Below are 55,270 nucleotides of genomic sequence, written 5' to 3' on the forward strand. Positions count from 1 at the left end.
CCGAGCAACGACGCCTTCGCTGCTGTGCCGAAGGCCACGATGGATGCCGCGATGAAGGACCCGAAGGGTCTGCTCACCAAGGTGCTCACCAACCACGTCGTGCCCGGCAAGCTCACCCCGGAGATGCTCGCCGGCGAGCACAAGACCCTCGGCGGCGGCACCATCAAGGTGACCGGCTCCGGTGAGTCGTTCAAGGTCGGCGAGGCGAACGTAATCTGCGGCAACGTGCAGACCGCGAACGCCACCGTCTACATCATCGACGGCGTTCTCCTCCCCGGCTGAGCTGAATCAGCGATGATGGTGTCCATGGCAGCAACCACCCCGGGTCCCGAACCGACCTGGGGAGGTGCTGCCGTGGGCACCGACCTCGCCGGGCTGTTGCGGGCCAGCGCCCTCGGTGACGAGGCAGCCTTCGCCCGCCTGTACGACGCAGTGTCCGCCCGGATCTACGGGTTGGTCCTCCGCGTGGTGCGGGACCCGGCGCAGTCGCAGGAAGTCGCCCAGGAAGCCTTGCTGGACATCTGGCGCACCAGCGCCCGGTTCGACCCCGCGCGGGGCAGCGCGGTGAGCTGGATGCTCACCATCGCGCACCGCAAGGCGGTCGACCGGGTGCGGTCCGCGCAGGCGTCCACCGACCGTGAGGACACCTACGGCTCACGGAACCAGGAACGCAGCTTCGACGAGACCGCCGAGACGGTCGACCGTCGCCTGGACGCCCAACGAGTGCGCAACGCCCTGGACTCGCTCACCGAGACCCAGCGCAGCGCGGTCGAGCTCGCCTACCTCGGTGGCTACACGCACACCGAGGTGGCCTCCCTCCTGGGGGTGCCCCTCGGCACCGCCAAGACCCGAATACGTGACGGACTTATCCGCCTGAGAGACACCATGGGGGTGCAGTCATGAGTGCCGACATCCACGGACTGGTCGGCGCCTATGCAGTCGACGCCATCGACGAGCAGGAGCGCAGCGCTTTCGAGCTGCACCTCGCCGAGTGCCCAGAGTGCCAGGCGGAGGTGGCCTCCCTGCAGGAGGCTGCGACCCAGCTTTCCCTGATGACAGAGACCGCCCCTCCTTCCTCGATGCGTGACTCCGTCCTGGCGGGCATCAAGATGGTCCGCCCGCTCCCCCCTCTCGAGGCGCAGTCCGGTGGCCCAGTCGCCTCTGGGCCCGTTGGCGGATCCTCGCCCGCTGACGCGCCGACCCCGACTGACTCCAACGTGGTCCAGTTCCGCCCGCGGCGCCGGGTGACCGCCTGGCTCGCCAGTGCGGCCGCAGCTGCCGTGCTCCTCGTCGGCGGAATCGCGTGGAGCCCGTGGGACGACAACTCCAACGGACGCGGCACCGTCAGCGCCACCGAGCAGGTGCTCGAGGCCAAGGACGCCCAGCGCTACGAGAAGGTCATCGGTGGCGCGAAGGCGACCATCGTCCGCAGCGCCTCCCTCGGCAAGGCCGTCATCATCGCCGACCACATGCCGGCTGCGCCCGACGGCAAGGACTTCCAGGTCTGGCTGGACCAGCCCAACCGGGGCATGGTCAGTGCCGGCGTCATGCCCCACGGATCGGCCGACACCGTCACGGTGCTCCTGAGCGGCGATGCCGCAACGGCCACCGGCGCCGGCATCACGATGGAGCCGGCCGGCGGCTCGACCGCGCCGACGACCGAACCACTCGCACTGTTCGCGTTCTCGTAACCAGGCCTACCTCAGACCGGGCAGCAGGCCGGCGACCTCCGCCAGCACCGACTCGGTGCCGGCGTAGACGCCGTTCGGCCGTGGCCAGTGCGTCACGACGTCGCTGAACCCGAGCTCACCTGCCCGTCCCACCTGGTCGGTGAAGAGCTCGACGCTCTCGAGCGAGAAGCGCGGTGCACCGTCGAGGGAGAGGTACCGGTCGAGCGGGACCTGGCGTGCGGCAGCACCTTCGACGTCGTCGAGCTTCGCGCTGAGCTCGGCGATCCCGGCCCACCACTCGTCCAGGGTCTCGCCACCCTTGCCGTAGGTCACCCACCCCTGGCCGTGGGCGGCGGCGAGCCGCAGCGACCGCGGGCCGTTGGCGGCGATGACGAAGGGCACTCGAGGCTGCTGGACCGAACCGGGCAGCGTGCGCGCGTCGACGGTCCGGTAGCTGGTGCCGTCGTGCGACACGTGGTCCTCACGGAACAGTCGGTCCAGCACCTCGACGAACTCGTGGAACCGGTCGACCCGCTCCCTCAGGGGCCGCTCCTCGCCGAGGATCGCCGCATCGAGGTCACCACCCGTTCCCAGGCCACAGATCAGCCGACCGTTCGAGATGTCTTCCAGCGCAAGCAGATCCCGGAGGAAGACATAGGGGTGACGGTAGTTCGGAGAGCTCACGAAGGTTCCCAGCCGGATCGTCGACGTCGCCATCGCAGCGGCCGTCAACGTCGGCAGGGCGCCGAACCACGGCGAGTCCTGGAGCCCCGCCCAGACCAGGTGGTCGTAGGTCCACGCGTGGTCGAAGCCGTACTCCTCGGCGCGCCGCCACAGGGGCTCGGCCTCGGACCAGCGGTGCTCCGGGAGGATGGTGATGCCAAAGCGCATGCAGCGAGGGTATGCCGCGTGGTCACCACGCGGCATACCGACGCCTTGGACCGTGGCAGGCTGGCAACCATGAAGGCCACCATCCTGAACGCGCCCCGCGACATCCGTGTCGAAGACGTCCCCGACCCCGGCATCGCCAAGCCCACCGATGCGCTGGTGCGGGTCACCGCGGCGTGCGTGTGCGGCAGCGACCTGTGGCCGTACCGCGGGATCAACGCGGTCACCGAGCCGACCCGCATCGGCCACGAGTTCGTCGGCATCGTCGAGGAGGTCGGCAGCGACGTCCGCAGCGTGCGGGCGGGTGACTTCGTCATCGCGCCCTTCATGTACTCCGACAACACGTGTCCGCACTGCCGGGTCGGAATCCAGTCGCGCTGCGACCACGGCGGCTTCTGGGGCGGTCCCGACCGCGACGGAATCATGGCCGACGGCGGCCAGGGCGAGTACGTCCGCGTCCCGCTCGCCGACGGCACCCTCGTCGCCACGCGAGAGGTACCCGGCGACGACCTCGTGCCGAGCCTGCTCGCCCTGTCGGACGTGATGGGCACTGGCTGGCACGCCGCCGTCGCGGCCCAGGTGCAGGAGGGTGACACCGTCGTGGTCGTCGGTGACGGCGCGGTCGGCCTGAGCGGTGTCCTCGCCGCCGGACGGATGGGCGCCGAGCGCATCATCGCGATGTCCCGCCACGAGTCCCGCCAGCGGATGGCACGCGAGTTCGGCGCCACCGACGTGGTCGAGGTCCGCGGCGACGAGGCCGTCGCTGCGGTCAAGGAGCTGACCGACGGGGTGGGCGCGGACGCCGTGCTGGAGTGCGTCGGCACCAACGAGTCGATGTCGACGGCGATCGCTGCCGCGCGGCCCGGGGCGACGGTGGGCTACGTGGGCGTGCCGCACGGGATCGAGTACCCCGTGCGGGACATGTTCGCGCGCAACGTCGGGATCGCCGGCGGGATCGCGCCGGCTCGCCAGTACCTCCCGCAGCTGCGGGACGACGTGCTCTCCGGGGCGATCAACCCCGGGCTGGTCTTCGACCTCGAGGTCCCGCTCTCCGAGGTCGGCGAGGCCTATGCCGCCATGGACGAGCGTCGTGCCGTCAAGTCGCTGATCCGTCCCTGACCCGACCCGACCTGATGCAGGAGTTCCGCTTCGAGGTCGACGAACACGGCGGGAGCACCGTCCTCGTCGACGGCTACCCGCAGTCCTACGTCAGCCTTACCGATCCGGAGCTCCTCGTCTTCGGCTACGTCCAGCACCTGGCCGCGGTGATCGACTCCCTGCCCGACGGTCCGGTGGCGGTGACGCACGTCGGGGGCGCTGCGATGACCTTGCCGCGCTACGTCCACCACACTCGGCCGGGGTCGCCGCAGGTCGTCCTCGAACCCGATGCGGCGCTCACCGAGGAGGTGCGTCGCGAGCTGCCGCTGCCGCGCGGGCACCGCATCCGCGTGCGTCCGCAGCGCGGTCGAGAGGGAGTGGCCGCCCTGAAGGACTCGAGTGCCGACGCGATCGTCGTCGACGCGTATGCCGACAGCCAGGTGCCGGCCGACCTCACCAGCGTGGAGTGGTTCGCCGACGTGGCGAGGGTGCTGCGGCCCGGTGGTGTGCTGGTGATGAACACCGCCGACGAGCCGGACCATCGGCACGTGGCGCGCGTCCACGCCGGCCTCGCGCGCCACCTCCCGCACACGGCCGCCATCGCTCAGGTCGACATCTGGAAACGGCGCCGCTTCGGCAACCTCGTGCTGGTCGGCTCCCGTCAGCCACTGGCGATGGGCTCGATCGTCCGCAGCGTCGCCAAGGGCGCGTTCCCCAGCACCGTGCGCGACGGAGCCGCGCTCAGCCGGGCCCTGGGTTCGGGTCGACCGTTCACCGACGCCGATGCGGCGCCGACTCCTTCACCACCGACCCCTCCCGATGCCTGGCGGATCCGCTGAGCCGTCGCGTTCGTCGCGACCCCCCGTGACACCTGATGGATGCCGAGTGCGCGGTCACCGGACAGGACCGATGATGGGTCGGTGCCCTCCCTGACGCTGCCTCCTCCCCGCACCCCGGATCCGCGTGACGCGCCGACGCTCCGCTGGGGGATCCTCGCGCCTGGCGGCATCGCGCGTTCGTTCGCCAGCGCGCTGCAGGCCCGCACGGGACAACACCTCCAGGCTGTCGCGTCACGGAGCCTGCCGCGCGCGCAGGACTTCGCGGCCGACTTCGGCATCGACACGGCGCACGGGTCCTATGCGGACCTGGTCTCCGACCCGGACGTGGACGTCGTCTACGTCGCCTCACCGCACTCGGAGCACCGCACCCAGGCCTTGCTCGCCACCGGTGCCGGCAAGCCCGTGCTCGTCGAGAAGGCCTTCGCCCGCAATGCCACCGAGGCCCGTGACATCGTCGAGTCCGCCGGCGCCGCAGGCGTTTTCGCCATGGAGGCGATGTGGACCCGGTTCCTCCCCCACGTCGACGTCGTGCGTCGCTGTCTCGAGGACGGGCTGCTCGGTGAGATCCACACCGTGCACGCAGACCACGGACAGGCGCTGTATCCCGACGGTCCGCAACGACTGGCCGACCCTGCCCTCGCCGGCGGAGCCCTGCTCGACCTGGGGATCTATCCGGTGTCGTTCGCCCACTTCGTCCTCGGCGACTTCGTCGACGTGACTGCGACCGGGGTGCTCACGGACACCGGCGTCGACGCGCAGGCCGCCATCGGCGTCACGAGCGGCAGCGGGGCGATGGGTGTCCTCGGCACGACGATGGCGACCAGGACCCCGACGGTGGCAGCCGTCTGCGGCACTGAGGCGCGCCTCGAGATCAGCGGCCCGTTCTACGCGCCCAGCGCCGTCGTTCGGCTCGTGGCCAACGACGGCACCGAGCTCGACCGCTACGTCAACGAGGACACCGAGCACGGGCTGCACTTCGAGGCTGTCGAGGTGGCGCGCCGGGTCACGGGGGGCGAGGTGGAGTCACCTCTCATGCCGCACGCCGAGACCCTGCGGATCATGGACGCCCTGGACGACATACGGGCCCAGGTCGGGGTGCGCTACCCGGGCGAGTGAAGCCCGCGTCCACGAAGGCGACGTGTTGCCGCCTCGTGGTCACCGGAGCTGCGATTCGGGGTCCGGTGACGATCTGCGCGCAACAGGTCGCCACACCATCGGACTTGTTGCCGCCTCGTGGTCACTGGACCCCCAATTCGGGGTTCGGTGACGATCCGCGCGCAACAAGTCGCGGAGCTCCGGCGGGAAACTGCGTTCGGCGGCGGTGCGGTGGGTCGCCCTGACACCATGCATCAGTGGGGACTGGACCAGGGGCGAGAATGGGCCGAAAGACGGGTTGGGGCGGGTGCGCCCAGGTCGTGGGCGTCGTCATGGCCACGACTCTCGCGTCAGGGTGCACTCCGGAGGGAATGACGATCGAGAACGACACCGATCAGCGTCTTCAGATCCTGCTGACGGCCGACAGCAATGTGCTGGTCGCGGATCTCCTGCCCCACGACAGGCGCAACGTCCGCATCGAGCACGGGGACGCCGGCTGCACTCCTGATGCCGGGTTCTCGGCCTATCCAGCCAAGGGCCCGGACGAAATCACCCGGAGTCCTGCCATCGCCACCCTGGGGCGCGCGTGCCTAGGCGACACCTGGACGATCCGATAGCTCTGGCAGGACGGACTCTGCCAGGGAGACCAACTCGCTAGAAGGTCTCGCCCCGGCGCCACTGCATCTCCTGCAGCTCGAAGGAGTTGCCGTCGGGGTCGGCGAACTCCGCCCCCTTCACCCCACCGCCGAAGTCGTGGACCTCGCTGACCTCGACACCGCGGCGGACGAGGTCGGCCCGCGCCTCATCGATGTCCTGGACGACCAGGTGCAGTCCCCTGATGCTGCCCGGCTCTCCGCGATAGACGTCCAGCCCCGTCCCGAAGCCGATCGAGCAACCAGAGCCCGCTGCGGTCACCTGCACGATCCGGACACCCTCGGCGGGCTGCACGTCGACGTCCTTGATGAAGCCGAGCTTGCCGACGTAGAACTCGATGGCCCGCTCCACGTCCGCCACTGGCACGGGGACGAGCTCCAGCTTCATCTGCATGGGATCAGATCTCCTTCGGCTGTTCGGGTGCGCCAGACCATTCCACCAGGGGCAGGTATGCCGCGAGGTCGGCGCGGTGGCCGCTCACCCGGAGGGTGCCCGCCTCCCAGGCGCCGTCCCAGCTGAGCGCGCCGGTCGCGACCGCCAGCCAGGTCTGCGCATCCGTCTCGACGACGTTGGGCGGGGTGCCGCGGGTGTGGGTGGTCCCGGCAATGCACTGCACCGCCCCGAAGGGTGGCACCCGCACCTCGACGCTTCGACCGGGCGCCACGACCGACAGCTCCTCCAGCGTGTAGCGCACCGCCGTCGCCAGGTCCGCCCGGGACGTCGACTCCGCCCCCGCCTGCCACGCGGCCACGGCGGCGCGGCCGTCGATGACGGGAACTCGGCGGCGCGGCGGCATACCGGCATCGTCGCACGAGGCGCCCGGGCGTCCGCGGTTGCGTGGAAATGGCCGTTCGGCGGGCGAAGATGAGTACTTCTACCCATCGACGCTGTCAGACCACGGACGTACTGTTCCTTGCGGGGACACCCAGGGGAACGAACGGCCCGGACGCGTTGGGGGACGCGACCGGGCCGCTCGCGCGCCCCGAAGGGTCAGCCGCCGAAGACCGCTCGCAACGTTCCGGTGTGGGCCTCCCGCAGGTCGGCGAGGCTCACCTCGAAATTGCCCTGCACGTCGAGGCCGTCGGTCTCGTCGTCGACGACCCCGATCCGGGCGTGCACCTGCCCACGGGCGGTGCACATGTCGGTGAAGCGCACCTCTTCCGAGCGCGGCACCGAGACGATCACCCGGGCGGTGGACTCGCTGAAGAGCGCGGTGAAGGGGTCGATTCCGTCGCGCTCGCACACCGCGTCGAGCCAGATCCTGGCCCCGACGCCGTAGCGCATGGTCGCCTCGGCGAGCGCGATCGCCAGGCCACCGTCGGACAGGTCGTGGGCGGCGTCGACCAGGCCGTCGCGGCTGGCGTTGACCAGGATCTCGCCCAGGAGCTGCTCGGCCCCGAGGTCCACCGCGGGCGGGAGGCCACCCAGGTGGCCGTGCACGACGTGGGCCCACTCGCCGCCGGCCAGCTCGTTGCGGGTGCTGCCGAGCAGGTAGATGACCTGGCCGGGCGTCTTCCAGCCCGACGGGGTCCGCCGCGACACGTCGTCCATGACACCGAGCACGCCGATCACCGGCGTCGGGTGGATCGCCACGTCACCGGTCTGGTTGTAGAAGGAGACGTTGCCGCCGGTGACCGGGATGCCCAGGGTCTTGCAGCCCTCGGCGATGCCCTTGACGGCTTCGCGGAACTGCCACATCACGCCCGGGTCCTCGGGCGAGCCGAAGTTGAGGCAGTCGGTCACCGCCAGCGGGGTGGCGCCCGCCGTCGCGACGTTGCGGTAGGACTCAGCCAGCGCCAGCTGGGCTCCGACGTAGGGGTCGAGCTTGGCGAACCTGCCGTTGCAGTCGGTCGAGACGGCGACACCGCGACCGGTCTCCTCGTCGACACGGACGACACCCGCGTCGTCGGGCATCGCGAGCGCCGTGTTGCCGAGCACGTAGCGGTCGTACTGGTCGGTGACCCACGACTTGTCGCAGAGGTTCGGGGAGGCAAGCAGCGTGAGCAGGTCGGACTTGAGCCCGAGGCCGTCGACGGGGCGACCCAGGGTGTCGGTGCCGTTGGCCTGGAGGTCATCCAGGTATGCCGGCCGCTCCAGCGGGCGGTGGTAGGTCGGCCCTTCGTGGGCGACCGACCGCGGCGGCACGTCGACGATGACCTCGCCGTGCCAGGTGATGACGAGGTGCTCGCCGTCGGTGACCTCGCCGAGGACCGTGGCCTCGACGTCCCAGCGGTCCGTGATCGCCATGAACTCGTCGAGGTGCTCGGGTGCCACGACCGCCATCATGCGTTCCTGGCTCTCCGACATGAGGATCTCCTCAGGTCGCAGCGACGCGTCGCGCAGCGGCACGCGGTCGAGCTCGATCTGCATGCCACCGTCACCGTTGGACGCGAGCTCACTGGTGGCACAGGACAGTCCTGCGCCACCCAGGTCCTGGATGCCGTCGACGACGTGCGCGGCATAGAGGTCGAGGCAGCACTCGATGAGCACCTTCTCGGCGAACGGGTCGCCGACCTGCACCGCGGGGCGCTTGGTCGGGCCGCCCTCGTCGAACGTCTCGGAGGCGAGGACCGAGACCCCGCCGATGCCGTCGCCACCGGTCTTGGCACCGAACAGGATCACCTTGTTGCCGACGCCGGAGGCCTTGGCGAGGTGGATGTCCTCGATGCGCATGGCGCCGACGCACAACGCGTTGACGAGCGGGTTGCCCTGGTAGCAGTCGTCGAACACGACCTCGCCACCGATGTTGGGCAGGCCGATGCAGTTGCCGTAGCCGCCGACCCCCGCGACGACGCCGGGGAGCACCCGCTGGGTGTCGGGATGGTTGAGGTTGCCGAACCGCAGCGGGTCCATGATCGCGATCGGGCGGGCACCCATCGACATGATGTCGCGGATGATGCCACCGACCCCGGTGGCCGCACCCTGGTAGGGCTCGACGTAGGACGGGTGGTTGTGCGACTCGACCTTGAAGGTCACCGCCCAGCCGTCGCCGATGTCGACGACGCCGGCGTTCTCGCCGATGCCGACGAGGAGCTTCTCGCGCATCTCGTCGGTGGTGTTCTCACCCCAGAGGGAGAAGTGCACCTTGGACGACTTGTAGGAGCAGTGCTCGCTCCACATCACCGAGTACATCGCGAGCTCAGCGCTGGTGGGACGACGGCCGACGATCTCGCGGATGCTGGCGTACTCGTCCTCCTTGAGGCCGAGCTCTGCCCACGGCTGCTCGACCTCGGGGGTGTCGGCTGCGTGCGAGACGGTGTCGAGCGTGGGCTTGTGGGTCTGGACGGTCATGCGCTGGCCATTGCCTTCAGGACGGAGGTGAAGAACGGGAGCCCGTCGGTCGAGGGGCCGTAGCCCTCCTCGACGGCGTGCTCGGGGTGGGGCATGAGGCCCACGATGTTGCCGCGGTCGTTGGTGATGCCCGCGATCTTGCGGTACGAGCCGTTGGGGTTGTCACCGGCATACCGGAAGACGACGCGGCCCTCGCCCTCGAGCCGGTCGAGGGTGGCCTCGTCGGCGACGAAACCGCCCTCGCCGTTCTTGAGGACGATCGTGATCTCCTGGCCGGCCTCGAAGTCCGAGGTCCAGGCTGTCTGGTTGTTCTCGACGACGAGGCGCTGGTCGACGCAGTTGAACTTGCGGTGGTCGTTGCGGATCAGCGCGCCCGGCAGCAGGTGCGACTCGCACAGGACCTGGAACCCGTTGCAGATCCCGATCACCGGCAGCCCGCCCTGCGCGGCCGGGATGAGCGCGTCCATGACGGGCGCGAAGCGGGCGATCGCCCCGCACCGCAGATAGTCGCCGTAGGAGAACCCGCCGGGCAGCACGACCGCGTCGACACCCTTGAGGTCGGCGTCGCCGTGCCAGAGGGTGATCGCCTCGGCACCGACGGCGCGCACGGCGCGGGCTGCGTCGCGGTCGTCGAGCGACCCCGGGAACGTGACGACCCCGACCTTCACTGGTCGGGGTCCTCGGCACGGACGCTGACGACGTCCTCGATCACGGGGTTGGACAGCAGCTTCTCAGCTGCCTCCGCGGCGGCCGCGAGGTGCTCGTCGGTGACCTCGCCGTCCACGGTGAGGACGAACCGCTTGCCCTGCCTCACGTCCGTGAACTGTTCGAAGCCGAGCCGGGGAAGAGCCCCGTTCACGGCTTGACCCTGGGGGTCGAGGATCTCTGGCTTCAGCATGACGTCAATGACGACGTGGCCCATTCGGGGGTCTCCTGGGTTGAGCACGGTGGCGCGGGGAAGGAAGCGACCGCAGTCTATCCGCGCCACGGCAGTGGGTATGCCGCACGGTCACCTCCCGGACGACAGGTCGGCGGGCCGCCCGGGACCCTTTTCACGCGCCCGGGCGAGCGGGACACTCGGATCATGTCGATGGCCCGTTGGTCGACCCTCATCGGCGCGTGGATGTACCGCCGGCTGAACGGTCGCGCCATGGGCGGGACCAAGGATGCCCCGGTGGTCATGCTGACCACGCCGGGCCGCCGCACCGGAGAGCCGCATTCGACCTGCGTGAGGGCGATTCCGAGGCCCGAGGGCTACTTGGTGTGGGGCAGCGCTTCCGGCAGCCCAAGGGACCCCGACTGGTTCAGGAACCTGCGGGTGGCGGGCGAGACGGACCTGCAGGTGCTTGCCGAACGCATGCGCGCATCGGCTCGCGAGCTGCACGGCGAAGAGCGCGACCAGGCCTGGAACGACGTCATCCTGGCCAGGCTCCCAGGAGTCGCGAAGTACGCCCGGAAGGCGGGGCGGACCATCCCCGTGGCCGTGCTCACGCCCGCGGGCTGAACTCCGCACAATGGAGGATGTCGTCCCGACGGCTTCTCCGACACACTTCGAGGCGTGGAGCTGCTCGAACGAGCCACTTTCCTGGAGACCTTGGGCGAGTATGCCGATGAGGCGGCTCGCGGGCACGGCCGCCTCGTCCTGGTCGCCGGCGAGGCCGGCATCGGCAAGACCGCGCTGCTCGACACCTTCGCGGCGCAGCGGCCCGACCTGAGATGGCTGCGTGGGGCGTGCGACGGTGGTTTCACCCCTCGTCCGCTGGGCCCCTTGTTCGAGATCGCGACGGCGGACGGCGACGGCCTGCTCGACCAGTTCCGCACGGGAGCCGACCGGAACACCCTCTTCGCCACGTCGCTGGAGCGGCTCGGAGCGGCAGGCCGACCGACCGCGGTGGTTGTCGAGGACGTGCACTGGGCCGACGAAGCGACCCTCGACTGGCTGACCTACCTGGCGCGACGGCTCACGAGCATGCCGACGATGGTGCTGCTGACCTATCGCGACGAGGAGGTCGGCGCCGACAGTCCGCTGCGCAGTGCGCTGGCATCCCTGGCCACGCAGCGGCCGACAAGGCGGATGACCCTCCCGCCGCTGACACCCGCAGCGGTTGCCGAGCTCGCGCGGTCGCAGGGCCGTGCGGACGCGGCTGCCATCTACCGGCTGAGCAGTGGCAACCCGTTCTACGTCGAGGAGCTCCTCAGCAACCCCAGCGACCACGTCCCGTCCTCCGTGAGCGACGTGGTCGCTGCCCGCACGGCACAGCTCACCGACGACGCGCGGCAGCTCGTGTGGGCGGCCGCCATCATCGGGCAGCCGGCCTCGGCCGCGACCATCGCCGGAGTGTCCGGACGCGAGCCCGCCCACCTCGACGAGTGCCTGGCCTCCGGTGGACTGGTACCGGCGGGCGGGCCGGGCGACCCCGTTCGGTTGTTCGCCTTCAGGCACGAGCTGGCTCGGCTCGCCGTCGAGACCAACGTCCCCGCCTACCGCGCCACCCAGCTGCACGCCGCGGCATACCGATGGTTTGCGGACCCCACGAAGAACCGGGACCCTGACCACGCGCGCCTCGCCCACCACGCGGATGCCGCCGGCCTGGTCGACGAGGCCTTCGCCGAGTCGACCGCGGCTGCTCGGGAGGCAGCCGCCCTGTCGTCCACCACCGAGGCTGTCGCGCAGTTCACTCGGGCCCTTCGGTATGCCGGGTCGGCCACTGACACCGAACGTGCGGAGCTGCACGAAGGCCTGGCTCACGCCCTCTCGCTCATGGACCGGTGGGAGGAGTCGCTGCCGCCACGCGAGCTGGCCGTCGCGTTCGCCCGCGCCAGCGGCGACCTGGAGCAGCTGTGCCGCAACCTGCGCGCCCTCGCCATCACGCGGTGGCGGCTCTGCGACGGCAACGGCCATGCCGAGCTCGTCGAGCAGATCTTCTCGATGATGCGCGACGCCCCACTGTCGACGGAGAAGGTGATGGCCTACGGCTACAAGGCCGGCCTGCTGTCGGACACGGGTCGCGCCGACGAAGGGATGGCCATGGCCGAGCAGTGCCTTGCCATGGCACAGGAGCTCGGGTCGGACGAGATGTATGCCTCGACCCTCCAGAACCTCGGGTGGGACCGGATCAACCACGGCCTCGACGGGTGGGGCCAGATGGAGAAGGCGCTGGTCCTCGCCCGTGACGGTGGCTTCCAGCGGGACGCGGCCCGGGGTTACGCCAACCTCTACCAGGCGGCCGTCGACCACCTCCGTGTCGCCGAGTACGAGTGGGTCTACGAGGAGGGGGCGGCCTACAACCAGGACTGCGAGATGCCGACGTTCTGGTGGTGCCTGCTCGGGTCGAGGGTCACGGCCCTGGTGCGGATGGGCCGCCTGACGGAGGCCGTCGCCCTGTGCACGAGCATGCTGGCCGAGCAGATCTCCCCGGTGAACCGGTTGCACGTCCTGATCGGCATGGGGCCCGCCCTCGCCCGGCTCGGTGACCCCCGGGCCACGACCCGACTCGCCGAGTGCAGAGAGCTGGCCGACGCGAACGGCGAGCCCTACTGGCGGGCCTTCGCCGCCGTCGCCGTGCTCCAGCAAGCGTGGCTGTCCGGAGGCCCGGTCGGCGACGAGGCCTGGGTGCTCGACGTGTGGAAGGGAAGCGAGCACGAGGGGCCCTGGCCCCGGGCAGAGCTCGCCCTCTGGCTGGGGCGCACCGGGTTGCTCGAGGCAGCGCCCGCCGACGCGCCCGACCCCTATGCGGCCGAGTTCGCGGGAGACCCCCGACGCGCGGCCGCAACCTGGCAGGAGCTCGGGTGCCCCTACGAGGCGGCGGCAGCGCTGATGGCCTCCGATGACGAGGACGACCTGCGCCGGGGGCTCGACCTGTTCACCTCGATCGGGTCGACGCCGGGCGCCACCCTGGCACGGCGACGGCTGAAGGAGGCCGGGGCGCGCGGCATACCCCGAGGGCCGCGGGCCGCGGCGACGGCTCACCCGCACGGGCTCACGGGTCGCGAGCAGCAGGTGCTCGCCCTCGTCGGTGAGGGGCTCTCGAACCGCGAGGTGAGCGCCCGCCTGTTCATCTCCGAACGCACGGTCGACCACCACGTGGCGTCCGTCCTCGCCAAGCTCGGCGCGGCGTCGCGCACCGAGGCCGTGGCCAGGGCACGTGCGAACGGGGCCGGCACTGCCGCATCACCCACGACGGAAATGGGCACCGTCGCCCCCGCAATCTAGGCACCGGTCACCGATGAGGAGCGGCCCCGCCGACTCCTACCTTTCGGGGAGAGGGACCACCGGGGTCCCGGACGAAAGGCGAGAACGATGCCACTGTTCATGGACGTGCACACGATCGACGGCGGGGTGGCCATCGGCGACGTCGCCCAGGCCCACATGGCCGACCTGCAGGAGCAGTCGAGCCACGACGTGCAGTACCTGCGCTACTGGGTCGACGAGTCGCAGGGCAAGATCTTCTGCCTCGTCGACGCGCCCGACGCCGAGGCTGCCAACACCGTCCACCGCGAAGCGCACGGCCTGGTGGCCGACGAGATCTACGCGGTGCAGGAAGGCTCCTGAGGACGCGGCGCTGGCCTGAGGGCGGCCGGTAGGCCGCTCAGCCAGCCGTGAAGGTGCGTCCAGTGAGGCGTTCGTAGGCCTCGACGTACTTGGCACGCGTGCGCTCCACGACGTCGTCGGGCAGCCGGGGCGGGGCCTCGCCGGAGGCCTTGTCCCAGCCGCTGGCCGGGGAGATCAGCCACTCGCGGACGAACTCCTTGTCGAACGACGGCTGCGTGTGGCCGGGCTCCCACTGGTCGGCCGGCCAGAACCTCGAGGAGTCCGGCGTCAGCACCTCGTCGGCCAGCACCAGGGCGTCATCCTCGAGGCCGAACTCGACCTTGGTGTCGGCGATGAGGATGCCGCGATCGGCCGCGATCTCGTTGCCCCGCTTGAGGATCGCCACGGTGAGGTCCTTGGCGCGTGCGGCCAGATCGGCGCCCAGCTCGCGTTCCACGGCGGCATACGGCATGGGTTGGTCGTGCTCGCCGACGGGCGCCTTGGTGGACGGGGTGAACACCGGTTCGGGGAGCCGTGACCCGTCGACCAGACCGTCCGGGAGCGCCACGCCGCTCACGTGGCCGTCGGTGACGTACTCGCGCAGGCCACCGCCGGTGAGGTAGGCGCGGGCGACGCACTCGACCGGGAGCATGTTCAGCCGCCTGACCAGGACCGCGCGACCGGCCACCTCGGCCGGGACGTCGGTCGAGACGACGTGGTTGGGCACCACGTCGGCGAGCTGCTCGAACCACCACAGGGACAGCTGGGTCAGCACCGCGCCCTTGTCGGGGATGGGGGTGTCGAGGATGAAGTCGAACGCCGAGAGCCGGTCGCTCGCCACGAGCAGGAGCTGGTCGTCACGCGGCTCGCCCGAGTCGTCCAGCGGGGCGTAGAGGTCGCGGACCTTGCCGGAGTAGACGTGGGCGTAGCCGGGGAGGGCGAGGGGCGCGGGCGTCGAGTCGGGCTGGGAGGACGTCATGGCCGACATCCTCCCAGCCGTAGCCCCGACGTGCTGCCGTCAGGTCGGCACGTGGACCCCAGTTCGACGTCACGTGACAACGGCAGCGCAAGACGTGCCGGATTCCTCGCTTGACTTGAAGTCCACTTCAACTTCCAGACTCTTCGCCATGCCCACTGCGACCCACGACGCCGCCACCAGGACCGCCACGCTGCGGGACCGCGCACACCTCCCGTTCGCCATCGGGGCGGTGGCGCTGGTGACGCTGGGCGCCTTCGAGAACCGCGCCACGATGACCGTGCTGCCCACGGTCGCTCGCGAGCTCGACGGGCTGTGGCTGTTCGGCGCGGCGAGTGCGGCACCCCTGGTGTCGTTCGTCGTCGCCACGGTGGTGGCCGGCGCGTGGGCCGACCACCGTGGGCCGGTGCGGCCGCTGCAGGCAGGCATGGTGGTGTTCGCCGCGTCGCAGGTGGCGATGGCGCTCGCGCCGGGAATGGTGGTCTTCGCTGCGGGCCGGTTCGGTTCCGGGATCGCCGAGGCGCTGATGGACGTCTCGCTGACGGTCCTGATGGCGCGAGCGCTGCCGGAGGAGCTGCGTGCCAAGGTCTTCGCGGCGTTCGCCGCAGCCTGGGTGCTGCCTTCGCTGCTGGGTCCACCGGTCGCCGGACTGCTGACGGAGGCCGTGTCGTGGCGCGCGGTCTTTGCCGTGGGGGTGGCGCTCCTCCCGCCGGCGTGGTTCCTCCTACGACCGTCCATGACGGCCGCCACCCCCCACGAGCACCCCACCGCCTGGACCGCTCGCGAACACCGCGCCGTCCGGGCCGCGGCGTTGGCGGCGGCAGGTCTGGCAGCCCTCACCGCAGGCGGGTCGCTGCTCGGCAGATCCGGACCCGTCGAGCTGCTCGGAGCCGGCCTCGTCCTCATCGGGGTCGCCTCCGCTGCCCCGGCCGTGCGCGCCGTCCTGCCGGCCGGGACGCTCAGGTTCGCCCACGGCATACCGGCGCTCGTCGCCCTCCGCGGGCTCGTGGCGGCCGCGTTCGGCACGGCCGGCAGCCTCCTGCCCCTCATGCTCACGACGATCCACGGCCTCGGCCCCGCGGCGGCGGGCGTCAGCCTCACCGTGACCGGGCTGTGCTGGGCTGCGGGCTCGCAGGTCCACGGGCTCGGCGCGGTCCAGCGTGCGGTCAGCCCGGTCAGACGCCTCCAGATCGGTTTCGGGCTCATCGCCGTCGGTGTCCTGGGCCCGGCCCTCACGAGCCTCGACGCGCTGCCCGTCGTCGCAGGCCTGGCGCTCTGGGGGGTGGCCGGGCTGGGCATGGGCGTGGTCTCACCGACGCTGTCCACGCAGCTGCTGCGCTTCGCCCCGATGCAGGACCAGGGCCGGATCACGGCGGCGTCGAGCCTCACCGCATCCGTGGCCCAGGCGGTCGGACTTGCCGTCGCCGGCGCCCTCATCGCGTGGCAGGCGCCCCACCTGCCCGGCTGGCTCTTCGCGTCGACGATGGTGAGCTGCGCGATGGTCGGCGTCGTCGGCTTCGTGGCGGCGCGCCGGGCCGGGTGATGCGTGAGGTTCAGCCGACGTGCAGCTCGTTGCGCTGGGCCGCGAGCGCGATGTCGGTGCGGTGGTGCGAACCCTCGAGCTCGATGTGGTCCACGGCTTCGTAGACGCGTTCGCGCGCCTGGGTGAGGCTCTCGCCCAGGGCGACCACGGACAGCACCCGTCCCCCCGCTGACACGAGCACCCCGTCCTCGTCGCGGGCCGTGCCCGCATGGAGCACGTATGCCGCGGGCACGTCAGCCGCGTCCTCGACGCCGCTCACGGGGTCGCCGGTCCGCGGGGTGTCCGGGTAGTTCTGGGAGGCGACGACGACCGTGACGGCATGCTGCCGCGACCACGTGAGCGGGGCGATGTCGTCGAGCTGACCGGTGGCCGCAGCCTTCAGCAGTCCACCCAACGGGGTCTGCAGCCGAGCCAGCACGACCTGGGTCTCGGGGTCACCGAACCTGGCGTTGAACTCGATGACCCGTGGGCCACGGGAGGTGATCGCCACCCCGATGTAGAGGACCCCCACGAAGGGAGTGCCCCGGCGAGCCATCTCGTCGACGGTCGGCTGGGCGACGCGGCTGACCAGCTCGTCGACCATCGTGGCCGGCGCCCAGTCGAGCGGCGAGTAGGCGCCCATCCCACCTGTGTTGGGGCCCTGGTCGTCGTCACCGACCCGCTTGAAGTCCTGGGCGGGGGCCAGTGGGACGACGGTGCTGCCGTCGCAGAGGCAGAACAACGAGACCTCGGGACCGTCGAGGAACTCCTCGATGACCACGGTGCCGCCCTCCTTGGCCAGGCAGAGCTGCGCATGGGCCAACGCCTGGTCGCGGTCGTCGGTGACGACGACGCCCTTGCCGGCGGCCAGCCCGTCGTCCTTGACCACGTGCGGTGCGCCCAGTGCGTCGAGGGCGTCGGCGACCTCGTCGAGGGTGCCGCAGACCCGGGCCAGGGCCGTGGGCACGTCCGCTGCCGCCATGACCTCCTTGGCGAAGGACTTGCTGCCCTCTAGGCGTGCGGCCTCAGCGGAGGGTCCGAACACTGCGAAACCCTCGTCGCGCACCGCATCGGCGACCCCGGCCACCAGGGGCGCTTCCGGGCCGATCACCACGAGGTCGACGCCGTGCCTGCGGGCGAGCGCCGCGATGCCCGGCCCGTCCAGCACGCCGCCCGGGAGGGCCTCACACAGGGCGATCGCGTCCATCCCCGGGTTTCCGGGGGCGACGATCACCGCTTCCACCTCCGGGTCGGCGCCCAGGGACTTGACGAGGGCGTGCTCGCGAGCACCGGAGCCGATGACGAGTACCTTCACGGCCCCCAGCGTAGAGAGTCGCCGCGAAAGTCGTCGTCAGCGGTCCGCCGGAGATGAGTGCGCGGCGTCCCGGGGAGGCAGGGGGGACATCTCCCGGGGACGCCGCGCAGCCGACGTGCGGTCGCCTGGCGGGGGAACCTGCAACCATGCACGTGGGTCGACGCTGTCGACTGACTCCAGAGTGGACCATGGTCGGCCCGGAGGTAAAGCCCAGAGGTGGCGGACTTGCGTCATTGACGGAATCTCGCCAGGAGACGAGCATGTGCCCCATGGTCGTCGAGAGCCAGTCAGCGGGGACCGTGGACGGGAGGGGCCAGGCGACCAACCGGCCGAAGGACCCGGCGATCGACGAGCGCGCGCTGGCGAGCAGCCTGGAGCTCGCCGCCGACGACGACGAGGCCGAAGGCGTGATCACCCGGGTCTTCCTGGCCGCACTGCAGCATCCGGACCCGACCAAGGCGCTGCTGGTCGCCCAGGGCATGAAGGCTCCGTTGATCGACCACTCGCTCGAGGTCCTGGCGAGCCGCGGGCTGATCCGCGTCCACCCGGGCGACCGGATCGAGGTCATCCCGCCGGACATCTCCCTGCCTGCCCTTGCCCTCGACTACGAGCGTCGGGCGCGCGAAACCCGTTCTGCCGCACACGAGCTCGCGCAGGTGTTCTTCCAGGCGAGGTCGGCGTCCCGCACACCCGACGTGGGCACAGTGCGGATCCTGAACTCCATGGACGAGATCGCGGCGGTCACCGCGGAAGCCGTGGCCGCCGGCACCCGGCAGATCCGCAGCTTCCGGTCGCTGTCACCGCGCACGCGGGCGATCTTCGCCAGCCCGCTGCACAGCCACGAGGAGCCGACACGGGGCGTGAGCGGCAACCAGCTCGACTACACGACGGTCTACGACACGGAGGTCCTGGAGATCGACGGGGCGCTGGAGATCCTCGAGGCCCGCGAGCGCGGTGGCGAACGGTTCCGCCTGACGTCCTCGGTGCCGTTCTCCGCCGTGATCGTCGACGAGGCCGCGGCGATCGTCGACGTGAGTGCCTTCGACCCCTCGGGCTTCGGGTCGGCCCTCATCCGCGCCCGGTCGATGGTGCTGGCCCTGATCGCCTTGTCCGACCACCTCTGGGACCTCGGCTCGCCACTCGGCCTCGGCGGGATGGCCAACGAACGGCGCGACCAGATGATCCTTGCCCTCCTCGCGGCCGGGGCTCCCGACGCGACGATCGCGCGTCAGGCCGGGGTGTCCCAGCGCACCGTCGAGCGCCGAGTCCGGGCGCTGATGGACCAGCTCGGCGCCGGCACCCGGTTCCAGGCCGGCGTCCAGGCCGCCCGCCGCGGGATGATCTAGCCCTCGCCACCCTGTGAACTGGTGCACGGCGGGGCTCCTCGTGCTCGCTAGACTCGTGCGTTCTCCCCCGGGAGGAAGCACGTCGCACCACACCAAGCCGCACAACCAGAAAGCGTTGCACCGTGACGGGATCGGACCACTCGAGCGCGAAGGCGTCCAGCGCCGAGGTCGCCCGTGAGATCGCCATCGAGCAGGCCCATGTCGACCTCGTCTATGCCGAGCTCCTCAAGGCCCAGGCCCGGGCCGGCCTGGTCGAGGCCGATGGCTTGGCCCGCGGCCGGACCGACCGCACCGGCGACGTCCGCGACGAGGAGCTGACCGGGCTGTTCGAGCGGGATGCCTTGGTCTTCAATGCCGCCCGTCGCCGGTCCACGCTCGACACCCAGTACGAAGGCCTCGTCTTCGGGCGGCTCGACCTCGACCACGCCCTGGCCCACGAGGCCAAGGAGCCGGACCGCGAGATCCGCTACATCGGCCGGCTCGGAGTCCGCGACGACGACTACGAGCCCCTCGTGATCGACTGGCGCGCGCCCGCAGCAGCCGCCTTCTACCGGGCCACTCCCGTCGAACCCATGGATGTCCTGCGCCGTCGGGTCCTGCGGTGCAAGGGCCCGGACGTGGTCGGCGTCGAGGACGACCTCATGGTGACCGATGCCCCCGACGACCTCGTGGTCGTCGGCGACGGCGCGCTCCTCGCAGCCCTCACCCGCAGCCGTGGTGCCCAGATGCGCGACATCGTGGCCACGATCCAGCGCCACCAGGACGAGGCGATCAGGGCCTCGGCGCGCGGCATCACCGAGATCACCGGCGGCCCGGGCACCGGCAAGACGGTCGTCGCCCTGCACCGCGCCGCCTACCTGCTCTACTCCGACCGCCGCCGGTTCGAGGCGGGCGGCATCCTGGTGGTGGGCCCCTCGTCCGCCTACACGGCATACATCGAGCGCGTGCTGCCCTCGCTCGGTGAGGAGTCGGTGACGCTGCGTTCGCTCGGCGACGTCGTCGACGGCATCACGGCGACCCGGCTGGACACGCCAGAGGTGGCCGCCATCAAGGGTTCCCTGCGCATCCGGCGGCTGCTGGCGCGCGCCTCGTCGGACGCACCCCCGGACGCGCCGCAGGCGTTCCGCGCCTTCGTCAACGGCAAGGCGGTCCGGGTCGACGCACCCGCGCTCGACCGGATCCGGGCGCAGGTGCTGCGCAACCACCAGCGCAACCTGTCGGCCAAGGCGGTCCAGAGCGCGCTCGCCGAGGCTGCCTGGGCGAGCGTCCGCGAGGGCGACCGGGCCGAGTTCATGGACCGGTTCGAGGACCACCTGGAGGTGGACGCGTTCCTCGCCGCCTGGTGGCCGCAGGTGGACCCCCGTGACGTGCTGCTGTGGCTCGCCGATCCCGAGCGCGCCCGCCAGCACGGTGCCGGTGTCCTGTCGCCGCACGAGTGCGACCTGTTCGCCGCCTCGATGCGCCACGCGCTGGAGGTCGGCACCTGGTCGGCCGCCGACGCCGCCCTCGTCGACGACCTCTCCGCCCGGCTGGGTCCTGTCCAGGACGGCCCGGCCGAGGAGCGCGGGTTCTACGAGATCGAGGAGTTCGAGGACGTCTCGCAGTTCGGTGTCGCCGAGGTGCGGGCAGGTCTGGACTCCCGCGCCGTCGGCACCAAGTCGTCACGCACCTCCCCGACCGACCCGCGTGAGCTGCTCCTCCAGGGCCGCATCGAGGGCCCCGGCGAGTACGCCCACGTCCTCGTCGACGAGGCTCAGGACCTGTCCCCGATGCAGTGGCGGATGCTCGGTCGCCGCGGCCGCTACTCGTCGTGGACCGTCGTCGGCGACGCTGCGCAGGCGTCGTGGCCCGACGCCGTGGAGGCAGGCCGTGCCCGCGAGGAAGCCTTCGGGTCACAGGAGCGTCGCCTCTTCCACATGGACACCAACTACCGCAACGCCCGCGAGATCTTCGACTACGCGGCGAAGGTGGTCCAGGCCCACGTGCCGGATGCCGACATCCCCCGCGCTGTCCGTGAGACCGGCGTCGACCCAGTCGACACCACCGTCGCCGACGGCGGCTGGGAGGCCGCCGCGACCTCCGCGGTCGAGGCGCTGCTCGACGAGGTGGAGGGCTCGATCGCGGTCATCACCCCGACCAGGTATGCCGCGTCGCTGGCCGGGCTGGGCGCCCTCAGCGACCGGGTCGGCGTCATCGACCCCATGTCGACCAAGGGTCTGGAGTACGACGCGACGGTCATCGTCGACCCCGAGGAGATCGCGGCCGAGTCCCCGGGGGGAGTGCGCGTCCTCTACGTCGCCCTCACCCGCGCCGCGCACCGGATGACGGTGTTGCGCCCCGCCTGACCCACACCTGACCTCGGCGCGGGTCCCGCACAACGTGCCCGGAGGGTTTGGCGGGACGAACCAGTGAGCTCAGGCGCCGAGCAGGGAGTGGCGACTGATGATCTCGTCGCGACCCGGGCCCACGCCGATGGCGGAGACCCGAGCGCCGATGAGCTCCTCGAGCCGCAGGACGTAGGCCTGGGCGTTCGCCGGCAGGTCCTCGAACGTCCGGCACTTTGTCAGGTCCTCCCACCAGCCGGGGAGGTCCTCGTAGATCGGCTTGGCGTGGTGGAAGTCGGTCTGGTTGACCGGCATGTCGTCGTGCCTGACCCCGTCGACGTCGTAGGCCACGCACACCGGGATGGTGTCCAGACCCGTCAGCACGTCCAGCTTGGTGATGACGAAGTCGGTGACCCCGTTGATCCGCGTGGCGTAGCGACCGACCACGGTGTCCACCCATCCGCAGCGGCGCGGGCGGCCGGTGGTCGTGCCGAACTCGGCGCCGGTCTTGCGCAGGAACTCGCCGTTGGCGTCGAACAGCTCGGTCGGGAAGGGGCCCTCACCCACTCGCGTCGAGTAGGCCTTGAGGATCGCGATCACGGTGTTGACCCGAGTCGGCGGGATGCCGGAGCCGGTGCAGGCGCCACCAGCCGTCGCGCTGGACGACGTGACGAAGGGGTAGGTCCCGTGGTCGACGTCGAGCAGGGTCGCCTGCCCGGCCTCCAGCAGCACGGTCTTGCCCTCGTTGAGTGCCTGCTCGAGCACCAGGGAGGTGTCGGCGACCATGGGACGCAACCGCTCGGCATACCCGAGGAGCTCCTCCATCACCTCGTCGACCTCGACCGCACGGCGGTTGTAGATCTTGGCGAGGATCTGGTTCTTGAGGGCCAGCGCCGCCTCGACCTTCTGGCGCAGGATCTTCTCGTCGAACAGGTCCTGCACACGGATGCCGTTGCGCGCCATCTTGTCGGCATAGGTCGGGCCGATGCCGCGGCCGGTCGTGCCGATCTTGCGCGACCCGAGGAAGCGCTCGGTGACCTTGTCGAGCACCCGGTTGTAGGGGGCGATGATGTGCGCGTTCGCGCTGACCAGCAGTCGTGAGGTGTCGACTCCTCGCGCTTCGAGGCCGTCGATCTCCTCGAAGAGCACCGCGAGGTCCACGACGACGCCGTTGCCGATGATCGGGGTGCAGGTCGGGGTGAGGATGCCCGACGGGAGCAGGTGGAGGGCGTACTTCTCTCGCTTGCCGTCCTTCTCGATCACGATGGTGTGGCCTGCGTTGTTGCCACCGTTGAACTTCACGACGTAGTCGACGTCGCTGCCCATCAGGTCGGTGGCCTTGCCCTTGCCCTCGTCGCCCCACTGAGCGCCCACGAGCACGATTGCCGGCATACCGCACCTCTCCATGTCTGCGTCGGTGACGGAGTCGGTCACCGTGGTCATGCAGCAGGCCCCGTGGTGTTCGCACGGGGCCCGTACCGGGAAAGGCTACCGTTCCACGGTCTCGCGAGGGGAGCCGAGTTCACCGCTGGCCGCCGCCTGCCCGAGCTGGAACCTGGTCTGCACGCCGTGTCGAGCCATCAGCGAGGCCACCCGTCGGCGAACGGTCCGCAGGCTGCACCCGAGGTAGCGGGCGATCGACTCGTCCTTCAGACCGAGTCCCAGCAGCTTCACGAGGCGCAGGTCCTCGTCGTCCTGGTCATCGTGGGGCACGACCGGCAGGGCCAGGTCGAACGCGCGGTCGAACAGCTGTGTGAAGGCCGCGATGAGCATCGGGTCACGGACCATGACGTAGTCGCTGTCGGGGTTGCCCCACTCGGACACGGCCACGAGCGAGTGCTGGTCGAAGATGGAGAACTCGCTCGGCGGTGACAGTGACAGCCGCTGCTCCTCGCCTGCCGCTGCGAAGGACTGCACCCAGGCGCGGCCGTCCTCGCCGGCCACGATGTCCATCGGGTAGATCGTCCGCTGGCGGAACCGGCCTTGCGTCAGCAGGTCCTGGTTGAGCCGGTAGTTCTCCTGCACGACCCCGGCCCCCACGTCGACGCTCATCGTGCTGACCCGGGACAAGCCGGTGGTGTTCTGCAGCAGGTAGCGCAGCATCGGAGCCGCCATGTCGGCGGCGAGCGGTTCGACGACGCTGTGCCGCGCGTGCTGGGCGGCCGCGCCGCCCGCCGAGAGCTGGAAGAGGGCGTAGCGGACCTCGGCGAGCTCGGCCCGGCGTGCCTCCAGCTCTCGCTCGCCACGTTCGAGGACGCCGAACAGGCGCTCCATGGGTTCGGTGAGCATCCGTTCCACGTCGCGAGACAAGGCATCGCCGCTGGTCAAGACGCCTCCCACACGGTAGTGACATCCTCTGTCCTTTGGCAGCATAGTGCCACCTCGGGTGCCCCTCGTATGTGCACAATGACCGAGCGCTGCTCGTCAGGCGGCAGGGGACGACATTGACGAGTTGCCACCCGCGGGCCCCGGTCCGCGGCAGGGGGCGACGCCGGGGGACGGGATCTGGGAAATCGGGTCCGGTCCCCCGGCGTCACTGCTTCTCGTGGGTGCGCGAGCCCGCCGTCCTCGCGCCGGCGAGAGGACGGCCCGACCCCCTCAGAGACCGAGCTCGCGCGCCCCCGTCATGGAGGAGTCGCGCAGGAACTGCGCACACCGCAGCTCCTCCTCGGTCTCGCCGATCGCTCCGGCGGCCCTGGACAGGGCGGCCAGCGCGCGAAGGAAACCGCGGTTGGGCTCGTGCTCCCACGGCACAGGACCCTGACCGCGCCAGCCGTTCTTGCGCAGCGAGTCCAGGGCGCGGTGGTAGCCGGTGCGTGCGTAGGCGTAGCCCTCGACGGTGCGACCGTCCGCCAGCGCGTGCTCGGCCAGCGTGGCCCAGGCCAGCGACGAGGTCGGGTATGCCGCGGCCACCTGGTCCGCGGCGACGCCCTCCTCGAGCTTGGCCGCAGCGGGGTCGACGGGCAGCCGGGTCTCGGGGATGCCGAGGAGGTTGTCGCTCATGCGTGGGTGCCGGCCGAGCGCAGGTTCTCGCAGGCCTCGACGACGCGGGCTGCCATGCCGGCCTCGGCCTCCTTGCCCCAGGCGCGCGGGTCGTACTGCTTCTTGTTGCCGACCTCGCCGTCGATCTTGAAGACGCCCGAGTAGTTGCTGAGCATGTAACCGGCGACGGGACGCGTGAAGGCGTACTGGGTGTCGGTGTCGACGTTCATCTTGACGACGCCGTAGTCCACCGCAGCCGCGATCTCCTCAGGCGTCGAGCCGGACCCACCGTGGAAGACGAGGTCGAACGGCTTGGCATCCGCAGCCAGTCCCTTGGCCGAGACGACGGCGTCCTGGGCTGCCTTGAGGATCTCGGGGCGGAGCTTGACGTTGCCCGGCTTGTAGACGCCGTGGACGTTGCCGAAGGTCAGCGCGGTGAGGTAGCGACCCTGCTCGCCCAGGCCCAGCGCCTCGACGGTCGCGAGCGCGTCCTCGGGGGTCGAGTAGAGCTTGTCGTCGATCTTGCCCTCGACGCCGTCCTCCTCGCCGCCGACGACGCCCACCTCGATCTCGAGGATGATGTGGGCCGCCTTGGCGAGGCCCAGCAGCTCGCGGGCGATCTCGAGGTTCTCGTCGAGCGGCACGGCGGAGCCGTCCCACATGTGCGACTGGAACCACGGCGTGCCACCGGCATTCACGCGCTCGGCGGAGGCCGCCAGCAGCGGGCGGACGAAGCCGTCGAGCTTGTCCTTGGGGCAGTGGTCCGTGTGCAGCGCGATGTTGACGTCGTACTTCTTGGCGACCTCGTGGGCGTAGGCCGCGAGCGCGATGGATCCGGTCACCATGTCCTTGACGGTCGGGCCGGAGAGGTACTCGGCGCCACCTGTCGACACCTGGACGATGCCGTCGCTGCCGGCCTCCGCAAAGCCGCGGATCGCCGCGTTCAGCGTCTGCGAGGACGAGATGTTGATCGCGGGGTACGCGAAGGAGCCGGCCTTCGCGCGGTCCAGCATGTCGGCATACACCTCGGGGGTGGCGATGGGCATGGAAGTCTCCTTCGACTCGTGCGTGGGGCGGCCTTGCGTCGTCGCCGATCTTTGCACGACCCGCGCGAAGGCGGACACCCGTGTCTCAGGCTGGTGGGTCGGTCCAGTGCCCCGCCCCTGGCTCAGTCCCCGCTGATGCCCAGGGCCGTCTGCCGCTCACTGAGCAGGGCGCGTTCCGCCTCGTTGCCGCAGCGCTCGAAGGCGACGGCGTATGCCGCGGCCGCACCTTCGCGGTCGCCGGCGCGGGTGAGCAGCTCGGCGCGGACGGCAGGCAGCCGGTGGGTGTGCGCGAGCAGGTCGTCCAGTCCCTCGAGGGCCGCCAGTCCCTCCTGCGGTCCGCGGGCCTCGGCGACGGCGACGGCGCGCGCCAGCCGCGCGCTGGGAGTGGGCGTCAGCGCCAGGAGTTCGTCGTAGAGGGCGACGACCCGATCCCACGGCGTCGCGGAGGCAGTGGGTGCGGTGGCGTGCTCGACCGCGATCCGGGCCTGCACGGCATACCCCGCCGCCTGGAGGGTGATCGGGCCGGTGAGGCTCGGCGACCCGAGCAGCCGCACGGCTTCGTCGACCTCGTCACGGTGCCAGCGCGACCGGTCCTGGTCGGGCAGCAGCACGATCCTCCCCGTCTCGTCGACGCGCGCGTCGCGACGCGAGTGCTGCAGCAGCATCAGGGCGAGGAGGGCCACCAGTACTGGCGTCTCGGGGCGCAGGGCGAGCACGACGCGGACCAGCCGAATCGCCTCACCGGCGAGGCCGGTGCGCACGGCGTCCGGTCCGGAGCCGGGGGCGTAGCCGGCCGTGAACGCCAGGTAGGCAGTCTGGGCCACGGTGTCGAGCCGGTCGGGCAGCGCCTCCGCGGAAGGGAAGGCGAAGGGGATACCTGCCGTGACGATCTTGCGCTTGGCGCGGGTGATGCGGGCCGCCATGGTCGGCTCCGGCACGAGGAACAGGCGGGCGATGTCGGCGGTGCTCACGCCGAGCACCAGGCGCAGCGCGAGGGCGCTCGCCGTGGCGGGGTCGAGCGCGGGGTGGGTGCACATGAGGACCAGCCGCAGGAGGTCGTCCTCGACGAGGTCGCCGGGGTCTGCGCGCACGGGCGATCCCTCCTCGCGTTCGGCCTCGATGATCAGCAGTGGCACCTTGCGGTGCGCCATCGACTCGGCGCGCAGCCGGTCCAGCACGCGGCGCCGGGCCGCCGTGTGGAGCCAGGCCGCCGGGTTGTCGGGTGCGCCGTCGCGGGTCCAGCGCCGCGTCGCGGTCTCGACAGCGTCGGCGAGCGCGTCCTCGACGAGGTCGAGTCGGCGGAAGCGGGCGAGGAGCAGGGACGTGAGCCGTCCCCACTCCTCCCGCACCACGGTGGCCAGCACCTCGGCCGGGTACTCGGCCGACCCGCCGACCTCGTCGGAGCTCACCGGCTCTCGTAGCCCTCCACGCCGACCACGGAACGGATCTCGAGGGTGTAGTCCCGCGGCAGCAGCCGAGCGGCCGCGATGGCGGCGTCGAGGTCGGGCAGCTCGACGTCGTAGTAGCCGCCGATCTGCTCGGCGAGCTCGACGAAGGGTCCGTCGGTGACGACGTCCGAGCCGTCGCCGTCACGCCGGATCGTCGTCGCCAGGTCGGCATCGCTCAACGCCGCGCTGCCGAGTCGCCGTCCGTGCTCGTCGACGAACCGCTCGAAGGCGTGGTGGGCATCGAAGTACTCCTGCCGCACCTCCTCGCCGGCCTCGGCCCAGCGGCCGGGCTCGTAGGCGATGAGGACGACGTACCTCACGACCCGCGGTCCTCGGGCTTGACCACCCGCCGCACCTCGATGCCGTCCCCGACGGCGGCGATGATCTGACAGCACTCCAACAGGTCGTCGAGGTCGTCGGTCTCGATCTGGTAGAAGCCGCCGACCTGCTCCGTCACCTCGGCAAAGGGGCCGTCGGTGACCGGGCCGCCGCCACGCGGGATGCGACGCCCCTCGGAGGTCGCGTGCAGCTCCGCTCCACCAACGATCTTGTGACCACGCCGGCCCAGCTCTTCCCCGAACCGGGTGTACTCGGCATACCCGGCCTGGCGTCGCTCCGGGCTCATGGTGGTCCACCAGCGGTCGGCATCACCGACGATGAGGACGACGTACTCGGTCATGACGACCTCACATGCCCTCGACGAGCTGCCGGATCTCGATCGCGTCGTGGAACGGCGTCGCGAGCAGCCGGCCGCAGACCTTGGCCAGGTCGTCGACGTCCGAGGTCTCGACGACGTAGTAGCCGCCGACCTGTTCGGCGCTCTCGGCGTAGGGGCCGTCGGTCACGGAGACCTCGTCGGTGGCGGACCCGCGGACCACCCGCGCCGCCCCGGCCGGGGTCAGCTGCGCACCGCCGGTCATCTTGTGCCCGCGCTCGGCGAGCAGCTGGACGAACTCCCCGTGGGCGGCCGTGAGGTCGGTGCGCTCCTCGGCGGAGGCCGAGGCGTAGCGGGTCTCGTCGGCCGGCAGCAGGACGATGTACTGGGTCATGGCTGTTCCTCTCATCGGTGGGTGCTTCCATCCTGATGACGGGCGAGCGGAGTGCTAATCGACAGCCTGCCCGAAAATGTTCCGCCGCACCCAGGCATGCATGGCGATCGCTGCCGCAGCGCCGGCGTTGATCGAGCGCGTCGACCCGAACTGCTCGATGTGCAGCACCACCTCACAGGCCGCACGCATCGGCGCCGACAGCCCTGGCCCCTCCTGTCCGAAGACGAGCACGCACTCGCGCGGCAGGTCATAGGTCTCCAGGGGCAGCGAGCCCGGCAGGTTGTCGATCCCGATGAGGGGTATGCCGCGTGGCGGGCCGCCGGCGCCGGTGCCCGCCGTCGCGGCCCAGGTGACGAGGTCCTCCACGGTCGGGTGGTGGTGCTCGTGCTGGTAGCGGTCGGTGACCATCGCTCCCCGGCGGTTCCACCGTCGTTTGCCGACGATGTGGAAAGCCTTGGCGTTGAAGGCGTTCGCCGTCCTGATGACCGACCCGATGTTGAAGTCGTGGCCCCAGTTCTCGACGGCCACGTGGAAGTCGTGGCGGTGGGTGTCGAGGTCAGCGACGATGGCGTCGTGCCGCCAGTAGCGGTAGCCGTCCACGACGTTGCGGCGGTCACCGTCGCGTAGTAGCTCGGCGTCCCAGTGGTCGCCGGCCGGCCAGTCGCCCGACCACGGGCCCACGCCGACCTCGTCGCTCGGGCTCGCCTCGTCCTTCACGCCCGCCACCCTAGGGGGCGGAGTGTGCCACGCCGCTGCCGGCGGATGGGCGCTGCTACTCAGGCGCCGCGCCCCCCGACCCGCCACGCTCGACCCATGGACCCCCGCGCCCTCGCTGCCGCCACCCCCGCTGACCGAAACCGCGTCGTCGACTTCCTGCGCGCCGCCGCGATCCTGACCGTCGTCCTCGGCCACTGGCTGATGGCCGCGGTCATGGTGCGGGACGGAAAGCTCGTGCCGAACGCCGTGCTCAACATCGCACCGTGGAGCCACCCGCTCACCTGGGTCTTCCAGGTGATGCCGCTGTTCTTCATCGTCGGCGGCTACGCGAACGGCCTGTCCTGGCGCTCTGCCCGTCGCCGCGGCGAGACCTACGCCACGTGGTTGCGGGCGCGGCTCCAACGGCTCGCCGCTCCGGTGGTCCCCCTCCTCCTCGTGTGGCTGGCGATCGCCTCCATCGCGTATGCCGCGGGCGTCCCCGGGGCAACGCTGCGCACTGCGTCGCAGGTCGCCCTCGTGCCCACCTGGTTCCTCGCGGCCTACATCGTCGTGGTCGCGGTGGCGCCCCTCCTGCTCGCAGCCTGGGAGCGCCTGGGCTGGTGGAGCGTGGGGGCCGGGCTCACCCTCGGGGGCCTGGTCGACTGGTGGAGCATCGCCGGCGACAACCACTGGGTGGGGTTCGCCAACTACCTCGTCGTCTGGGCCACGGTGCACCAGCTGGGCTTCGCCTGGCTCGACGGCTCGTTGGCCACCACGGGGCGGCGGGCCTCGCTCGCCGCCGTCGGCCTCGTCGGGCTCGTGGCCCTCGTCTGGGCCGGCCCCTACCCCGTCTCGATGATCGGGGTCGACGGTGCCGTCCTCAACAACTCCTACCCGACCCGCGTCACGCTGGCCTTCCTGGGGATGGTCCAGGCCGGCGTGGTGCTGCTGGCCGAGCGGCGGCTGGCTGTCCTGCTGGAACGCCCGAGGGTGTGGGCCGTTGCCGTCGTGGTCAACCTGCGCATCATGTCGCTCTACCTCTGGCACCTCACGGCCATGGTGCTGGTCATCGGGATGTCCTTGCTGGCAGGGGGTTTCGGGCTCCGGGCGACTCCACTCACCGGGTACTGGTGGACCACCAGGCCGGTGTGGTTCGCCGTCCTCGGCGCTGTGACCTCCGGGCTGGTCCTGCTCTTCGGCCGGTTCGAGAAGCCCATCCGCGACCGTCGCCCCGCGCCCTCCGTGTGGCGCCCGGCGGTCGCGACCGCGGCAGTGTGCGGTGGACTCGGGGTGATGGCGGCGTCCGGGATCGTCTCGCGTGAAGGTGTCCACTGGGTGTGGCCGCTGCTGCCCGTCGCCGCGGTCCTCGGGCTGGGCATCGTGCCCCTGCCGGACCGAAAGCCGGTTGCCCACCCCGACTGACCTTGGAGTCTTTGCAGGATCTGCCGGACCCTGGTCCGGCAGATCCTTCAAACTCGCGCCCGAGGGGTTGCTGTCGGGCTCAGGCTGCTCTCAGGTGAGGATTCGGGCGGTCGCGGGCACGCGGCATACCCTGTAGTCCATGCACTCACTCAGCACCAACTGGATGGACCCCCAGTGGCTCCTGGACCACTTCGGATCCCAGTTCTTCTGGGTGAGCGTGGCGATCGTCTTCATCGAGTGCGGGCTGCTCTTCCCGATCCTGCCCGGTGACTCGCTGCTCTTCGCCATCGGGCTGTTCATCAGCACCGGTGACTTCTCGATGAACCTGGTCGTCGCCCTCGTGGTGCTGAGCGTCGCGGCGTTCGCGGGCAACGTCGTCGGGTACGAGATCGGCCGCGCCGTGGGCCGACCGCTCTATGAGCGCGACGGCCGCATCCTGAAGAAGAAGTACTTCGACGACAGCCACGCCTTCTTCGAGAAGCACGGCGCCAAGGCACTGGTCATCGGCCGGTTCGTGCCCATCGTGCGCACCTTCATCACCGTCGTCGCCGGGGTGAGCCGGATGGAGCGCCGGCACTTCTTCCTGTGGAGCGGGGTCGGCGCAGTCCTGTGGGTCTGGGTCGTGACGCTGCTCGGCTACTTCCTGGGCAACTCGTTCCCCGCGCTCAAGGACCACCTCGAGCTGGCCATCCTGGCGATCGTGGCCGTGTCGTTGGTCCCCATGGTCGTCGAGGTGATCCGGGCTCGCCGCGGCCGGACCGACGCGGAGGAGATCGTCGATGAGACCGGCGAGGCCATCGAGGACCTGCGCGACGACCGCGTCTGACCCACCAGTCCTACCTTTCTCGGGTTCAGGGACTTGGGTGACGCCACCCCAAGGCACCCCACTTACTCAGGGCTGTTGGGGGTGTCCCGCCCCAGTCGGAACCGGGTGGTCACCCCCTCGTACATCAGGTGGGCGACCAGACCCTCCTGGGCGTGCGGCAGGTTGTGGCAGTGGTCCAGCCAGATGCCGGGGTTGTCGGCGACGAAAGCCACATCCATCGTCTGACCGCTGTTGACCTCCAGGGAGTCGGTCCACCACGGACTGCCCGTGGCCTTTACCCCGTCGCGCGCCAGCACGACGACGTGGTGCCCGTGCAGGTGCATCGGGTGCGTCTCGCCCGAGTGGTTGTCGATGTGCATCACGACGACGTCGCCCTCGGAGACCATGAACATCGGGACTGCCGGGAACATCTGGCCGTTGATCGTCCACTGCACCCCGGGGCGTCCGTTGAGGAAGCCCGGGCGCCGACCCATCTCGTAGTCGAACCGCCGGTCGGGACTCGCCGGGTCGAAGGGCAGTGCGGCAGGCGAGCCGTAGGTCAGCAGGTCGACGACGGGCCTGGGCGCGCGGGTGGCGGTCCCCGAGCGACCGGCCGGACCCAGCACGAGCGCGGCTCCGCCCATCTCCACCCGTACGGCCTCACCCGAGGTCGGCACCCTCACCCGCAGGTCGGCCCGACCTCCCGCCGGCACCAGCACCTTCCGGCCCTCGACGGCCGTCGGCTGGTTCACGTCCGTGCCGTCGACGGCTACCAGCTCGAACGCCGCCCCACTCACCCACACCGGCATGATTCCGTTGTCGGTGTTGATGATCCGCACCCTGGCACTCGCCCCGGGCGCGACCTCGACCGGCACATCTCCGGCCCTGCCCTGCACCGCCCGCTTGCCGGCGTACAGGTGCGACAGCCCCACGACGTCGACGTCGCCGCCGATGCCACCGCGAGGGGTGACGACGACAGCTCCCAGCAGGCCCTTGACCACCTGCGCGTGCGAGACCTGGTGCGAGTGGTACCAGAAGGTGCCCACCTGGTCGGCGCGGAACCGGTAGACGTGCCGACCGCCGATCGGCACGGCGTCCTGGGTGACCCCGGCGACACCGTCCTCGGCGTTGGGCACATCGATCCCGTGCCAGTGCAGGGTCGTGCCGCCCGGAACCGACTCGTTGACGAGGGTCACCTGCACGAGGTCACCCGCCTGCGCACGGATCGTCGGCCCCGGCGTCGTGCCGTTGAGGGTGTATGCCGTGAGCGTGGGTCCGCCGGCGATGGTCACCTTCTGCCGGCGCGCGGTCAGGGTGACCTCGACGTCGGGAGTCCCGTCGTCGGGTTCGACGAGGGTGGTGACGTCGCGGCCTCCGGTGGCGCCCGGCAGGTGCGCATGCAGCTCGGCCACGCCACCGAGGTCGACCGGCCCCATCCGCATCACCGAGTAGGACGACGGGACCAGGCTGGCGGCCCACATCCAGGCCAGCGGGACCAGGACCGCGAGGGTCGCCGCAAGCGCGACCACCAGTCGGACCCGGCCACGCCGGCGAGCCTGCCCCTCAGACGGCAACGCGATCAGCGGACTCGCGCGCTCCGGTCCTCGCCGGAGCCGCCCGCTTCACCCTGATTCCCGTCCAGGCCGCCGTCGAGAACAGCGCCAGCGCGTTGAGCCCGTGCAGGGCGCCCAGTGCCGCGATGCTGTGACCCATCAGGCCCAGGGTGACCTGCAGCAGGACGAGCACCAGCACCGCGAACGCGAACAGGATGCCGCGCGGCACCTTCGCGAAGAACGACGAGATGACCAGCAACAGCGCCAACGCGGGGATGACCATCATCCCGTTCATTCCGTGCAGGAGGAGGGCCTGGAACTCCGGGAAGGGCGCCTCGCCCCCTTCGATCGCCGCATCGAACGTCGCCTTGTCCACCACACCACCATCGTTCTCGATCCACAGCCCCAACCCTGCGTCGCCATAGACGACGAACATCGCCTGGATGGCCACCTCGATCGCCACGAGGAACGCCAGTACCCGGTAGACATTGCGCATTGTTGACCCCTCTCCATTCGCCGCGGGGCGCGTGCGGATGCGCCGCGGTCTATCACCCATGGTCGCGGGCCCGAGCGCACGCCGACAGGGACACTGGTACTACCCCAGGTGCATCGGACGAACCGGGTCTTACCCGGATCAAGGGCCCGCCAGACACCCGCGGCGTGACTCAGGGCTGGATCCTCAGCGCTCAATCCTTCGGGCTCGGTCGTCAGAGCTCGATCAGCCCGGCCCGGTATGCCGCGGTCACGGCTGCCGTGCGGTCGGTCACCCCGAGCTTCTCGAAGGCCCGCAGCAGGTGCGTCTTCACGGTCGCCTCCCCGATGTGCAGCTCGCGACCGACCTCGGCGTTGGACAGGCCCTTGGCGACGCAGCGCACGACCTCGGTCTCGCGTTCGGTCAGGGTGGGAGGCGCGGGCGCGCGCATCCGACTGGCCAGTCGTGCGACGACGGGCGGCGCCAGCACGGTCTCGCCCCGCGCCGCACGGCGGATGGCGTCGGCGAGGGTCTCGCGGGGCGCGTCCTTGAGCAGGTAGCCGTTGGCTCCCGCCTCCACCGCCCTGACGATGTCGGCATCCGTGTCATAGGTGGTGAGCACCAGGACCGCCGGAGCAGGCTCGCCCGCCCGCATCCTGGCGGTGGCGTCGGCACCGTCCATGACCGGCATGCGCAGGTCCATGAGCACCACGTCGGGCCTGAGCCGGGCCGCCAGCACCACCGCCTCGGCTCCGTCGGCGGCCTCACCGACCACCTCGAAGTCCGGGTGCTCGGACAGCATCGCCACAAGGCCCATGCGGACGACCGGATGGTCGTCGACCACCAGGAGCCGCAACGCCATCGGGGCACCTCCACCCTCGGTCATCGGGGCACCTCCACCCTCAGTCGCGAGCCCGCGCCCGGCGTGCTGTCGACGTCGAACCGGCCGCCGACCTCACTGGCACGGGCAGTGGCTCCGTCGAGCCCGTAGCCCCGGGCCCCGGCGACCGGGTCGAACCCGACTCCGTCGTCGGTGACCACGAGCGCGATGGGGCCGTCCGCGGCATACGACAGGAACACCTCGAAGGTGGAGGCACCCGAGTGACGCCGCACGTTGGCCAGCCCTTCCTGGGCGGTGCGCAGCAGCACCACCTCGGAGTTGGCCGACAGGACGACCGGCTCCCCGTCCACGCGGAGCGACCCGGCCATGCCGCTCTCCGCCGAGACAGCGTCGACGAGCCGCTGCAAGGCCTCGGAAAGCGTCCGCGACTGGAGGTGGCCGGGCGTCATCTCAGCGACGATCAGCCGGGCCTCGGAGAGGTTGTCGGCGGCGGTCTGCTCGATCAGCCGCAGCCGCTCGCGAACCGCGGCGAGGTCGCCGCGGTCCAGCGCCAGCTCGGTCGCCCGGGCCAGCGTCACGACCGAGGTGAAGCCCTGCGCCAAGGTGTCGTGGATCTCGCGCGAGATGCGCTCGCGCTCGCCGGCGACGCCCTGCGCGCGCTCGGCCGCGGCGAGCTCGTCCTGCGTGCGGTGCAGCTCGTCGATGGTCCGCGCCCGGGCGTCGGCCTCCCGGATGATCCGGTCGATGAACAGGCCCAGGGTGAGCGAGAGCACGAGCATGATGACGGTGCTGATCGCGATGCCGATGGCGTCGTCGCCGGTGCGGGGGCCCTGCAACAGGCGCGCAAGCCCGATCCCGACCACAGCGAGGATCACCGTCACGGCAGCCTTGTTGCGTGGCAGGATCGCCCAGGTCTGCGGGAAGAGCCCGAACGTCAGGATCCAGGCCGTGCCCGTGCCGTCGAGCGACATCAGGACGATCATCAGCCCCCAGGCGACCCCTGTGTAGGCGATGCCCGCCACGGGGTCACGCTCACCCATCCCGCGGCGGCCCCACACGGCATACGCCGCGCCGATGGCGACCACGCAGGCGATCCGCCAGCCGAGGTACTCCTTGTCCTCTGCCACCATCACCACGACGGTCGTCACGACGAGGACGGCGAACAGTCCGTGCCACCAACGCATCTGGCCGCGCCACATCTCGTCGAGGGCATCGGCTGACGCGCCCTGCTCCGAGCAGTCAGCCGGCCCGATGCTGTCGGTGCTCATGTGGCCCTCATCCCGGCACTCACGTGACCATCATGTCGTGCCGCGCTTGGTCCAGCGGAAGGTGCGGGCACAGACGATGAGCCCGGCGACCAGCCACGCGGCGAGCACGAGGGCGGTGCGACCGTGCTCCCACCCGCCGGCCATCTCCTGGTCCTGCCAGTCGCCGGGGAAGAACACCGACCGCATGCCCTGCGCGATCCACTTCAAGGGGAAGACCGAAGCCACCTGCTTGAGCCACTCGGGCAGGTCGGTGAAGGCGAAGTAGACGCCGGAGATGAACTGCAGGATGAGGGTCGGTGCGATGACGATGGCGCCGACAGAGCGGGACGAGGAAGCCAGGGAGGAGAAGGCGATCCCGAGCACCGTGCCCGAGGCGACACCGAGCAGGAACACCCACACGAAGGTGCCCCACCGCCCCGCGTCGGTCGGCAGCTGGACGCCGAACCCGAGCTTGGCGACGGCGATGAGCAGCGCGAACTGCGCGAGGCTCGTGATCGCCACCAGCCCGACCTTGCCGAGGAAGTAGGCCACCGGCGGCATCGGCGTCGACCGCAGGCGCTTGAGGGTGCCGTCGTCCCTCTCGACCGCGACGGACAGCGCCATCGACTGGAAGCTGGTCAGCATCACGCCGGCCGCGACCATCCCTGGGAGGAAGAAGCGGGCAGCGGTGACCCCGGCGTCGGCAGCGTCGCCCTTGCTGAAGCTGTCGCCGAAGATCACCGAGAACATGCTCAGCATGAGGATCGGGAAGACGAACGAGAAGAAGACCGCCTCCTTCTCGCGGAAGTACATCTTCAGCTCGAGGACGGTGCGGTCCCAGCCGATGGCGAACGTGTTCACGCGACGACCTCCAGTTCGGGTTCGCGGCCGGTCACGGCGGCGGCGAGGTGCGGGGTGATCAGGGAGAGATAGGTGTCCTCCAGGGAGGGCCGGGTCACGGTCAGCTTGCGGACCTCGCCGCCGAGCTCGGCGCCGAGGCGCGCGACGAACTGCGTTGGCGTGCTTGTCTTCTCGGTATGCCGCGTGCCCGCGTCGTCCTCCCACGTCACCGTGGCCTCGGACGAGGCCCGGCCACCGAGGTTGGCCGGGGTGTCGAGGGCGAGCATCCTGCCCGCGGCGATGACACCCACCCGGTCGGCCAGCTGCTCGGCCTCGTCCAGGTAGTGGGTCGTGAGCAGGATCGTCGTGCCGCCGTCGGCCAACGAGCCGATCAGCTCCCAGAAGTCGCGTCGGGCCTGGGGGTCGAAGCCCGTGGTGGGTTCGTCGAGGAACAGCAGCTCGGGGGTGCCGACGATGCCCAGGCCGACGTCGAGCCGGCGACGCTGGCCACCGCTGAGCTTGCCGACCCGGTCGTTCGCCTTGTCGACGAGCCCGACCGCGGCGAGCACCTCGTCGACATCGCGTGGGGTGCGAAACACCTTGGCGGTGCTGGCCAGTGCCTCGCGAGGCGTGATGAGGTCCAGCCCGGTCGAGGACTGCAGCACGACGCCGAGCCGGTTGCGCCAGGCGAGACCCGCCGTCTGCGGGTCCTCGCCGAGGACGCTGACGGTGCCGCCATCGCGCTTGCGGAAACCCTCCAGGATCTCGACGGTCGTCGTCTTGCCCGCGCCGTTCGGGCCGAGCAGCGCGAACACCTCGCCTCGTTCGATCTGCAGGTCGATGCCGTCGACGGCCTCGCGAGCTCCGTAGGTCTTGCGCAGTCCGGTCAAACGGATGGGTGCGTCTGGTGTTGACATGGCTACAGCCTGTCGTGCCCGCAGGCGCCGGCGTCAGCCCCACCCGGTTGATTCCCCGTCCACCGACCGGTGGACCCCAGCCGCGCCTACGGGGTTGGCGGGGTGTCCTGCGTGGGSGGGGSGGGCGGGGTGGCGGGGGCGCCTGCTGGCGTGCCCCCGGCATACCCGCTGGGCGGGGGGATCGTTGCGTCGCGCTGGCCGAAGTCGACCTTCACGGGGTCGCGCTCCTCGCCCTCGACCTCGAAGTACTCGGCGCGGCCGATGTTGAACATGCCGGCGATGATGTTGGACGGGACGGTCTCGACCTTGGTGTTGAGCTCACGCACGTTGGCGTTGTAGTAGCGCCGGGCCGCGGCGATCCGGTCCTCGGTGGAGGTCAGCTCCTGCTGCAGCGCCAGGAAGTTCTGGTTGGCCTTCAGGTCGGGGTAGGCCTCGGCGACCGCGATGAGCCGGCCGAGCGCCTGGCTCAGCAAGCCCTCGCTCTGGGCCTGCTGCGCGGGGCTCTGACCACCGGCCATGGCGGCGGAGCGGGCCTTCATGACGTCCTCGAGCGTGCCCCGCTCGTGGGCGGCGTAGCCCTTGACCGTCTCCACGAGGTTGCCGATGAGGTCGTGCCGGCGCTTGAGCTCGACGTCGATCTGGCGCCACGCCTCCTGCACGAGGTTGCGCAGCTTGATCAGCCCGTTGTAGACACCGACCGCCCACAGGACGAGCAGCACGAGCACGACCGCGATGATGATCCAGACCCACATGAGCAATCCCCTTGTTTTGTGCGGCGTCGTCTTGTGCGGCGTCTCGCCTACAGCGGTGCAGCTTCCACGGTGCGCCTTCTGCAGTGCAGCCTAGGCCAGACCGAGTTCGTCGAGGCCGTAGACGAACCGGTACTCGAGCCCGGCGTCCTCGAACCGCTGCCCGGCACCGGTCGCGCGGTCCGCGATGGTCGCGATGGCCACGACCTCGGCCCCGGCCTCGCGGGCGGCGTCCACGGCGTCGAGCGGTGAGTTGCCGGTGGTCGTCGTGTCCTCGACGACGACGACGCGGCGGCCCTCGATCGAGGGCCCCTCGATGCGCTGCTGGAGCCCGTGGGCCTTGCCCGCCTTGCGGACGACGAACGCGTCCTTGCGATCCCCTGCAGCTGCGCTCGCGTGCAGGATCGAGGTGGCGACGGGGTCGGCTCCGAGCGTCAGCCCGCCCACGGCGTCATAGTCGAGGTCGGCCACCAGGTCGCGCATGACGATCCCGACCAGCGGCGCGGCCTCGCCGTCGAGGGTGATGCGACGCAGGTCGACGTAGTAGTCGGCCTCCTTGCCGGACGACAGCGTCACCCGGCCGTGGACGATGGCCTTCTCCTTGACGATCTCGAGCAGGCGGGCACGGGCGGCGGCAGTGTCGGTCACGGTTGGCCAGCCTACCGAGGCCCGTTCTGGCCCCGCCTCAGACCTTGTCAGCGCGCTCGCCCTGCCTAGGGTGAACGTCATGGCCTCGACCTCGCGGCGCCTCACCGGTCGGATGGCAGACGCTGCCTCCGCACTGGTTGCGTTGCTCACGCCTCCACAGCAGGGGGCCCTCGCTGCCGACCTCGACGACCCGGGGTTCCGTGACTGGTCCTACCTGCCCGGGCCCCGACCCGGCCTGTCGCTCGCCGAGCTGACGACGGACCAGCGGGAGGCGGCTCTCAACCTGCTCGACACCGGCTGCAGTGCCGCAGGGGCGAAGACCGCGCGGGCCGTGATCGAGCTCGACTTCGTTCGCCGACAGCTGGCCGGGGGCGAGCCACAACCGGGCGACGACCGGTTCTGGTTCCGGGTCTTCGGCACGCCGTCGGACGGGGGCGCGTGGGCCTGGCGGGTCAACGGCCACCACCTGGCGGTCCACGTGACGGCCGTCGGTGACGACCTCAGCGTGACGCCGAGCTTCTTCGGGTCCTAACCGGCGCGGGTGCCCACGGGTCCACGCGAGGGAATGAGTGCGCTCACCGCCGAAGAGGACCTCGCCCGCGACCTGCTCGCCTCCCTCGACGAAACCCAGCGGCAGCGGGCCATCACGTCCGCCAAGGCCCCCCGCGACATCCTGACCCGCTACGACCCGGTCGCCGATTCCTCCCGCATCAGCGCGGGCATCGGGCACGCGGACCTGACCACCACGCAGCAGCAGCGACTGCACGAACTGGTGCGCCACTACTTCGGCCGCACGCCCGAGACAGCCGCGGCAGCCGCGTGGGCAGCGGCCGACAAGGCGGATCTCGACGAGATCCGGTTCGCGTGGGCAGGCGGGACGAGTCCCGGCGAGGGCCACTACTACTCGGTGCTCGGACCGACCTTCCTGCTCGAGTACGACAACACGCAGGACGACGCGAACCACATCCACAGCGTGTGGCGGGACCTCACAGACGACTGGGGTGGCGACCTGCTGGCCCGGCACTACGCCGCGGGCCACCGATGACCACCCCTGACCACGCCGAGGTATGCCGCGTGGCTCAGCCACGCGGCACAGACCTACTTCCCTGGGCGGTGGACGCTCCGGGCGCGGCGGCGCACCAGTGAGCGGGGCACGACGCGCAGCGCGGCGACGATCGCCTTGTACTGCGCTGACGGCACCGACACGACGCGGCCCTTGGCGACGTCGTCGAGGCAGTCGCGCACCAGCCGGTCGGCATTGAGCCACATGAAGTCGGGGATGCTCGACATGTCGACCTGCGCCCGCTCGTGGAACTCGGTGTGCGTGAACCCGGGACAGAGGGCGGTGGCCGTCACGCCGGTGCCGCGCAGCTCCGCGGCGAGGCCCTCGGTGAAGACCGTGACGTAGGACTTGTTGGCGGAGTAGGTGCCCGCGGTGATGAACGAGGCGACCGACGAGACGTTGATGATGGCGCCGTGCCCGCGGCTGCGCATCGCGTTGCCCGCGGCGTGCGACAGGACCAGGACCGCCCGGCACAGGACGTCGAAGTTGGCCTCCTCCTCCGTGACGTCGTGGCGCAGGAACGAGCCCTTGAGCGAGTAACCCGCGTTGTTGACCAGCAGGTCGACGGGACGGGCGAGGTCGGCCAGCCGCTCGGCGACCTTGCCCGTCTCGGCCCGGTCGGAAAGGTCGGCGACGAGGATCTCGGTCCCGACGGAGTACTTCGCGTGCAGCTCGTCGGAGACGTTCTCCAGCCGCGCACGGTCACGGGCGACGAGGACGACGTCGTGCCCGCGCTCCGCGAGGGCGTGGGCGAAGGACAGGCCGATGCCGGCGGTGGCGCCGGTGACGAGGGCAGTGCTCATGTCCTCACTCTAGGCGGGTCCGCATAGGGTTGCCTGCGTGCGCATTGCCACCTGGAACGTCAACTCGATCCGCTCCCGCATCGACCGTGTCGAGGCCTGGCTGCAGCGCAGCGACGTCGACGTGCTCGCGATCCAGGAGACCAAGGCGACCGACGCCCAGTTCCCGTTCGACCGGCTTCAGGCCCTCGGCTACGAGGTGGCCCACCACGGCCTGAACCACTGGAACGGCGTCGCCATCGTGTCCCGGGTCGGGATCGAGGACGTCACGCCGTCCTTCCCCGACGCCCCGGCGTGGGGCGACCCGCCGGTCGTCGAGGCACGCGCCCTCACCGCCACGTGCGGGGGCGTCAAGGTCACCTCGGTCTACGTCCCCAACGGTCGCCACATCGAGGACCCGCACATGGTCTACAAGCTCGACTGGCTGGCCCGGCTCCGCGACCAGGCGAGGACGTCCGTCGAGGCCGGCGAGACGGCGGCGCTCATGGGCGACTGGAACATCGCACCGCAGGACGAGGACGTCTGGTCGATGGAGTACTACCTCGACAAGAGCCACGTCTCCCCCGGTGAGCGGGCGGCCTTTCAGGCGCTCCTGGACGCCGGGTTCGTCGACGTCGTGCGGCCCCACACCCCCGAGCCCGGGACCTTCACCTACTGGGACTACAAGATGCTGAGCTTCCAGAAACGTCGCGGGATGCGGATCGACTTCATCCTCGGCACCCCGGCGTTCGCGGCCCGGGTGGCCGGCGCCGTGATCGACCGCGAGGAGCGCAAGGGCAAGGGCGCCTCCGACCACGCCCCCGTCGTCGTGCAGCTGGACGACTGAGCGGATGACGTCCCGCACCTTCACCGTCGCCGTTCCCGACGGAGCCCTGCTCCAGGTGCAGGAGTATGCCGCGGGCACGGCCTCCAAGGGCGCCGCCACCTCCGTCGGCAACGCCCCCACCGTGGTCCTGGCGCACGGGTGGACGCTCACGCGGGCGTCGTGGCTCCCGGTCGTCGAGCAGCTCGTCGCGGCGGGGGTGCGGGTGGTGACCTACGACCAGCGGGGGCACGGCGGGTCCAGCCCGTTGCGTGGCCGGCCGACGGTGCGGATGCTCGGTGGCGACCTGGCTGCGGTGCTCGACGTGGTGGCGCCGCGGGGACGAGTGCTCCTCGGAGGTCACTCGATGGGCGGGATGACGGTGATGGCCTACGCGGGGCTGCACCCCGACGAGTTCCGAACCCGGGTGGCCGGCACGGTGCTCGTGGCGACCAGCGCGGGTGACCTGCAGAACCGCCTCTCAGCCGTCGAGGCCCGCCTGATGGCCCTCGCATCGCGGATGCCAGGGATCCCGGCGGGCCGGTTCGTCACGAACCGGGGCCAGCGACGGCTGCTGTTCGGTGCCGACGCCGACCCGTCACACGTGCAGCTGACCCGCGACATGGTGGCGCGGACGTCGCTGCCGACCATGGGCCGGTTCTTCGGCGCCCTCGGTGAGCACGACGAGAGCGAGGCACTGAGCCAGCTGGCCGGCATACCCACCGTGGTGCTGGTCGGTGACCGCGACAGGCTCACGCCGCCCCGGCACGGTCGACGGCTCGCCGAGCTGATCCCCCACGCAGAGCTGCGGATCCTCACCGGTCGCGGTCACATGCTGGTGTACGAAGCCACCGACGAGGTCGTCGAGGCCTTCACGACACTGCTCTCGCCGGTGGCGTGACCGTGACCTGCGCCTGAAAGGCCGTGGGCTCGCACCCTGGCCCGTTGGGCTGGACCTTGCGCGGGGTGACGCGGACCGTGGTCTCGGGGACGAACACCGCGCCTGCCGTGTCGCGCGCGGTGACGGTGACGTCGACGGGTTCGGTGGAGCTGATGGCCGGGAGGTCGACCCACGCCGAGTCCTCCTCGGCACCCATGAAGGCCGCCGTCCCGCACCTGCCTCTGACGCAGGCGCGCACGCTGATCTCGTTGTTGAGGGCCTGGGCGTCGAACGCCCGCGGAAAGCCGGCGATGGTGACGCGGACACCGTTCGTGGCGCCGATCTCCGTGCACGCCCGCGGCGGTGGGACACACGCCGCGGTCGTCAGCACGAGGCCGAGCACGCCGGCGAGCACGAGCGCACGAGAAGGGTTCACCAAGGTTGGAGGGAAGCCACCGGCTGCTGGTTCCGGCGAAGACCGAGTCCCACCGACGCGAGGGCGCCGAGGAGGGCCGCGATCGCCGCGCCGAGGAACACCGTCTGCACCTGCACGAGGCCTGCGGCGAGGAGTGCCTTCGTGTCCGTCTGGTCGGGCAGCGCTGCGACGGTGTCGTAGTAGCGGTGCAGGCCGATCGCCGTCAGCAGCGCCAGGCCCACGACCATCCCGACCATGCGGGCCACGACGACCAGGGCTGAGGCCACGCCGTGCGCCTCGGCCGGGGCGTCGGCGAGGGCCGCGTTGTTGACCGGAGCGAGCGCCAGCCCGATCCCCAGCCCCACGGCCACGAGGACCACCGTGGCCATCGGCCCGTCGAGGGAGCCTTCCCCCCACCCGCTCATCGCGAACAGGCCGACGGTCGCCACCAGCAGGCCGGCCCCACTGACCAGCCCGTCACCGAGCCTGCGCAGCGACCAGCCCCCGAGCAGCGCACCCACGGGCACGGCCAGCAGGAACCGCACCAGCACGAACGCCGCGACAGTCTGCGAGTCGGTGAGCGTCAGCCTCGCGAGCACCGGCACGTCGACGATGACCGCCACGAGGGCGGCGCCCACGAGAAGGCTCACGACGAGGGAGGTCCGCGCCCGGCCTCGCACGACACCGCGCGCCACGAGGGGCTCGGCAACGGTGTGGTGCCTCCAGAGGTAGAGCCCCAGGGCGAGGGCCCCGACCGGCAGCAACGCGAACCCCAGCGGCCCGACCACCTCACGCTCGGGATCGCTGGCGGCAAAGGTCAGCACCACGCTGCCGAGGGCCAGCCCGAGGAGCACAGCACCGGGCAGGTCGGCGCGCCGCAGCAGTACCCACCACCGCGGTGCCGTCACCACGACGAGCGCCAGCACGAGGGTCAGGGCGACCACCCCGATCGGGGTCAACACCCGCGACGTCGAGTCGCCGAACGGCACGAACGGAACTCCCAGCGTCACGTCGGCCGCCAGCCGCGACGGCGCAGCGAGTGCGAGCCCGCCCACGACGAGCGCCGAGGCGCCGAGCACGAGGGGTATGCCGCGTGGTCGTCCTGGCCGCACGCCTCCGATGACGAGTACCGCTCCAGCGAGGACGAGACCGGCCACCACGTTGAGCCAGAAGATCGTCCGCCAGCCGGAGATGGCGAGGACGGCGGCTCCGAACACCGGCCCGAGGACGCTGCCCACCTCCTGCACCGCGCCGACCACGCCCAAGGGGGTGCCCCGCCGGTCAGGCGGCCAGAGGTCGGCCACGATGGCGAGCGTGGCTGGAACGAGACCACCACCCCCGATGCCCTGCAGAACCCGCCCGGTCACCAGGACCGGCAGCTCGACAGCAAGGGCCGTGATCGCGGACCCGACGACGAAGATCGTCAGGCAGGCGACCAGGATCCGTTGTCTGGCAACGAGATCCGCGAGACGGCCAATGAGGGGCAGCACGGCGATGTAGCCGAGCAGGAAGCCCGAGATGATCGGCGTGGCCTTCTGCAGGGCGTCGATGCCGAGACCGACGCCGGTCATCATGTCCGTCAGGGCCAGGACGACGACGTAGGTGTCCGCCGCTGCAAGTGCCACCGCCACGGACGCCGTGGCGAGCAGCGCCCTAGGGGCGGGTGATCGCAACGGGCTGGGGCAGGCTCTTGAGCCGCAGGGAGTAGGTCGAGGTGGCCCCGGCGTAGAACGGTCCCTTGAGGACGACCGTGCGCAGCTCCTGGCCGCTCTGGGTGACGCCGTAGGTCACGTCGAACGTCCCGGAGCGGTCTCCGATGACGAGCAGGTCCGCCACGGCGGCGCCCGGGAGCTTGCCCGTGAAGGCCGTGAGCACATCCGCCCCGTCGCGGACCTTTTCACCCTTGGCGAGGGACTGGGTCTTGCCGATCAGGCTGGTGATCCCGGTCTGCTTGTTGAAGAGCTGCGCCGGGTTGGGGGCTCCGTAGGTCGCCGGGTCGATCTTGTTGTAGTCCGGGGTGAAGAACTTCATGTAGACGTCCTGCTCGACGGCGATCACGTCGACCGTCCCTGTCACGCCGGCGATCGTGGCGTTGAGGGTGCCCTGGAACGACGGCGGGGTGAACAGCCCCGTCCCCTTGGCCGCCGAGACGCCGACCGCCTTGCTGGGCAGGTCGGTCGCATCGAGGGTGAACGTGACCGCCGGGCTCTTCTCGAGGTTCGTGCGCGCCGCCGCGAGCTGCTCGGCCGGGGTGCCCTCCTTGGCCGGGGCCTTGTCGTTGGACGAGCAACCCACGAGGGCGAGTGCCGCGATGGCGGCGATGGCGATTCCCTTGAGGCGCATGCCACCCACGGTAGTCGGAAGGGAGCGCCCCCCATGGCCGCAACGCGGCACAGCGGCGAGGGGTATGCCGGGTGGTCACCACGCGGCATACCCCTCGGGTCGTCGCTGTGGCCTCAGCGCAGGGTCAGGGCGTCGGCTTCCTGGTCGAGGTCGACCGTCACCGTGTCGCCGTCGCGGACCTGGCCACCGAGGACGGCCTTGGCGAGTCGGTCGCCGATCTCCTTCTGCACGAGCCGGCGCAGCGGGCGGGCGCCGTAGGCCGGGTCGTAGCCGGTGATCGCCAGCCACTCGCGTGCCGCATCGGTGACCTCGAGGGTGATCCGGCGGTCGACCAGGCGGGTGGCGAGCTCCCGGACCTGGAGCTCGACGATGTGGCCCAGCTCGGCGGACGTGAGGGGGTCGAAGATGACGACCTCGTCGAGCCGGTTCAGGAACTCGGGCTTGAAGCTCGCCCGGACCATCCCCATGACCGCCTCGCGCTTGGCCTCGTCGGCCATGCTCGGGTCGACGAGGAACTGGCTGCCGAGGTTGCTGGTCATCACGAGGATGACGTTGCGGAAGTCCACCGTGCGGCCTTGGCCGTCGGTGAGCCGCCCGTCGTCGAGCACCTGGAGCAGGATGTCGAACGTCTCGGGATGCGCCTTCTCGACCTCGTCGAGCAGCACCACCGAGTAAGGACGGCGGCGGACCGCCTCGGTGAGCTGACCGCCCTCCTCGTAGCCGACGTAGCCGGGTGGCGCACCGATGAGGCGGGCGACCGCGTGCCGCTCGGAGTACTCGCTCATGTCGATGCGGACCATGGCCCGCTCGTCGTCGAAGAGGAAGTCGGCAAGGGACTTGGCGAGCTCGGTCTTGCCGACCCCGGTCGGGCCAAGGAACAGGAAGGAGCCCGTCGGGCGGTTCGGGTCGGCGAGGCCGGCACGGGAGCGACGGACGGCGTCACTGACGGCTTCGACGGCGGCGCTCTGCCCGATGAGCCGCGAACCGATGATCGACTCCATGGACAGCAGCTTCTCGGTCTCGCCCTGGAGCAGGCGGCCGGCCGGGATGCCGGTCCAGGCCGAGATCACCTCGGCGATGTCGTCGGCGCCCACGCGTTCCTTGACCATGAGGTCAGCGCTGGCGCGGCCGGACGCGACCTCGTCCTCGTTGGCGACGGCCAGTGCCTTCTCGAGCTCGGGGATCTCCCCGAACTCGATCCGGCTGGCGGTCTCGAAGTCGTACTCACGGCGCGCCTTCTCGAGCCGGGTGCGGGCCTCGTCGATCTGGGTCTTCAGGTCACCCACCCGGTTGAGGCCGGACTTCTCGGACTCCCAGCGGGCGTTGAGTGCGGCCAGCTCCTCGGACTTGTTGGCGAGGTCCTCGCGGAGCCGGGCCAACCGCTCGACGGAGGCGTCGTCGGTCTCGCGCTCGAGGTGCAGCTCCTCCATCTTGAGCCGGTCGACCGACCGTCGGAGCTCGTCGATCTCGACCGGGCTGGAGTCGATCTCCATGCGCAGGCGCGAGGCCGCCTCGTCGACGAGGTCGATGGCCTTGTCCGGGAGCTGTCGACCACTGATGTAGCGGTCGGAGAGGGAGGCCGCCGCGACCAAGGCCGCGTCCTCGATCTCGACCTTGTGGTGCGCCTCGTAGCGCTCCTTGAGGCCGCGCAGGATCGCGATCGTGTCCTCGACCGACGGCTCGCCGACGAACACCTGCTGGAAGCGTCGCTCGAGGGCGGCGTCCTTCTCGATGTGCTGGCGGTACTCGTCGAGCGTGGTGGCGCCGACCAGCCGCAGCTCCCCGCGGGCGAGCAGCGGCTTGAGCATGTTGCCAGCGTCCATGGCGCCCTCGCCGGTGGCGCCGGCGCCGACGACGGTGTGCAGCTCGTCGATGAACGTGACGACCTGCCCGTTGCTCTCACGGATCTCCTCGAGCACGGCCTTGAGCCGCTCCTCGAACTCCCCGCGGTACTTTGCGCCGGCGACCATGGCGCCGAGGTCGAGGCTGATCAACCGCTTGTCGCGCAAGGACTCCGGCACGTCGCCGTCGACGATCCGCTGGGCGAGTCCCTCGACGACCGCGGTCTTGCCGACGCCGGGCTCGCCGATGAGGACGGGGTTGTTCTTCGTGCGGCGGGAGAGCACCTGGACGACGCGGCGGATCTCCGAGTCGCGCCCGATCACGGGATCGAGCCTGCCGTCCCGGGCCTCCTGCGTGAGGTCGGTGCCGTACTTCTCGAGGGCCTCCCCGCCCTCGGTGGGCGTCTCGCTCGTCACGGTGCGTCCGCCCCGGGTCGCCTCGATCTTGGCTTCCATGTCCTTGGCGCCGCGCTTCTGGACGGCGGCGAGGTGGCCCGTCTCGGCGAGGGCCAGCAGGAGCAGGTCCAGGGCGAGGTAGGTGTCGCCCTTGGCCCGCATGAGGGTGTCCGCCTGCTGGAGGACGGCCAACGCCTCACGACCGAACGTGGGCGGCTGGGTCGCGCCCGTCGTCGACGGCAGGGCGCGCAGCCGGGCGTCGGCTTGGCCGAGCACGTGGGCGGCGCCGGTCCCGGCGGCCTGCAGCAGCGCGTCGGCCTGCGCCGTGTCGAGCTGCACGAGGGCGCTCGTCAGGTGGTCGGGGGTGATCTCGGGGTTGCCGGCGCTCTGGGCCGCCCGCTGGGCGAGCGCGAGCGCCTCGGCCACCTTGGCGGTGGGCTTCAGCTCCATGCGTGGATGTTCTCCTGTGATCGGTGACGGGGTCCACTATCGACAACTGGACCAAAGTTGAGTCTATTCCACTCAAGTTGCCAACGCCTCCTCAGGTGCCCCGAAGCCCGTCGCCGGAGGAGGCCACCCATGAGGTGCCCCGACTCCAGCCGGACCGGGGTACCTCGCGTGCGCGCGCCGGCCACGCGGCATACCGTGGGGGCGTGCCCATCCCCCTGGTCGTCGGGCGGTGGAACCGCGTCGGTTTCAACCGGTTGAGCACGCCCGTGGCGCGACACCTCCCCGGCTTCGCCGTGGTCCACCACCGCGGACGGCGGTCGGGCCGCGAGTACCAGACACCGGTGAACCTGTTCACGATCGGCGACCGCTTCGTCATCGCGCTCGCCTACGGCCCGCACACCGACTGGGTGCGCAACGTTCTGGCCGCCGGCGGCTGCACGATCGAGACCCGCGGCAGGCTGGTCGCCTGTGGGCAGCCCCGTGTCTACCGGGACCCCGGGCGTCAGGGCATCCGGCCGGTCGAGCGGGCCGCCCTCGGCCTGCTCGACGTAGGCGACTTCCTCGACCTCACCCCTCTGACGCCGGCGCCCTGACCGAACAGCGCCAGACCGAACAGCGCCAGACAAGCCCGGGCGGGCCGGGCCCGGCCACGCTGGCTGTCGTCAGGAGTCGGTGCGTGGCTCCGGGTCGTACCAGCCGCCGTGCTCCTCGGCGAGCGCGCTGAACCGGTCGCGAAGACCTGACTCGACCGGCCCCGACTCGTCGGCGATCATCTCCTCCACGACGTGGACGGCCCACTCGTGGTCCTCGGAGTCGTCCTCTCCCGCAAGCGCTTCCCGCACGACGCGCACTTCGGAGAATCCCTCGTGGGCCAGCTCCGCGGCCACGTCGTCAGCGGTCTCACGGTCCGGGAAGACCAGCAGGTGTTCACTCACAGACAGGAGTATGCCGCGTCGAGGCGGCGTGGAGCCGCGTTCATGCCGCGTGGCCGCGTGGAGGCCTGTCAGGCGGTCGTCGTCCCGTCGGACCACCGACAGGCCCGCTCCAGTCGGACCCGTTCGGCCGGCCGGGCTTGCGCGAGCCGGAACCGGACCCAGGCTTCAGGCACCTTCATGTGCCACACGAAGTCTTCCCAGTCGCTGGCGACGGCAAGGCGGCGCTCCATGACCGGCACGGGCATGGCCCTGCGAGCCGCCTCACGCTCGACCCGGCGCTCGACGGTCGACCCTGCCCAGCCGGTGCACTCCGTGTCGCCTCGCTCGGCGTGGACGAGCTCGTGCCACAGGGACCGCCGCTCCTCCTCGAGGCTGCGTCCGGAGCGGAGCACGATCGCCCGACGACCGTGGTAGTAGCGGGCGGGCTCGGCGATGGGCTGCCGCAGCATGACGACGTCACGCATCTCGCGGAGCAGTTTCCAGGGGTCAGGAACCCCGGATTCGTCGCTCGAGGGCATCAAGCCTGCTCCTCATCTCGTCGATCAGCGCGAGGACCTCCTCGTCGCCGACCCCTGGGCGGACTCGTGGACCGGGAGCGGTCACGAAGCCGCCATTGTGCGTCGACCCACCGACAGGCTCGCCGCGGTCGTCCAGCCCCAGCACGTCGAGGACCTGCGCGCGCTTGACGTCCTGGACACCGAGCCCGTCCTCCACCCGCTTCCACGTGATCGAGGAGATCCGCGCCTCCCTCGCCGCCTGCTCCTTGCTCCAGCCACGGGCCAGCCGCGCGCGCTCGACGCGGTGTCCCAGCTGTTCCAGGTGCTCCGGGTTCATGGCCGTCATCTTGCCAGTCACCCCCAGTCACATCCAGTCACTCCTGGTCCTGCTCAGTCACATCACGACCCGTCACGACCACCCTTCCTGACCACCAGCCGCGTGATGGGCCGTCTTTCTGTGGTTTCCCGGGCGCGGCGCTTGCCCGAATGACCGTGCCTGACTACATTCATGGTCATGTCTGGGGGAACATCGCCACACCGTGTCATCGAGGTGCACGGCTACGCACTTCGAGTGATCCGCCAAGCCCGCGGGCGTGGCGTCGCAGATCTCGCGGCGGCGCTCGAGGTCGACAGGTCCTACATCAGGCACCTCGAGAACGGCAGCAAGCTGCGGGTCAGCCCGGAGCTCTACACGGCTCTCCTGCGCGAGCTGCAGATCGAGGACTACCGCGCGCTGCTGGCGACCGCACCGTTGCGCCACGCCTGAGGGCTCTCGCCCTGGTCGTCAGTGCGACGAGGGACGCCAGACGACCAGTGCCTGTGACCGTTGCAGGCGCGGGCGCTGACCGGCCCGCACGGCGATGACATCTCCGGTGGGGCCGACGGCGAAGACCCTCGAGGCCGGGCGCATCCCCGCCGACACCCGTGCTCGCTCGAGCTCGTCGGAGAGCTCGAGCACCCGACCCCGCAGAGCGGCCACCTGGTTCTCGAGCTCCAGGATGCGCTGGATGCCTGCGAGGCTCACGCCCTCTTCCTGCGACAGCCGCTGCACCTCACGGAGCATGGCGACGTCACGGCCGGAGTAGCGACGGCCGCCTCCGCGGGTCCGCGACGGGCTGACCAGCCCGAGCCGGTCGTACTGGCGCAGCGTCTGGGCGTGCATGCCGGCCAACGTGGCCGCCACGGAGATGACGAAGATGGGCGCATCGTCGTCGGGGGAGAAACCGCGCACCTCGGTCATCGCCCGGTCACGCCCTCGCGTTGGCGAACAGCTCGGCCCTGGGGTCGAAGCCCTCGTCCAGCGACTTCAGCGTCTCGACGGCGGCCTTCGCCTCGTCCGACAGCCGTTGCGGCACCACGACGGTGACCCGGGCCATCAGGTCGCCGGGCTTGTCCTTCAGGGGCACGCCGCGACCCTTCAGGCGCAGCACCCGGCCGCTGGGGGTGCCCGGAGCCACCCGCACCTTGACGGCCGAGCGGTCGAGGGTCGGCACCGAGACTGTGGCCCCGAGGGTCGCCTCGGCAAAGGTCACCGGGAGGTCGATCGTCAGGTTGTTCCCGTCGCGACCGAACACCGGGTGCTTCTCCACCGTGATGGTGAGGATGAGGTCGCCGGGCGCGGCGCCCGAGTCGCCGGGTTGGCCCTTGCCGCGCAGCCGGATCTTCTGGCCGTCCTTGACACCGGCGGGAATCCGCGTGGTGATCTGGCCGCCGCCAGTGGTGCTCAGCGTGACCGTCGCGCCTTCGACCGCATCGCGGAAGGACAGGCTCGTGCGAGCAGTCAGGTCCGCACCCTTGCGCGGCCCCTGCGGCGCACGGAAACCCGCCCCTCCGTATGCCGGGCCGGCACCGGCCCCGAACATCCCCCCGAGCAGGTCCTCGAGGTTGGGCTCGCCGCCTCCGCCACCAGTCGAGTAGCGCACCCTGGTGCCACCGCCACGACCTCCGCCGCCCCCGAACATCGCCGAGAACACGTCGTCGAACCCCCCGGAGCCGCCGCCCGGACCGCCCGCGGTGAAGCGGGCGCCACCGTGCGCCATCTGCCGGATCGCGTCGTACTCGCGGCGCTTCTCGGGGTCGGAGAGGACGGAGTTCGCCTCGCCGACGTCCTTGAAGCGCTGCTCGGCTGCCGCATCCCCCGCGTTCTGGTCGGGGTGGTGCTTGCGGGCGAGCTTGCGGTAGGCCTTCTTGATGGTTGCGCTGTCAGCATCCTTGGGAACACCGAGGATCGCGTAGAAGTCCTTCTCGAACCAGTCCTGGCTAGCCATGTCGGCGCCCTCCTCTCTGCTGAGTCATGCAGGTTTCGTTCCGAGTGGGTGGGAAACCTGCGGTCATCCCCTGGTCACTCAGGATCGGCCACGGCCACGCGCGCCGCCCGCAGGATCTGCTCCCCGGCGCGATAGCCGGGCTGCAGGACGCGCACGACCGTCGTCGAACCGGTGGGCTCCACGGAACCGTCCTGCGGCCAGGCGGTGTGCATCAGCGCCTCGTGCAGGGTCGGGTCGAACTCCTCGCCGATCGCGCCGTAGCGCTGCAGCCCGAACTTCGTGAGGGTGGACTCGAGCTTGTCGGCGATGGCGGAGAACGGCCCCTCGGTGAGGTCGCCGTGCTCCCGCGCAGCGTGGATGTCGTCGAGCACCGGCAGCAGCGCCTCGATCACCGACTGGGCGGCGCGCTCCTGCACGAGCGCCCGGTCGCGGTCCACGCGGCGCTTGTAGTTGACGTACTCGGCCTGCAGCCGCTGGAGGTCGCTGAGGCGTTCCGCCGCCAGGAACGTGTCCGGGTGGAGGTCGGACGCAGCGGTGTCGCTCCCCGACTCCTCGGGCGGCGTGCCCGCCTCAACGGGGGCCTCGTCGTCGAGGATGTCGCCGTCGAGGATGTCGTCGTCGAGGGGGGCCGCCTCGGCGGTGGTGGGCGCGACGGTCTCGTCGGCGCCCACCACCTCCTCGGCACCTTCAGCAGGCTGGTGCTGCTCGGTCACTTCTTGGCCCCATCGGTCTCGTCGTCCTCGACGACCTCGGCGTCCACGACGTCGTCGTCGGACGAACCCTCGTCGGCGGAGCCGGCGTCACCCGAAGGCGCACCGTCACCGGCGGCGCCGGCCTGCTCGGACTCGGCGGCCGCGGCATACATCGCGGTGCCCAGCTTCTGCGACTCCTCGGAGAGCTTCGAGCTCTTCGCCGAGATGTCCTCGGGCGTCGCGCCCGACTCCGGCTTGAGGGCCTCCTTGAGGTCCGCGAGCGCCGCGTCGACGTCGCCGCGACCGTCGGCAGGGAGCTTGTCGGCGTTGTCACCGAGGAACTTCTCGGTGGTGTAGACGAGGTTCTCCGCGGTGTTGCGGGCCTCGGTCTCCTCGCGACGCTTCCTGTCCTCCTCGGCGTGGGCCTCGGCTTCCTTGATCATCCGCTCGATGTCCTCCTTGGCGAGAGCCGAGCCGCCGGAGATGGTGATCTTCTGCTCCTGGCCGGTGCCACGGTCCTTGGCGGACACGTTGACGATGCCGTTGGCGTCGATGTCGAAGGTGACCTCGACCTGCGGGACGCCACGGGGCGCCGGCGCGATGCCACTGAGCTCGAAGGTGCCGAGCTGCTTGTTGTGCTGCGCGATCTCACGCTCGCCCTGGAAGACCTGGATGAGCACGCTCGGCTGGTTGTCCTCGGCAGTGGAGAAGACCTCGGAGCGCTTGGTCGGGATGGCCGTGTTGCGCTCGATGAGCTTGGTGAACAGCCCACCCTTGGTCTCGATGCCGAGCGAGAGCGGCGTGACGTCGATGAGCAGGACGTCCTTGCGCTCACCCTTGAGGACACCGGCCTGCAGGCTCGCGCCGACAGCCACGACCTCGTCGGGGTTGACGCCCTTGTTGGGCTCCTTGCCACCGGTGAGCTCCTTGACGAGGGTGCTCACGGCGGGCATGCGGGTCGAACCGCCGACGAGGACCACGTGGTCGATGTCGGCCAGCGCGATGCCGGCGTCCTTGATGACGTTCTGGAACGGCTGACGGGTCCGGTCGAGCAGGTCCTTGGTCAGCTGCTCGAACTGGGCGCGGCTGATCGTCTCCTCGAGGTGGATCGGGCCGTTCTCGGACATCGAGAGGTACTGCATCGACACGTTGGTGGTGGTCGAGGAGGAGAGCTCCTTCTTGGCCTGCTCCGCCGCGTCGCGCAGCCGCTGCATGGCGATCTTGTCCTTGGACAGGTCCACTCCAGACGTGTTCTTCACGGTGGTGAGGAGGTGGTTGACGATGCGCTCGTCCCAGTCGTCGCCACCGAGCTGGTTGTCGCCGCTGGTCGCGCGGACCTGGATGGTCGAGAAGCCGTCCTCGGGGTCCTTGCCGACCTCGAGGAGGGACACGTCGAAGGTGCCGCCACCGAGGTCGAAGACGAGGATGAGCTCGTCCTCCTTGCCCTTGTCGAGACCGTACGCCAGGGCCGCGGCGGTGGGCTCGTTGATGATGCGCAGCACGTTGAGGCCCGCGATCTCACCGGCCTCCTTGGTGGCCTGGCGCTCGTGGTCGTCGAAGTACGCGGGGACGGTGATGACCGCATCGGTCACGACCTCACCGAGGTAGGACTCGGCGTCGCGCTTGAGCTTCTGCAGGATGCGGGCGCTGATCTCCTGCGCGGTGTAGGTCTTGCCGTCGATCTCCGGCGAGGTCCAGTCGCGGCCGATGTGGCGCTTGACGGAACGGATCGTCCGGTCGACGTTGGTGACGGCCTGGCGCTTGGCGATCTCGCCGACCAGGACCTCACCGCCCTTGGAGAACGCCACGACGGACGGGGTCGTGCGACCGCCCTCCGCGTTGGCGATGATCGTCGGCTCCCCGCCCTCGAGGACGGCGACAGCCGAGTTGGTGGTACCGAGGTCGATGCCGACCGCACGTGCCATGGTGAATCTCCTGTGTGTCTGGGTTACGTTGGGTGGAGCTCTGGGTTGAGTTGCCTGCACTCAAGTTAGAAGCCGGTGTGCCGTGTGGCAAATCGAGGCGCCAAACTTGCGTTCACTCGACTCAACTTCGTGCGGCGCCGGGGTGTTCCCGCTCCCGCGAAGTTTCTCTTCGGACGTGCTGCCGTTCAGGGCCTGCTCAGGTGAGGAGCAGGTCGCGAAGGTAGAGTCCGGTGCGCACGATCCGAGCCGCGTGGTCTCCACCCCGGCAGACGCCCACGAGGGGGACCGACGTGAAGCGGTGGCGGTCCTGGTCGCTGCAGCGACGCGTGCTCGTCGTCGCCGCTGCCGTCGCGACGGTCGTGCTCGTGCTGGGCCTGGCTGCTTTCGGCCTGACTCTGGACCGCATCCTCTACCGCTCGGCGCAGGATGCCGCCCGGGTCCAGGCCGCCCAGGTCGCGGCGGTCGTGGCCGACGGTGAGGCGCCTGCCCGCGCCGCCCTCCAGCAGATCCCCGGCTCGGGCTCGATCCTTCAGATCATCGAGCGTCGCGGTGTTGTCGTGGCCTCGTCCGAGGTGGCCCAGCGGGCACCGATCACCAAGCTGCGCCCCGCTCCCGGCAGCGTCGCTGTCGACCAGGTCACCGGCATACCCGGGGAGACCGGTGAGCCGCACGCCATCGTGGCGCAGGGGGTCCGGGACCCGGCCGGCAGCGAGTTCGTGGTGGTGGTCGGCGCGCCACTCGACGTGGCCACCACCACGGTGCAGACCGCGACCGGACTGTTGGCGGTCGGGGCGACCGCCATGCTGGTGCTGCTGCTGTTCCTCATCTGGCGCATCCTCAGGCAGGCCCTGCGACCGGTCGAGAGGATCCGCAGCGAGGTAGACAGGATCACCCAGGTCCGCGGTCGGGGTCACCTCACGGTGCCGCCTTCGGGGGACGAGATCGCCCGACTTGCCGAGACGATGAACCTGATGCTCGACCGGCTGGAACAGGCGGACGCCACGACGCGGCGGTTCGTCAGCGACGCGTCGCACGAGCTGCGGAGCCCGCTTGCCACGATCATCGCCGCCATCGACGTCGCCAACCGGAGCTCGACCCCCGACGCTGCCCGCGACGAGGTCATCGCGTCCGAGGCGCTGCGCATGCAACGGCTCGTCGACGACCTGCTGACCCTGGCGAAGGCCGACGACGGACTACCCCTGTCCCTGCGTGAAGTCGACGTCGACGACCTGGTGGACGTCGAGGTACGACGGCTGCGCGCCACCGTGGAGTTCCCGGTCACCGGCTCGATCGCGGCCGCCCGCGTGACCGGCGACCCGGCGCGACTCAGCCAGGCGATCCGCAACCTCGTCGACAATGCCGCCCGGCACACCACCGGCGGCGTCGACCTCGGGGTGAGCGTCGAGGGTGGCGAGGTGGTGGTGACGGTGGACAACGACGGCCCACCGATCCCGGAGACCGAGCGGCAGAGGGTGTTCGACCGGTTCGCCAGGCTGGAGCAGGCGCGCGAGCGAGACCGCGGAGGCAGCGGGCTCGGGCTGGCGATCGTCCGCACGGTGGTGGAGGCCCACGGCGGCACTGCGCAGGCGGGCGTCTCGCCGACAGGTCAGTGCCGGTTCGAGATCAGGCTCCCCCGGGACCCGGGGCCGTCGACGTGACCGGCATCAGCCGGTATCCCATGCCGCGCACGGTCTCGATCG

The 55,270-nt window shown here is 70.7% G+C and carries 58 protein-coding genes and 1 pseudogene (2 of these 59 only partly in view); 21 read left to right on the plus strand and 38 right to left on the minus strand.

Annotation, left to right across the window (positions count from 1 at the left end):
* The 3 genes in view from AC1DXJ_RS18120 to AC1DXJ_RS18130 are tightly spaced (at most 24 nt apart) and all read left to right on the plus strand, a layout consistent with a single transcriptional unit that may run on beyond the window.
* Positions 1-282 carry the 3' portion of a fasciclin domain-containing protein gene (locus tag AC1DXJ_RS18120; RefSeq protein WP_477614042.1) on the plus strand. Its footprint begins 354 nt before the window's first position, so 282 of the gene's 636 nt are visible here — the last part of the coding sequence; the start codon falls outside the window, past its left edge; the stop codon is at positions 280-282.
* Between the two features lie 24 nt (positions 283-306).
* On the plus strand, positions 307-903 hold the full coding sequence (gene sigK, locus AC1DXJ_RS18125) for an ECF RNA polymerase sigma factor SigK (protein ID WP_477614043.1): 597 nt from the start codon (positions 307-309) through the stop codon (positions 901-903).
* Entirely contained in the window at positions 900-1,691 is a 792-nt protein-coding gene (locus AC1DXJ_RS18130) for an anti-sigma factor (protein ID WP_477614044.1), read from the plus strand. The genes sigK and AC1DXJ_RS18130 overlap by 4 nt, the downstream gene beginning before the upstream one ends.
* A 6-nt stretch (positions 1,692-1,697) precedes the next feature.
* On the opposite strand, the gene AC1DXJ_RS18135 is transcribed toward AC1DXJ_RS18130, so the two are convergent.
* The gene (locus AC1DXJ_RS18135) at positions 1,698-2,561 is read right to left on the minus strand and encodes an LLM class flavin-dependent oxidoreductase (RefSeq protein ID WP_477614045.1); all 864 of its coding nucleotides are present in this window, start codon (positions 2,559-2,561) and stop codon (positions 1,698-1,700) included.
* A 69-nt stretch (positions 2,562-2,630) separates the two neighbouring features.
* Between AC1DXJ_RS18135 and AC1DXJ_RS18140 the strand changes: the two genes are divergently transcribed.
* The 4 genes from AC1DXJ_RS18140 (at position 2,631) to AC1DXJ_RS18155 (ending at position 6,207) form a co-directional block, all read left to right on the plus strand.
* Complete coding sequence (locus AC1DXJ_RS18140; RefSeq protein WP_477614046.1) at positions 2,631-3,677, plus strand: zinc-dependent alcohol dehydrogenase family protein; 1,047 nt, start codon at positions 2,631-2,633, stop codon at positions 3,675-3,677.
* Between the two features lie 14 nt (positions 3,678-3,691).
* A complete protein-coding gene (locus tag AC1DXJ_RS18145; RefSeq protein ID WP_477614047.1) occupies positions 3,692-4,495 on the plus strand; it encodes a spermidine synthase in 804 nt (267 codons plus the stop codon).
* An 81-nt stretch (positions 4,496-4,576) separates the two neighbouring features.
* Positions 4,577-5,611, plus strand: a complete 1,035-nt coding sequence (locus AC1DXJ_RS18150; protein WP_477614048.1) for a Gfo/Idh/MocA family protein — start codon at positions 4,577-4,579, stop codon at positions 5,609-5,611.
* A gap of 350 nt (positions 5,612-5,961) precedes the next feature.
* A complete protein-coding gene (locus tag AC1DXJ_RS18155; protein ID WP_477614049.1) occupies positions 5,962-6,207 on the plus strand; it encodes a hypothetical protein in 246 nt (81 codons plus the stop codon).
* Positions 6,208-6,244: 37 nt separating this feature from the next.
* Here AC1DXJ_RS18155 and AC1DXJ_RS18160 read toward each other — a convergent pair whose 3' ends face one another.
* The 5 genes from AC1DXJ_RS18160 to purS form a co-directional block, all read right to left on the minus strand.
* Entirely contained in the window at positions 6,245-6,637 is a 393-nt protein-coding gene (locus tag AC1DXJ_RS18160; RefSeq protein WP_477614050.1) for a VOC family protein, read from the minus strand.
* A gap of 4 nt (positions 6,638-6,641) precedes the next feature.
* Positions 6,642-7,040 carry a sterol carrier family protein gene (locus AC1DXJ_RS18165; protein ID WP_477614051.1) on the minus strand — a complete coding sequence of 133 codons (399 nt, stop codon included), beginning with the start codon at positions 7,038-7,040 and terminating at the stop codon, positions 6,642-6,644.
* A gap of 194 nt (positions 7,041-7,234) precedes the next feature.
* Complete coding sequence (purL, locus tag AC1DXJ_RS18170) at positions 7,235-9,535, minus strand: phosphoribosylformylglycinamidine synthase subunit PurL (RefSeq protein WP_477632788.1); 2,301 nt, start codon at positions 9,533-9,535, stop codon at positions 7,235-7,237.
* Positions 9,532-10,203 carry a phosphoribosylformylglycinamidine synthase subunit PurQ gene (purQ, locus tag AC1DXJ_RS18175; protein WP_477614053.1) on the minus strand — a complete coding sequence of 224 codons (672 nt, stop codon included), beginning with the start codon at positions 10,201-10,203 and terminating at the stop codon, positions 9,532-9,534. The genes purL and purQ overlap by 4 nt, the downstream gene beginning before the upstream one ends.
* Positions 10,200-10,457, minus strand: a complete 258-nt coding sequence (gene purS, locus AC1DXJ_RS18180) for a phosphoribosylformylglycinamidine synthase subunit PurS (RefSeq protein WP_477614054.1) — start codon at positions 10,455-10,457, stop codon at positions 10,200-10,202. The genes purQ and purS overlap by 4 nt, the downstream gene beginning before the upstream one ends.
* Positions 10,458-10,619: 162 nt before the next feature.
* On the opposite strand from purS, the gene AC1DXJ_RS18185 reads away from it, so the two are divergent.
* The 3 genes from AC1DXJ_RS18185 to AC1DXJ_RS18195 all read left to right on the plus strand — a co-directional run bounded on the left by AC1DXJ_RS18185 (position 10,620) and on the right by AC1DXJ_RS18195 (position 14,087).
* The gene (locus tag AC1DXJ_RS18185; RefSeq protein ID WP_477614055.1) at positions 10,620-11,039 is read left to right on the plus strand and encodes a nitroreductase/quinone reductase family protein; all 420 of its coding nucleotides are present in this window, start codon (positions 10,620-10,622) and stop codon (positions 11,037-11,039) included.
* 54 nt (positions 11,040-11,093) lie between these two features.
* Positions 11,094-13,748 (plus strand): ATP-binding protein, encoded by a 2,655-nt coding sequence (locus AC1DXJ_RS18190; protein WP_477614056.1) that lies wholly within the window; start codon positions 11,094-11,096, stop codon positions 13,746-13,748.
* An 87-nt stretch (positions 13,749-13,835) separates the two neighbouring features.
* Entirely contained in the window at positions 13,836-14,087 is a 252-nt protein-coding gene (locus AC1DXJ_RS18195; RefSeq protein ID WP_477614057.1) for a DUF4242 domain-containing protein, read from the plus strand.
* A gap of 37 nt (positions 14,088-14,124) precedes the next feature.
* On the opposite strand, the gene AC1DXJ_RS18200 is transcribed toward AC1DXJ_RS18195, so the two are convergent.
* A complete protein-coding gene (locus AC1DXJ_RS18200; RefSeq protein ID WP_477614058.1) occupies positions 14,125-15,045 on the minus strand; it encodes a phosphoribosylaminoimidazolesuccinocarboxamide synthase in 921 nt (306 codons plus the stop codon).
* Positions 15,046-15,193: 148 nt separating this feature from the next.
* On the opposite strand from AC1DXJ_RS18200, the gene AC1DXJ_RS18205 reads away from it, so the two are divergent.
* Positions 15,194-16,585, plus strand: coding sequence for an MFS transporter (locus AC1DXJ_RS18205; RefSeq protein WP_477614059.1), 1,392 nt, complete (start codon positions 15,194-15,196; stop codon positions 16,583-16,585).
* 10 nt (positions 16,586-16,595) lie between these two features.
* Here the strand turns inward: AC1DXJ_RS18205 and purD are convergent, their stop codons facing one another.
* Positions 16,596-17,879, minus strand: a complete 1,284-nt coding sequence (gene purD / locus AC1DXJ_RS18210) for a phosphoribosylamine--glycine ligase (RefSeq protein ID WP_477614060.1) — start codon at positions 17,877-17,879, stop codon at positions 16,596-16,598.
* A 260-nt stretch (positions 17,880-18,139) separates the two neighbouring features.
* Here purD and AC1DXJ_RS18215 point away from each other — a divergent pair, with 260 nt between their 5' ends.
* Together AC1DXJ_RS18215 and AC1DXJ_RS18220 are read left to right on the plus strand one after the other, a co-directional pair.
* Positions 18,140-19,225, plus strand: coding sequence for a helix-turn-helix transcriptional regulator (locus AC1DXJ_RS18215; RefSeq protein WP_477614061.1), 1,086 nt, complete (start codon positions 18,140-18,142; stop codon positions 19,223-19,225).
* A gap of 122 nt (positions 19,226-19,347) precedes the next feature.
* Complete coding sequence (locus AC1DXJ_RS18220; RefSeq protein ID WP_477614062.1) at positions 19,348-21,570, plus strand: HelD family protein; 2,223 nt, start codon at positions 19,348-19,350, stop codon at positions 21,568-21,570.
* 69 nt (positions 21,571-21,639) lie between these two features.
* On the opposite strand, the gene AC1DXJ_RS18225 is transcribed toward AC1DXJ_RS18220, so the two are convergent.
* From AC1DXJ_RS18225 to AC1DXJ_RS18265, 9 genes are all read right to left on the minus strand, one after another.
* On the minus strand, positions 21,640-22,941 hold the full coding sequence (locus tag AC1DXJ_RS18225) for an adenylosuccinate synthase (protein ID WP_477614607.1): 1,302 nt from the start codon (positions 22,939-22,941) through the stop codon (positions 21,640-21,642).
* 96 nt (positions 22,942-23,037) lie between these two features.
* Entirely contained in the window at positions 23,038-23,889 is an 852-nt protein-coding gene (locus AC1DXJ_RS18230; protein ID WP_477614063.1) for a hypothetical protein, read from the minus strand.
* Between the two features lie 258 nt (positions 23,890-24,147).
* Complete coding sequence (locus AC1DXJ_RS18235; RefSeq protein WP_477614064.1) at positions 24,148-24,552, minus strand: DUF3151 domain-containing protein; 405 nt, start codon at positions 24,550-24,552, stop codon at positions 24,148-24,150.
* The gene (fbaA, locus tag AC1DXJ_RS18240; protein ID WP_477614065.1) at positions 24,549-25,577 is read right to left on the minus strand and encodes a class II fructose-bisphosphate aldolase; all 1,029 of its coding nucleotides are present in this window, start codon (positions 25,575-25,577) and stop codon (positions 24,549-24,551) included. The genes AC1DXJ_RS18235 and fbaA overlap by 4 nt, the downstream gene beginning before the upstream one ends.
* A gap of 122 nt (positions 25,578-25,699) precedes the next feature.
* The gene (locus AC1DXJ_RS18245) at positions 25,700-26,986 is read right to left on the minus strand and encodes an RNA polymerase sigma factor (RefSeq protein WP_477614066.1); all 1,287 of its coding nucleotides are present in this window, start codon (positions 26,984-26,986) and stop codon (positions 25,700-25,702) included.
* Positions 26,983-27,345 carry a YciI family protein gene (locus tag AC1DXJ_RS18250; protein ID WP_477614067.1) on the minus strand — a complete coding sequence of 121 codons (363 nt, stop codon included), beginning with the start codon at positions 27,343-27,345 and terminating at the stop codon, positions 26,983-26,985. Before AC1DXJ_RS18250 ends, AC1DXJ_RS18245 begins: the two co-directional genes overlap by 4 nt.
* The gene (locus tag AC1DXJ_RS18255; RefSeq protein ID WP_477614068.1) at positions 27,342-27,704 is read right to left on the minus strand and encodes a YciI family protein; all 363 of its coding nucleotides are present in this window, start codon (positions 27,702-27,704) and stop codon (positions 27,342-27,344) included. The genes AC1DXJ_RS18250 and AC1DXJ_RS18255 overlap by 4 nt, the downstream gene beginning before the upstream one ends.
* Before the next feature lie 7 nt (positions 27,705-27,711).
* Positions 27,712-28,074 carry a YciI family protein gene (locus AC1DXJ_RS18260; RefSeq protein WP_477614069.1) on the minus strand — a complete coding sequence of 121 codons (363 nt, stop codon included), beginning with the start codon at positions 28,072-28,074 and terminating at the stop codon, positions 27,712-27,714.
* A gap of 54 nt (positions 28,075-28,128) precedes the next feature.
* The gene (locus AC1DXJ_RS18265) at positions 28,129-28,800 is read right to left on the minus strand and encodes a TrmH family RNA methyltransferase (RefSeq protein ID WP_477614070.1); all 672 of its coding nucleotides are present in this window, start codon (positions 28,798-28,800) and stop codon (positions 28,129-28,131) included.
* Positions 28,801-28,887: 87 nt separating this feature from the next.
* On the opposite strand from AC1DXJ_RS18265, the gene AC1DXJ_RS18270 reads away from it, so the two are divergent.
* Complete coding sequence (locus AC1DXJ_RS18270) at positions 28,888-30,192, plus strand: acyltransferase family protein (protein ID WP_477637604.1); 1,305 nt, start codon at positions 28,888-28,890, stop codon at positions 30,190-30,192.
* 139 nt (positions 30,193-30,331) lie between these two features.
* Positions 30,332-31,018: a DedA family protein gene (locus AC1DXJ_RS18275; RefSeq protein ID WP_477614072.1), complete on the plus strand. Its 687-nt coding sequence runs from the start codon at positions 30,332-30,334 to the stop codon at positions 31,016-31,018.
* Between the two features lie 62 nt (positions 31,019-31,080).
* On the opposite strand, the gene AC1DXJ_RS18280 is transcribed toward AC1DXJ_RS18275, so the two are convergent.
* From AC1DXJ_RS18280 to pyrE, 8 genes are all read right to left on the minus strand, one after another.
* Positions 31,081-32,526, minus strand: coding sequence for a multicopper oxidase family protein (locus AC1DXJ_RS18280; RefSeq protein ID WP_477632797.1), 1,446 nt, complete (start codon positions 32,524-32,526; stop codon positions 31,081-31,083).
* A 34-nt stretch (positions 32,527-32,560) separates the two neighbouring features.
* Complete coding sequence (locus AC1DXJ_RS18285) at positions 32,561-33,046, minus strand: hypothetical protein (protein ID WP_477614074.1); 486 nt, start codon at positions 33,044-33,046, stop codon at positions 32,561-32,563.
* Positions 33,047-33,257: 211 nt separating this feature from the next.
* On the minus strand, positions 33,258-33,908 hold the full coding sequence (locus AC1DXJ_RS18290; RefSeq protein WP_477632798.1) for a response regulator: 651 nt from the start codon (positions 33,906-33,908) through the stop codon (positions 33,258-33,260).
* Positions 33,905-35,131, minus strand: coding sequence for a sensor histidine kinase (locus tag AC1DXJ_RS18295; RefSeq protein ID WP_477632799.1), 1,227 nt, complete (start codon positions 35,129-35,131; stop codon positions 33,905-33,907). Before AC1DXJ_RS18295 ends, AC1DXJ_RS18290 begins: the two co-directional genes overlap by 4 nt.
* A 30-nt stretch (positions 35,132-35,161) precedes the next feature.
* Positions 35,162-35,971 (minus strand): ABC transporter permease, encoded by an 810-nt coding sequence (locus AC1DXJ_RS18300; RefSeq protein ID WP_477614077.1) that lies wholly within the window; start codon positions 35,969-35,971, stop codon positions 35,162-35,164.
* On the minus strand, positions 35,968-36,867 hold the full coding sequence (locus AC1DXJ_RS18305; protein WP_477614078.1) for an ABC transporter ATP-binding protein: 900 nt from the start codon (positions 36,865-36,867) through the stop codon (positions 35,968-35,970). Before AC1DXJ_RS18305 ends, AC1DXJ_RS18300 begins: the two co-directional genes overlap by 4 nt.
* Positions 36,868-36,953: 86 nt before the next feature.
* Entirely contained in the window at positions 36,954-37,619 is a 666-nt protein-coding gene (locus tag AC1DXJ_RS18310; RefSeq protein ID WP_477637605.1) for a LemA family protein, read from the minus strand.
* Positions 37,620-37,709: 90 nt separating this feature from the next.
* Positions 37,710-38,264: an orotate phosphoribosyltransferase gene (pyrE, locus tag AC1DXJ_RS18315; RefSeq protein WP_477614080.1), complete on the minus strand. Its 555-nt coding sequence runs from the start codon at positions 38,262-38,264 to the stop codon at positions 37,710-37,712.
* Positions 38,265-38,376: 112 nt separating this feature from the next.
* Between pyrE and AC1DXJ_RS18320 the strand changes: the two are divergent.
* Positions 38,377-39,309: pseudogene (locus tag AC1DXJ_RS18320) on the plus strand (DUF3500 domain-containing protein).
* Positions 39,310-39,362: 53 nt separating this feature from the next.
* Here AC1DXJ_RS18320 and AC1DXJ_RS18325 read toward each other — a convergent pair.
* On the minus strand, positions 39,363-40,130 hold the full coding sequence (locus tag AC1DXJ_RS18325) for an SDR family NAD(P)-dependent oxidoreductase (RefSeq protein ID WP_477614082.1): 768 nt from the start codon (positions 40,128-40,130) through the stop codon (positions 39,363-39,365).
* Positions 40,131-40,167: 37 nt separating this feature from the next.
* Between AC1DXJ_RS18325 and AC1DXJ_RS18330 the strand changes: the two genes are divergently transcribed.
* Positions 40,168-40,953 (plus strand): exodeoxyribonuclease III, encoded by a 786-nt coding sequence (locus AC1DXJ_RS18330; RefSeq protein ID WP_477614083.1) that lies wholly within the window; start codon positions 40,168-40,170, stop codon positions 40,951-40,953.
* 4 nt (positions 40,954-40,957) lie between these two features.
* Positions 40,958-41,830 carry an alpha/beta fold hydrolase gene (locus AC1DXJ_RS18335; protein ID WP_477614084.1) on the plus strand — a complete coding sequence of 291 codons (873 nt, stop codon included), beginning with the start codon at positions 40,958-40,960 and terminating at the stop codon, positions 41,828-41,830.
* On the opposite strand, the gene AC1DXJ_RS18340 is transcribed toward AC1DXJ_RS18335, so the two are convergent.
* From AC1DXJ_RS18340 to clpB, 4 genes are all read right to left on the minus strand, one after another.
* Positions 41,802-42,248 (minus strand): hypothetical protein, encoded by a 447-nt coding sequence (locus AC1DXJ_RS18340; protein ID WP_477637606.1) that lies wholly within the window; start codon positions 42,246-42,248, stop codon positions 41,802-41,804. The genes AC1DXJ_RS18335 and AC1DXJ_RS18340 overlap by 29 nt on opposite strands.
* Complete coding sequence (locus tag AC1DXJ_RS18345) at positions 42,242-43,849, minus strand: MFS transporter (RefSeq protein ID WP_477637607.1); 1,608 nt, start codon at positions 43,847-43,849, stop codon at positions 42,242-42,244. The genes AC1DXJ_RS18340 and AC1DXJ_RS18345 overlap by 7 nt, the downstream gene beginning before the upstream one ends.
* 28 nt (positions 43,850-43,877) lie before the next feature.
* Entirely contained in the window at positions 43,878-44,567 is a 690-nt protein-coding gene (locus AC1DXJ_RS18350; protein ID WP_477614087.1) for an LppX_LprAFG lipoprotein, read from the minus strand.
* A 113-nt stretch (positions 44,568-44,680) separates the two neighbouring features.
* The gene (gene clpB, locus AC1DXJ_RS18355) at positions 44,681-47,254 is read right to left on the minus strand and encodes an ATP-dependent chaperone ClpB (RefSeq protein ID WP_477632801.1); all 2,574 of its coding nucleotides are present in this window, start codon (positions 47,252-47,254) and stop codon (positions 44,681-44,683) included.
* A gap of 203 nt (positions 47,255-47,457) precedes the next feature.
* Here clpB and AC1DXJ_RS18360 point away from each other — a divergent pair, with 203 nt between their 5' ends.
* Positions 47,458-47,847, plus strand: coding sequence for a nitroreductase family deazaflavin-dependent oxidoreductase (locus AC1DXJ_RS18360; RefSeq protein WP_477637608.1), 390 nt, complete (start codon positions 47,458-47,460; stop codon positions 47,845-47,847).
* Between the two features lie 69 nt (positions 47,848-47,916).
* Here the strand turns inward: AC1DXJ_RS18360 and AC1DXJ_RS18365 are convergent, their stop codons facing one another.
* The 3 genes from AC1DXJ_RS18365 to AC1DXJ_RS18375 form a co-directional block, all read right to left on the minus strand.
* On the minus strand, positions 47,917-48,189 hold the full coding sequence (locus AC1DXJ_RS18365) for a ribonuclease E inhibitor RraB (RefSeq protein WP_477637609.1): 273 nt from the start codon (positions 48,187-48,189) through the stop codon (positions 47,917-47,919).
* A gap of 68 nt (positions 48,190-48,257) precedes the next feature.
* Positions 48,258-48,707, minus strand: a complete 450-nt coding sequence (locus AC1DXJ_RS18370) for a hypothetical protein (RefSeq protein ID WP_477637610.1) — start codon at positions 48,705-48,707, stop codon at positions 48,258-48,260.
* Positions 48,676-49,023 carry a helix-turn-helix domain-containing protein gene (locus AC1DXJ_RS18375; protein WP_477637611.1) on the minus strand — a complete coding sequence of 116 codons (348 nt, stop codon included), beginning with the start codon at positions 49,021-49,023 and terminating at the stop codon, positions 48,676-48,678. The genes AC1DXJ_RS18370 and AC1DXJ_RS18375 overlap by 32 nt, the downstream gene beginning before the upstream one ends.
* A 177-nt stretch (positions 49,024-49,200) precedes the next feature.
* Here AC1DXJ_RS18375 and AC1DXJ_RS18380 point away from each other — a divergent pair, with 177 nt between their 5' ends.
* Positions 49,201-49,452, plus strand: coding sequence for a helix-turn-helix domain-containing protein (locus AC1DXJ_RS18380; RefSeq protein ID WP_477614093.1), 252 nt, complete (start codon positions 49,201-49,203; stop codon positions 49,450-49,452).
* Positions 49,453-49,470: 18 nt separating this feature from the next.
* Here AC1DXJ_RS18380 and AC1DXJ_RS18385 read toward each other — a convergent pair whose 3' ends face one another.
* The 4 genes from AC1DXJ_RS18385 to dnaK all read right to left on the minus strand — a co-directional run bounded on the left by AC1DXJ_RS18385 (position 49,471) and on the right by dnaK (position 53,570).
* Entirely contained in the window at positions 49,471-49,926 is a 456-nt protein-coding gene (locus AC1DXJ_RS18385) for a heat shock protein transcriptional repressor HspR (protein WP_477614094.1), read from the minus strand.
* Positions 49,927-49,933: 7 nt separating this feature from the next.
* A complete protein-coding gene (locus tag AC1DXJ_RS18390; RefSeq protein WP_477637612.1) occupies positions 49,934-50,953 on the minus strand; it encodes a DnaJ C-terminal domain-containing protein in 1,020 nt (339 codons plus the stop codon).
* A 74-nt stretch (positions 50,954-51,027) separates the two neighbouring features.
* Positions 51,028-51,666: a nucleotide exchange factor GrpE gene (grpE, locus tag AC1DXJ_RS18395; RefSeq protein ID WP_477637613.1), complete on the minus strand. Its 639-nt coding sequence runs from the start codon at positions 51,664-51,666 to the stop codon at positions 51,028-51,030.
* A complete protein-coding gene (gene dnaK, locus AC1DXJ_RS18400; protein ID WP_477637614.1) occupies positions 51,663-53,570 on the minus strand; it encodes a molecular chaperone DnaK in 1,908 nt (635 codons plus the stop codon). Before dnaK ends, grpE begins: the two co-directional genes overlap by 4 nt.
* 290 nt (positions 53,571-53,860) lie before the next feature.
* On the opposite strand from dnaK, the gene AC1DXJ_RS18405 reads away from it, so the two are divergent.
* Positions 53,861-55,228 (plus strand): sensor histidine kinase, encoded by a 1,368-nt coding sequence (locus AC1DXJ_RS18405; protein WP_477637615.1) that lies wholly within the window; start codon positions 53,861-53,863, stop codon positions 55,226-55,228.
* On the opposite strand, the gene AC1DXJ_RS18410 is transcribed toward AC1DXJ_RS18405, so the two are convergent.
* A protein-coding gene (locus AC1DXJ_RS18410) for a response regulator transcription factor (RefSeq protein ID WP_477614099.1) crosses the window boundary here: on the minus strand, positions 55,194-55,270 show its end. It continues 625 nt past the right edge of the window; the window shows 77 of its 702 coding nt (coding positions 626-702); the start codon falls outside the window, past its right edge — the gene reads right to left on this strand; its stop codon occupies positions 55,194-55,196. The two genes, AC1DXJ_RS18405 and AC1DXJ_RS18410, sit on opposite strands and share 35 nt — an antisense overlap.

It is taken from the genome of Pedococcus sp. P2_D9 (genome assembly GCF_056404275.1).

Bases quoted from the DNA above. Each gene is read 5' to 3' on its own strand.
- AC1DXJ_RS18350 (WP_477614087.1), bottom strand. From the start codon at position 44,567: ATGCGCCTCAAGGGAATCGCCATCGCCGCCATCGCGGCACTCGCCCTC.
- AC1DXJ_RS18185 (WP_477614055.1), top strand. From the start codon at position 10,620: ATGTCGATGGCCCGTTGGTCGACCCTCATCGGCGCGTGGATGTACCGC.
- AC1DXJ_RS18145 (WP_477614047.1), top strand. From the start codon at position 3,692: ATGCAGGAGTTCCGCTTCGAGGTCGACGAACACGGCGGGAGCACCGTC.
- AC1DXJ_RS18290 (WP_477632798.1), bottom strand. From the start codon at position 33,908: ATGACCGAGGGTGGAGGTGCCCCGATGGCGTTGCGGCTCCTGGTGGTC.
- AC1DXJ_RS18155 (WP_477614049.1), top strand. From the start codon at position 5,962: ATGACGATCGAGAACGACACCGATCAGCGTCTTCAGATCCTGCTGACG.
- purL (WP_477632788.1), bottom strand. From the start codon at position 9,535: ATGACCGTCCAGACCCACAAGCCCACGCTCGACACCGTCTCGCACGCA.
- AC1DXJ_RS18270 (WP_477637604.1), top strand. From the start codon at position 28,888: ATGGACCCCCGCGCCCTCGCTGCCGCCACCCCCGCTGACCGAAACCGC.
- fbaA (WP_477614065.1), bottom strand. From the start codon at position 25,577: ATGCCCATCGCCACCCCCGAGGTGTATGCCGACATGCTGGACCGCGCG.
- AC1DXJ_RS18385 (WP_477614094.1), bottom strand. From the start codon at position 49,926: ATGACCGAGGTGCGCGGTTTCTCCCCCGACGACGATGCGCCCATCTTC.
- AC1DXJ_RS18305 (WP_477614078.1), bottom strand. From the start codon at position 36,867: ATGTCAACACCAGACGCACCCATCCGTTTGACCGGACTGCGCAAGACC.
- AC1DXJ_RS18130 (WP_477614044.1), top strand. From the start codon at position 900: ATGAGTGCCGACATCCACGGACTGGTCGGCGCCTATGCAGTCGACGCC.
- AC1DXJ_RS18375 (WP_477637611.1), bottom strand. From the start codon at position 49,023: ATGAACCCGGAGCACCTGGAACAGCTGGGACACCGCGTCGAGCGCGCG.
- AC1DXJ_RS18390 (WP_477637612.1), bottom strand. From the start codon at position 50,953: ATGGCTAGCCAGGACTGGTTCGAGAAGGACTTCTACGCGATCCTCGGT.
- clpB (WP_477632801.1), bottom strand. From the start codon at position 47,254: ATGGAGCTGAAGCCCACCGCCAAGGTGGCCGAGGCGCTCGCGCTCGCC.
- purS (WP_477614054.1), bottom strand. From the start codon at position 10,457: ATGGGCCACGTCGTCATTGACGTCATGCTGAAGCCAGAGATCCTCGAC.
- AC1DXJ_RS18325 (WP_477614082.1), bottom strand. From the start codon at position 40,130: ATGAGCACTGCCCTCGTCACCGGCGCCACCGCCGGCATCGGCCTGTCC.
- AC1DXJ_RS18285 (WP_477614074.1), bottom strand. From the start codon at position 33,046: ATGCGCAATGTCTACCGGGTACTGGCGTTCCTCGTGGCGATCGAGGTG.
- AC1DXJ_RS18260 (WP_477614069.1), bottom strand. From the start codon at position 28,074: ATGACCCAGTACATCGTCCTGCTGCCGGCCGACGAGACCCGCTACGCC.
- AC1DXJ_RS18335 (WP_477614084.1), top strand. From the start codon at position 40,958: ATGACGTCCCGCACCTTCACCGTCGCCGTTCCCGACGGAGCCCTGCTC.
- AC1DXJ_RS18195 (WP_477614057.1), top strand. From the start codon at position 13,836: ATGCCACTGTTCATGGACGTGCACACGATCGACGGCGGGGTGGCCATC.
- AC1DXJ_RS18140 (WP_477614046.1), top strand. From the start codon at position 2,631: ATGAAGGCCACCATCCTGAACGCGCCCCGCGACATCCGTGTCGAAGAC.
- AC1DXJ_RS18225 (WP_477614607.1), bottom strand. From the start codon at position 22,941: ATGCCGGCAATCGTGCTCGTGGGCGCTCAGTGGGGCGACGAGGGCAAG.
- AC1DXJ_RS18160 (WP_477614050.1), bottom strand. From the start codon at position 6,637: ATGCAGATGAAGCTGGAGCTCGTCCCCGTGCCAGTGGCGGACGTGGAG.
- AC1DXJ_RS18200 (WP_477614058.1), bottom strand. From the start codon at position 15,045: ATGACGTCCTCCCAGCCCGACTCGACGCCCGCGCCCCTCGCCCTCCCC.
- AC1DXJ_RS18380 (WP_477614093.1), top strand. From the start codon at position 49,201: ATGTCTGGGGGAACATCGCCACACCGTGTCATCGAGGTGCACGGCTAC.
- dnaK (WP_477637614.1), bottom strand. From the start codon at position 53,570: ATGGCACGTGCGGTCGGCATCGACCTCGGTACCACCAACTCGGCTGTC.
- sigK (WP_477614043.1), top strand. From the start codon at position 307: ATGGCAGCAACCACCCCGGGTCCCGAACCGACCTGGGGAGGTGCTGCC.
- AC1DXJ_RS18275 (WP_477614072.1), top strand. From the start codon at position 30,332: ATGCACTCACTCAGCACCAACTGGATGGACCCCCAGTGGCTCCTGGAC.
- AC1DXJ_RS18370 (WP_477637610.1), bottom strand. From the start codon at position 48,707: ATGCCCTCGAGCGACGAATCCGGGGTTCCTGACCCCTGGAAACTGCTC.
- AC1DXJ_RS18235 (WP_477614064.1), bottom strand. From the start codon at position 24,552: ATGAGCGACAACCTCCTCGGCATCCCCGAGACCCGGCTGCCCGTCGAC.
- AC1DXJ_RS18165 (WP_477614051.1), bottom strand. From the start codon at position 7,040: ATGCCGCCGCGCCGCCGAGTTCCCGTCATCGACGGCCGCGCCGCCGTG.
- AC1DXJ_RS18135 (WP_477614045.1), bottom strand. From the start codon at position 2,561: ATGCGCTTTGGCATCACCATCCTCCCGGAGCACCGCTGGTCCGAGGCC.
- AC1DXJ_RS18215 (WP_477614061.1), top strand. From the start codon at position 18,140: ATGTGCCCCATGGTCGTCGAGAGCCAGTCAGCGGGGACCGTGGACGGG.
- AC1DXJ_RS18255 (WP_477614068.1), bottom strand. From the start codon at position 27,704: ATGACCGAGTACGTCGTCCTCATCGTCGGTGATGCCGACCGCTGGTGG.
- AC1DXJ_RS18295 (WP_477632799.1), bottom strand. From the start codon at position 35,131: ATGAGCACCGACAGCATCGGGCCGGCTGACTGCTCGGAGCAGGGCGCG.
- AC1DXJ_RS18205 (WP_477614059.1), top strand. From the start codon at position 15,194: ATGCCCACTGCGACCCACGACGCCGCCACCAGGACCGCCACGCTGCGG.